Here is a 45,910-nt window from a genome sequence, read left to right as displayed (position 1 = left end):
CGAAGTGGTCGGTGCTGCCGTCCACATAGGGGATCGGCTTGACCGTCACGCCGGGGCTGCGCATATCGATCAGGAAGCGGCTCAGCCCCGCATGGCGTTCGCCGTCGCCGGTTCGGCACAGCGCGATCATGAAGTCGGCGCGCATCGCGTTGCTTGTCCACACCTTGACACCCGACACCCGCCAGCCGTCGCCGTCGCGCACCCCTCGCGTCCGCACCGACGCCAGGTCGCTGCCGGCGTCCGGCTCGCTCATCCCGATGCAAAAACACAACTCGCCCCGGCAGATTCGGGGCAACAACGACAGCTTCTGTTCCTCGGTGCCATACCGCACGAGCACCGGGGCGATCTGTCGGTCGGCCACCCAGTGGTGGCCAACCGGGGCACCCCAACGCAGCAGCTCCTCGACGACGACGAAACGGTCGACCGCGGTGGCGTCGCGACCGCCATAGCGCGCCGGGACCGCCATCCCGATCCAGCCACGCTCGGCCAGCGCGGCCGAGAACGCCCGGTTGACCGGGGCGGCCATCCCCAGGCCGGGCTCGAATTTGCCCCAGGGCAGCGTCTCTGCCAGGAATGCGCGAACCTGCTGCCGCAATTCCAGCTCTCGGGCGGTGAGCGCGGCAGGCGACGTGACCATACTTGGCAGGCTAACCACATGCTCTGAAGCGCGGCGCCCCAGGGCTCGCAGCTGGACGGGACAACGGGGTCGACTTGTACGAGGATGAAGTGATGCGAACGCTTCTGGTGTTTTCGACCTTGGCCGCCGCGGCCGGCTTGGCGGCGCCGGCACACGCAGACCCCGGCCCCGACGCGAACTTCCTGGCCGCGCTGGACAAAGACGGCATCAGCTATCACAGCGGACCTGACGCCATTGCTGCCGCCAAGCAGGTGTGCGACTGGATTAACCAGGGTCAGAAACGAAGCGATGTCATCCAGACGGTTTCGGCGAGCAATCCAGGGTTCACGATGTCCGGCGCCGCCGATTTCACCACACTTGCGGAGCGCGCTTACTGTCCCCAGCACCCGGCGGAAGCGGCCGCCCAGCCACCACAGCCACAACAGCCGCCGCCGGCCTGGTACCAGATTCAGTTTCCGATCATCACGCCCGGCGCCGGCTAGTTACAGCTGACGCGTCACAGATCCACGATGGTGCCGGCCGCCGGGTCGACTTTCCCGTCGAGCAGCTCGAGGTAAGCCCGCTGGATCTCGTCCTCGCTCGAGATCCGTTCGACGCGAAGCCAATCCGACGCCCACTCGGCGAACGGCACCCACGACTCGGCGACTTTTTGGTCGAGTTGCGCCGGGCCCCAGTCGGCGCCGCGCTTCTTGATGCGGTCCGGCGCGAAGAAGAAGACGGGGCGCGGGCCGTCGAGCTGGCCGGCGCCCGGCGCCATTTGGGTCCAGTGGGTCATACCGACCGCCGAGCTGTGGGCGAGGCGGTCGCCGTAGCGGGCGTGCACGGCGGTGCGGACCGCGCCGTCGCCGGAGATGTCGACGTAGACGGCACGGTCGCCGGGCAGCTGGGACACGTCGTCGTAGAGGTGCACCGCGTCGTAGATGTCCAGTCCCTCGACGAACTCACGGTTGCCTGCCGAGGTGAGGCCCAGGATCTCGATACCCTCGCGCTTGGCGAGCAGATAGGCCGCGATGATCGCCGTTTTCGACGAGGCGCTGGAGATGACGACGGTGTCCGCGCCGAAGAAGCTCTCGTCGGCCAGGAAGTCATCGATGAGGAAAGACGTGAAGAAGAGCGGAAAGAACAGGATGTGCTCTGCCTCGCGGCCGGGCGAGTAGACGGGATCGGTCGCGACGTCGCGGTAGCCCTGGTAGGCCGAGGGCAGCGTCGCCCGGTGCGGGGCGGCGTCGACGAACCCCTTCTCGTTGATGCGGTCCGGGACGACCAGCAGGTGGCTGGCGCAGGGCAGGTAGCCGTAAACACGCGTCCCCTGCGCCAGGCCAGCGTGCCGCGATTCCTCGACGTGGGCGTAGCCCCAGACGTTCAGCTTTCCCCAGTCCGGGTCCGAGGCCGGGAAGAAATCCCAGTACTTCATCGCCTCGCCGAACACGGCGTAGGTGATGTTGTTCGAAGTCAGCCCGAAGGACTCGACCCGAAGGAGCGCTTGTCCGTCTTCGGGCGGCGGCGCGTCGGCGGACAGAAAGCGGGTCTGGCGCAAATCGCTGCGGCGCAACTCGAAGTCCATCTGCCGAAGCCTATCCGGCGCCCTTGCCAGGCGACACCCGTCGGCGAGCGCCCGCAAATGTACAGAAACATGCCGGGCTGGCATTTTGCGCGCGCTCGCCGACGGGCCCTAGCCATCACCATGCCAATTGATGTACCGTATGGTACATGATTACGGAGAGCGGCATCGAAATCGACGCACCGGCAGCCCTGGTGTGGGACGTGTTCAGCGACGTCGAGCGCTGGCCCGAATGGACCGCCTCGATCACCAGCCTGATCGCCCTCGACGGGCCCGGCCTCGCGGTCGGCAAGCGCTTCGAGATCAAGCAGCCCAAGCTGCCGAAGCTGGTTTGGGCGGTGACCGACGTCGTTCCCGGGGTGTCGTGGACCTGGGCGCAAGGCTCCCCGGGTGGCACGACCTCGGCTGTACACACGCTGACGCCGATCGCCGATGGTCGCACCCTGGTGCGCCAGGAGCTCGAGCAGGCGGGTCCGATCGGCGCGCTCGTCGGCCGGCTGATGCTGCGCACCACGCGTCGCTACCTGGAGATGGAGGCCCATGGCCTCAAGCACCGCAGCGAGCAACTGCGGCAGACTCTTGGCCCGCACACCTGACGTCCAGCGGCGCCGGCAACTTCTCGCTGCACTAGTCGAAGAATTCGCCACCGGCGGCATCGGGGACCGGTCGCTGCGTGAAGTCGCCGCCGCCGTCGGGACCAGCCACCGAATGCTGCTGCACCACTTCGCCTCCCGCGACGAATTGCTTCTCGCAATTATCGAGGAGGTCGAACGTCGCCAGATGGCAATCTTGTCCGACCTGCCCACCGAACCGGCAGACGGTTTCGCCGCGATGTGGGCCACCCTGTCCCGGCCCGAGCTACGGCCCTTCGAGCGCCTGTTCTTCGAGTGCTACTCGCGCGGCGCCCAGGGCGAGCGGCCGTTTGTCCGGATGGTGCCGGGCGCGGTCGATTCCTGGCTGGCCGAGGTGGACAAGGCGGCCGGTGGGACGGGCGACCCGGCGCTGGTGCGCCTGGGCCTGGCGGTCACCCGCGGACTGCTGCTCGACCTGGTGGCCACCGACGACGACGCGGGGGTGACCTCGGCGGCGCACGTTTTCGCAGATCTGCTCAGGGGCACAAACGGCGGGCATCCTGCGTTGCGCTAGGAACGTGTGCGGCGACGCGGAGGGAGCACCAGGTGAAGATTCGCTTCGGGGTCGGGCTGGGTGCAGACACCGCTCCCGACCAACTCGACGGGATCGTCGATCATCTGGAGTCCAGCGGGGTGGACTCGCTGTGGTTCTCCGAACTCGTCTACTCCCCGGCGGTGGATCCCGTGGTCGGCATGGCTTATGCACTGGCGCGCACCAGCCGGTTGAAGGTGGGCACTTCGGTGGCGGTGTTGCCCGGGCGTCATCCGGTGCTGGTTGCCAAGCAGTTGGCGTCGCTCGCGGCACTCGCGCCCAAGCGCGTTCTGCCCGTATTCGGTTTGCGCTCAGCGATTCCCGCCGAGCGTGAGGTGTTCGTGGTTCCCGGCGGCGAGCGGGCCGCCGTGTTCGACGAGTCGCTGCGGGTGCTGCGCTTGGCGCTGGTCGACGATTCGGCCAGCTACAGCGGCAGGTTCTTCACGGTCAGTGGGGCAGCGGTCGCACCGCGGCCGGCGCCCCCGCTGGACATTTGGCTGGGCGGCTCCTCGCCCGCGGCGTTTCGTCGGATCGGCACGCTGGCCGACGGCTGGTTGGGCAGTTTCCTCACCCCGTCCGAAGCGCGGAAGGGCCGCGAGGAGATCGAACGTGCCGCGGCGGAAGCGGAGCGGCACATCGAGTCCGATCACTTCGGCATCTCTCTGGCTGTCGCCGACAGTGAGTTGCCGGCGCAGGTCGTTGCAGCGGTCCGCCGGCGTCGTCCGGATGTTGATCCCGGCGAGCTGGTCGCTGCCGGCTGGGACCGGCTGCACCGTCAACTCGACGCCTACCTGGACGCCGGGTTGACGAAATTCGTCATCAGACCGGTCGGTAGCACGCCACTGGGCGACTTCATCGATCGTTTCGTCGCCGAGCTGGTCGGCCGCCAGAACTGAGCGGCGTTCGCCTGTCGGACGGGCTCCCGCCGTCACGTCGACACGCGGCGTTGGCCAGGTGTTCGCATCCCCAGTTCGATGTGCGGAGCCACCTCAATCCGGTCATGGACAGCGTCAGCGCCGCCGGGTGAAATGAGAACCGGCGAATCCCTCAAACCGCCGATCCAGCAGAGGAGTCAGACCATGCACGCCTTGTCGACACCGAGAGCCAACACCACATCAGTCGCGCGACCAAGCCGCACTCCGGCGCCAACGCAGCGCCCCCGCCGCTGGGAATGGATTGGGCGCGGAGTGCGGCTCGTCGCCATCGTGGCCGCCACGACGGCGGCAATCGCCCTGACCACCATCGGCAACCGACCGGCGGTGACGCTGACCGCGGCCGACGGGCTCGATCTGGGGTCGGGCATCTCGGTCAACCCCGCGCCGGGCTGGGTCGTCGCAAACCAGGGTCCAGGTTGGGCGGTGCTCCACAACGGCTTCGCCACCGCGGAAATGGAGATCAAGGTCAAACCTTCCACCGGGACGGATGCCATCGCCGTGCTGCAAGGCGACATCGCCAACTTGAGCAACGTGTCGACGACAGGTCTGACCAACGTCAGGGACCTGGGCGCGCCCAACCCGATACCGTTGGGGAGCGGAAACTTTCAACAGCAAGCCAGCATCAGCTTCAACGCTGACGGGTCGACGCGCAGCGGCGCGCTTCCGGTCACCGGCTGGTTCAGCGAGCTGCTGAACCCCTCGACCCACCAGTCGGCCTTCGTGGTCTTCGAGCAAAACGGCGACGCTCCCATTCGCGCTGACGGCGACGCCCAAGCGATGCTCGACTCGTTGCAGTGACGGGTGCCCGCCAGTAGTTCTCAACCGGCAGCGCGGCCCGCGGCATACACCCGGGTAGCCCCCGTTTGCCAATTTGAGTAGTCGACTACGCGCGACACCACGGTGGTCGGTCGCCAGAGTTACCGCCATGACCGAAATGGCACCGACACCCGAACGCCTCCCCGTGGCGAAGCTCGATCGGCGACCGGATGCGGCGCTGCGCGGGCACCTGGGCAAACAACAGCATTGGCCCATCGGCTGCGGAAGCCGCTCGATGATCCTGCCCAACCTGTTGCTGATCAACCCGAACGTGCAGGACAACCCACCGGCGGCCGAAGCCCGCAATCGGTTCCCGATGGGGGCGTGCCATGCTCGCTGACCAACCTGCGCTGCTGGCTCCGCCCGATCAACTGACCCTGATCGGTGCGCGACTGCACGAAATCCTGGTCACCGGTGGCAGTTTCGACGCCATCTACCGCCACATGCTGGCCGCCCCCGGCAAACGGGTCCGGGCCGGCATGGTGCTGGCCTGCGCCCGCCTGCTGCCCTCGGCGGCTGCCGTGTCGCTGCCCGACGCCGTCGACGTGGCCTGCGCGATCGAGATGTTCCACGAGGCTTCGCTCATGCACGACGACATCTGCGACGGTTCGCTCTCCCGGCGCGGTGCCCCGTCGGTACCGGCCATGTTCGGTGTCCGCACCGCCGCGCGGGCCGGATTCCACTTGGCGGGCAACGCTTTACAGGTACTCGCGCGCGTGCTCGCCGACAATCCGGTGGTGTTCGCCGAGCTCGGTGAGGTCCCAGGCGTCACCTACAACACCCGGCTCGCGGACCTCTCCTTCGGCCAGCTCGTCGAGACCCTGCCGCCCGCCGTCGACGACGCCGCCCTGCGCAGGCATTACGAACTCGTGGTGGGGGCGAAGACCGGCACCCTGTTCCGGCTGGCCTGCTCCTACGGCGGCACCGCAGGCGACGTCGACCACGACCGGCTGCGGGCCCTGATGCGCTACGCCGACCAGCTCGCCCTCGCGTTCCAGATCATGGATGACGTGCGCGACGTCGAGGGCGGCGTCGCGCTGGGCAAGGAGGCCGGCGGGGACCTCGACCGCCGGGTGCCGACCTGGCCGGTGATCGAATGGTTGGCGACCGGGCTCGGCGCTCGTGAGATGTGGCTCTCAGGGCGGACTTCCAGTGCCGACCTGCAGGCCGAGCTCGTGCACAGCGGTGCCACCCGTACCGCCCGCTCGGTGGCCGTCGCCGCTGCCGACACGGCCTGCCGGGAGATGGACGCCTTCCCGCCCTCCCCGGCGCGCGAGTACCTGTGCACACTCACGGCGCGGGTGGTCTCCCGGTGACCGGGCAACGGCCGGGCGCGGTTTCGGGGATTCTTCAAGGGTTTCGGCAACTGCGCCGCGCACCCGACCTGGCCGCGCTGCGCGCGGCCAGGTCACCCGACGAGTTGGCCCGCCTGGCGCTGGTCCCGGCGGCCCGGAACCTGGGCATCGCGGCCGCGTTCCTGCCCGCGGGCCTGCGGGCCGAGGCCGGCGCCGCCCTGCTGGCCTGCCGGGTCCTGGACGCCTACGAAGACCTCATCGACCGCTCGCTGGCGAGCGACGCCGTGCTGACCGCCGTGGCCTACCTGACCGGCGCCACCGACACGCCTCCGCAACTGGTGGACGCGGTCGCCGTCCGCGACAGCGAAGCCGTCGACCTGGTGCTGGCCGAGCGCATCCACGACATCCGAGCGCTGCTGTCCGCGCTGCCCGCCGCGGGACGGGAACGGGTTGGCGAGATGCTGGCTGACGTCGGGGCCGTGATGGCCCGCAACCTCGATTCGCCGCTGCCGCGGGTCGCCTACAGCGAGGGCGTGCTCGGCCGGGTGACGCACTACGCGTGCGCACTGGTCGCCGAAGACGCTTGTGCCGAGGCCGATCTGACCGAGCTGGCCGGGTGCGTCGGCGTCATCGCCCAACTCGCCAACGATCTCCGGGACGGCGAACTGGCGCTCTACGGCGCCGGCGACCGTGACGAGTTGACCCGGGCGGTGATGCTACGGCTGCTGGCCCCGGCGCTGGGCGGCTTCGCCCTGTTGGCCCGCGTCGGGCCGCGGACTCCCAGCCGCGGTGCCCGGACGGCGATGGCCTACATGACCATCACCACAACCGCTTTCCTGTGTGCCGCCGTCGGGGCGCCCGCGCCCTACAGTCGCCGGCTGCGGCTGGGCGCGGCCGTGCTGGCCGCCCGCTCGCCCGCTCGGTGGACCGCGATGCTGCAGCGGGTGCGGCGATCCGTCGACGAGGCGATCCACCGGTTGCTCGACGGTTCCCTCGACCCGGCGAACAAGGCCGCTGGGGAGGTGCTCGGTCTGAGTGACCCGCGCTCGATGGCGCCCTCGATGGGGCCGCTGATCGTCGGCACCACCTTCGCGCTCGTGGACGCTCTGCCGGAAGAACCGCTGAACGGCGAACTTTCGGTCGCCGACGTGCGCCGGATGATGGTTGCCGATCATCTGGCTTTCGGCGCCCTGGAGCGGTTGCGGCCGCGCGACACCGACGCGATGCAGGTCCTCGCCGCACAATTCCAGCTCGCGGCCCTCGACGCTTCGACCCCAGGAGCCCAAGCATGATCACCGAATCGACCGCCCCCAGCCCGGCAGCGCCCGCCGCACAGGCCGAGAAACCGCCGTTCAGCCGCAGGGTGCTGAGGCTCGAGCATCCGGCGAATGTCGGCCCGCTGATGCACATCGTGTGCTGGTTCGGGCTGCTGGCCGTCGGCCTGCTGGTGCCTGCCGCGACGAACTGGTATCTGGCGGTGCCGCTCATCGTGACGCTGTCGCTGCTGAACCTGTCGATCACTATCGGTGTGCTCCACATGCACACCCATCGACCGCTGTTCGTCTCACGGCGGGCGAACCGAGTGATCGACGTGCTGTGCTGCGTCCCCGCCGCGCTGACGGCGGCCGAGATGCGCGAGGTGCACGTCCTCAACCACCACCGCTACGACAACGGGCCCGGCGACATTACCTCGACCGAAGGACGTGAGCGGGGGTTGCGCGCTGTCTGGTACTGGATCAGGTACGGCACGATCGTCAAGAACCACACGGTGCGAACGGTTTTCGCGGCCGATGCGTCGGCCGGTCGGCGCAAGCGGCGCCGCCAGTTCGTGATCGACTTGACGCTGGTCGTCGCAGTGCTGCTGGCCACCTGGCTGGTCGCCGATCCCACCAGATATGTGCTGTTCTATTGGATCCCGTTCCTGGTGACCCAGGTCAACTCCGGCTACTTCGCCTGGCTGAGCCACGCCCCGGCGCGCATCTATGAGGACGACCCGAGCAAGTCGGTGAACACCGTGGGCAACGTGCTCAACTTCCTGATCTTCAACCAGGGCTACCACAGCGTGCACCACCGCTATCCCGGCATCCACTGGAGCCAGATCCCCGACAAGCTCGATTTCATGAATCAGGTCCGGCCCGCCGTCATCGTGCCCTACTGGATGGTGCTCAGCTCGGCCTGGCGCCTGGTCGTTCCCAAAACATTCCTCGACGTGAGCTACGGCGAGCGGTGGAAGGCCAAATTCGAAAAGCGGCTCGAGCAGGGCACCATCCGCTCGCGATACCTGCCGTGGTTCGCATGGATCTGATCACGCCACAGCAGGCGCAGGAGGTGCTGACGGACCGGCGTCGGCTGGTGCCAATCCTGCTGGCGTTCAGCGGATATGCCTTCGCCGGGGTGACCGTGCCGCTGCTGCTGCTGTTCGCCGGGGGCTGGTGGCTGCCGAAGACGGTCGACGCCGGGCCGCACCTGTCGACCGCCCCGTCGGTGCTGATCGACCTGTTGCTGCTGGCGCTGTTCGGTCTGCAGCACTCGGGCATGGCCCGCCCGGCATTCAAGTCGTTCGTCACCCGCTGGGTGCCCGAAGCGCTGGAGCGCACCGTCTATATCGTGATGGCCAGCCTGGCCGTCTGGGTGTTGTGTCTGGGCTGGCAGCCGCTGCCGCAACGGATTTGGTCGTCCACCGGAATCCTCGGAGCTGTGCTCGACGCCGGGTTCTGGCTCGGCTTCGTGCTGGTCTACGCGGCCACCCTGCTGCTCAACCACTTCCACCTGCTCGGCATCAGCCAGGCCTACCGCGCATACGTGACCCGCGTCGCTGACGCGACCTCCGACCGGCTGCAGGTGCAGGGGCCCTACCGCCTGGTGCGGCATCCGCTGATGACCGGCCTGCTGCTGTGCTTCTGGTGCGCAAGCACTTTCACGGTCGGGCACCTGCTGTGGGCGGCCGGCCTGACCGGCTACATCCTGCTGGGCACCTTCCTGGAGGAGCGCGACCTCGTCGCCCGCTTCGGCGCGGCCTACCGCGACTACGCCCGTCGGGTGCCCGCCTTCTTCCCGTCGCCGCTCAAGAGAACGGACAAATACGCATGAACCAGACCCATCACCTGGAAACCACCGTCGCAATCATCGGCGCCGGGTTCTCCGGGCTCGGCATGGCGATTCAGTTACGCAGACGCGGGCGCGACGACTTTGTGATCCTGGAGAAATCGCACGACGTCGGCGGGGTCTGGCGCGACAACACCTACCCGGGCTGCGGCTGCGACGTGCCGACGGTCGCCTACTCGTATTCGTTTGAGCAGAACCCGTTCTGGTCCAAGGTGTGGTCTTCGCAGCCCGAGATCCACGCATACCTACGACGAATCGCCGACAAGTACGACTTACGCCGCAAGACGCTTTTCGGCGCTGAGGTCGTCGAAGCGCGCTGGGATGCGCCGGCTTCGCGTTGGCGCCTGCGCTCAGCCGACGGGCGCACCGTGACGGCCCAGTTCCTGGTGATGGGCGTCGGCCCGATGACGGTGCCAAAATTCCCCGACCTCAAAGGCATTGAGTCGTTCACCGGGAAGGCGTTCCATTCCTCGCGCTGGGATCACACGGTGGATCTGACCGGCAAGAAGGTCGCCGTGATCGGCACCGGCGCCAGCGCTGTCCAATTCGTGCCGGTCATCGCCGGGCAAGTGGGGCAGTTGCAGCTGTATCAGCGCACCCCGTCCTGGGTGGTGGGTCGCTTCGACCCGGGCGTCCCCAAGGCTGTTCGGCGACTTTTCGCCAAAGTGCCGTTGATCCGCAACATTTTCCGAGCCTCGGCATACTGGTTCGCGGAGGCGCAGGCCATCGCGCTGCACGGGTACGGGACGCTGCACAAGCCGATGGAATGGGCGGCCAAGGCCAACATCCGCAAGAGCATCAAGGACCCGGTGCTGGCGGCCAAACTCACCCCCGACTATCAGATCGGCTGCAAGCGCATCCTGTATTCGCCCACCTACTACCCGGCGCTTGCCCGCCCCAATACCGAAGTCATCACGGACGGTATCGCCGAGGTGCGGCCCGGGAGCATCGTGACCGCGGACGGCGCCGAACGCGAGGTCGACGTCATCATCTACGGCACCGGGTTCAACGTCACCGGTGGCATCGACTCGCTGGATATCCGCCTCGGCGATGGCGAGTCGTTGCAGCAGCGGTGGAAAAGATCGGGCATGCACGCTCACCTGGGTGTCACGGTCGCGGGGATGCCCAATGCGTTCTTCATCATGGGCCCCAACAGTGCGATCGCACACAACTCGATCGTGTTCATGATCGAGCAGCAGATCAAATTGGTGCTGCGCGCCATGGACGGTATACAGCAGCGCGCGGCCGTCTCCATCCAAATCCGCCGCGACGCACAGGACCGGTACAACCAGCAAATCCATCGCCGGCTGGCGAAACGCGTGTGGTCCACCGCGGGCTGCAACCCCTATTTTCTGGACGACGCCGGTATCAATCGGGCCCTCTGGCCGGGCTTCAGCTGGGAGTACTGGCGTGCGGTGCGTAACTTCGACGAGGCGCAGTACGAGTTCGCCGGCGCTGATCAAAGCTCCTCCGGCAGCCGCGAATACGCAAGCCCGGTCGGGGCTTCCGCTTAATCGCGTAAGACCGGGTAGTGCTTTCAGGCGTAGGACGTGACGCGATGCGATTCGAGTGGTCGACTACGCAAGACACCGGCACCGACGATCGGCAGAGTTGCGGCATGACAGTAATCTCTGATCGGGACGACACGGGGGAAGTTGCGGTCTCAGCCGACGTGCTCGGCCGGGTTCGGGGCCCGCGCTGCCTGGACGGTCTGTCGCGGGACGAGTTGACGAAGCTCGCCGCCGAGATCAGAGCATTCCTCATTGCGAAGGTCTCGGTGCGAGGCGGCCATCTCGGTCCGAACCTCGGTCTGGTCGAGCTGACCATCGCGCTGCACCGGGTATTCGAATCACCGCGTGACGCCCTGATTTTCGACACCGGCCATCAGGCCTACCCGCACAAGCTGTTGACGGGCCGCCAAGACCGCTTCGATGAGTTGCGCGCCTCCGGCGGCCTGTCGGGTTACCCGTCGCGAGCAGAAAGCGAACACGATTGGGTCGAATCTTCGCACGCGTCTGCTGCGCTGTCCTACGCCGACGGATTGGCCAAAGCGTTCGAGCTGGCCGGCCGCCAGGACCGTCGCGTGGTCGCGATAGTCGGTGACGGCGCGCTCACCGGTGGAATGTGCTGGGAGGCAATCAATAACATCGCCGCCGGCAAGAGCCGTCAGGTCATCGTCATCGTCAATGACAACGGCAGGTCTTATGCACCGACGATCGGTGGGCTTGCCGATCATTTGACCAGCCTGCGGATGCAGGAACTCGAGGATGCGTCGAGTCCGCGGACGTTGTTCACGGATCTGGGCATCCAGTATCTCGGCCCGATCGACGGACACGATCTTTGCGCCCTCGAGCAGGCTTTGCACACCGCAAAGGAACTCGGTGGCTCGGTCGTCGTCCACACGGTCACCAAAAAGGGGATGGGATACCCTCCGGCCGAGCAAGATCCGGCTGACCGCATGCATGCCTGCGGACCGATCAACCCTCGAACCGGCAAACCCATCTCACCCGGTGGCGCGGTGCAGTGGACCGACGTCTTTGCCACCGAGCTGCTCGAGTGGGGCACGCGCCGCGACGACGTCGTGGCGATCACCGCCGCAATGCCGGGACCGACCGGTTTAGCCGCGTTCGGAGCCCGGTTTCCGAACCGAATGTTCGACGTGGGGATCGCCGAGCAGCACGCGGTCACCTCCGCGGCGGGACTGGCGCTCGGCGGTATGCATCCGGTGGTGGCTGTCTACTCCACGTTTTTCAACCGCGCCTTCGACCAAGTGGTCATGGACGTCGCACTGCTGAAATTGCCGGTGACATTCGTTTTGGACCGGGCGGGCGTCACCGGGCCCGACGGCGCCAGCCATAACGGCGTGTGGGACTTGTCGCTTCTCGGCATCGTGCCCGGCATGCGAGTCGCCGCCCCGCGCGATGCCGCCTCGCTCCGTGAGCAGTTCGGCGAAGCGCTCGGGGTCGACGACGGGCCGACCGCGATCCGGTTCCCGAAGGGATCGGTGGATGCCGATATCGAAGCCGTGGAACGAATCGACGGCGTGGATGTGCTTTGCCGCCCACAAGATCCCGATGTTCTGCTGGTCGTGGTCGGGCCGCTGGCCGCGATGGCGCTGACGGCGGCGACGGCATTGGCGGAGCGCGGTGTGGCCGTCGCGGTGGTGGACCCCCGATGGGTTCTGCCGGTCCCCGAACAAGTGGTGAAGCTGGCCAGCGACGTGAAACTGGTCGTGACGCTGGAGGACTCGGGTCTGCACGGCGGGGTCGGCTCGGCGGTGGCGGCCCGGATGAGCGAGGCGCGAGTCGACACACCGGTGCGCAGTATCGGTGTGCCGCAGCGATTCCTCGCTCACGCCTCGCGCAGCGAGATCCATGCCGGCCTCGGCCTGACGGCCGCCGACCTGGTCACCAGCATCAGCTCTTGGGTAGAGCGGCCGGGAGGACAGCTGTGCTAGAACGCATCGCTCGACTCGCGATCGCGGCGCCGCGGCGGGTCATCGCGGTGGCGGCGCTGATCATGGTGGGCGCCGGGATCTTTGGCATCGGGGTGGCCAAGAGCCTGTCCGCCGGCGGTCTTCACGATCCGACCAGCGAGTCGTCCCAGGCCGCCCGGCTGCTGTCCGAGAAGTTCGGCCAGGGCGACATGCAGATGGTCATCGCCGTGACGTCGGACGCCGGCGTGCAAAGTCCCGCCGCCCGCGCCGTCGCGACCGACATCATCCAGCGTCTGCAGGCGTCGCCCTACGTCGCCGGCCTGAACTCGGCGTGGACCGCGGCGCCGTCGATCGCGCCGTCGTTGATCAGCAAAGACGGGAAGACCGGTCTGATCGTCGCCGGCATCACCGGCGGGGAAAACGGTGCGCAGAAACACGCCAAGGACCTGAACGACCAGCTGGTGCACGACCGCGACGGCGTCACGGTCCGCGCGACCGGCGATGCAATCACCTACATACAGATCAACGCGCAAACCGAAAACGACTTGTTCCTGATGGAGTCCATCGCCATCCCGCTGAGTTTTGTGGTGCTGGTATGGGTGTTCGGCGGTGTGCTCACGGCCATGCTGCCGTTGGCGGTCGGCGGGTTCGCGATTCTGGGTTCGATGGCGGTGCTGCGCACCGTTGCCCTGGTGACCGACGTGTCGATTTTCGCGCTGAACGTGACCGTGGCGATGGGGCTGGCGCTGGCCATCGATTACACCCTGCTGGTGGTCAGCCGGTTCCGCGACGAGCTGGCCGAGGGCGCCGGGCGCGAGGACGCGCTGGTGCGCACCATGGCGACGGCCGGGCGCACCGTGCTGTTCTCGGCGGTGACGGTCGCGTTGTCGATCGTGGCGATGGTGCTGTTCCCGATGTATTTCCTGAAGTCGTTTGCCTACGCGGGGATTGGCGTGGTTGCGTTCGCCGCCGTGGCCGCGATCGTGGTCACGCCGGCGGCGATCGTGCTGCTCGGGGACCGGCTGGACGCACTGGATGTGCGCCGGTTGGGCCGCCGCGTCTTCGGTCGTCCGGAACCGGTGCGGCGTCCCGTTGAGCAAGCCTTCTTCTACCGCTCGACCAGGTTTGTGATGCGCCGGGCGATTCCGGTGGGAGTCGCCATCATCGCGGTGCTGTTACTGCTGGGCGCACCGTTCCTCGGCATCAAATGGGGCTTCGCCGACGATCGGGTGCTGCCTTCGTCGGCCTCGGTGCGCCAGGTCGCCGAGCAGCTGCGCACCGATTTCGGCGGCGATGCGACCGCCAACGTGATCGGCGTAATTCCGGACATGAACCGGGTTACCCCCGACGAGCTCGCCCGCTATGCGGCTGCGCTGTCAAAGGTTCCCGGCGTGACCTCGGTGTCTGCGCCGGGCGGCACCTTCGTCGGCGGCTCGCTGGTCGGGCCGCCGTCGGCGGCGGCGGTGATCAAAGACGGCAGTGCATTTCTCACCATCGGCAGCGTCGCGCCGCTGTTCTCGCCCGCCTCGGAGATTCAGCTGGACCGCTTGCACGCCGTCGCCGGCCCCAGCGGCCAGCGCGTCCTGATGACCGGCTTGGCGCAGGTCAACCGCGACAGTTCGCACGCGATCACATCCCGGCTGCCGCTGGTCCTCAGTCTGATCGCGGCGATCACGTTCGTGGTGCTGTTCTTGCTGACCGGTAGCGTGGTCTTGCCCTTGAAAGCGTTGCTGCTCAACGTATTATCGTTGAGCGCCGCGTTCGGTGCGCTGGTGTGGATCTTCCAAGACGGGCATTTGGGCGGATTCGGCACCACGTCCACCGGCACGCTCATGGCCGCCATGCCGGTGCTGTTGTTCTGCATCGCATTTGGGCTGTCGATGGACTACGAAGTGTTTCTGGTGTCGCGGATCCGCGAGTACTGGCTCGAGTTCCGACGCTCCGGGGCCGATAACGATGAAAGCGTCGCGCTGGGCCTGGCCCACACCGGCCGCGTGGTGACTGCCGCCGCACTGGTGATGTCGATTTCGTTCGCGGCGTTGATCGCGGCGCAGGTGTCGTTCATGCGGATGTTGGGTGTCGGACTGACGCTGGCGGTGTTGGTCGATGCGACGCTGGTGCGGGTCATGCTCCTGCCGGCGTTCATGCACGTGCTGGGCCGCGGCAACTGGTGGGCACCCAAACTGCTGGTGCGGGTTCATCAGCGGTTCGGTATCAGCGAGGCAAGGTCACCCGAGCCGACCGAGGCCGTCGTAGTGGAGACCCCCGTCGGCGCCGAGCAGTAACGATTGTCACCTGCCCGTCGGTACCCAGCTGCCGCAGCATCCGGCGGGCACTCGGTGCGGCAGTTTGATGCTCGCGACGTGCTCGAGGGTCTGCGCATCGAGGATCGCTAGTTCGCTGCGGTCGGTGCTTCGGTCATACACATACCCCAACAGCACGCCGTCATCCTCAGCGGCGTCGGCGGACGAAGGATGGAAGATGAACTCGCCGACCGCCTTTCCCGCGCCGAGGCAGCGCGACTGCGTGTTATTGCGCAGGAAGTCGTGCTTGAGCAGGGTGTCGCCGAAGGCGATCTCGCCGACGGGCGCGTAGCCGTACCGATGCCGCTTGCCGAAAAGGCGCTCGTCGATGCGGGGAAACTCCTGCCCACGATCGTCGAAGCGCGATTCGCGCACCTTGCCGTCGGCGAGATCGACGGTCCAGCGGTCCAGCGTGGCCGGTCCTTCGGTGGGCCCAAGGCAGTTGCGGTCGAACACCTTCGGGTGCCGCACCACGTCGATCACGATGGTGTCGCCGTCGTCGTAGGCGTTCATGGGGTGGAATACGAAGCACGGTTCCACGTCGAACCAGCGAATGTCGGCGTTGCTGCCCTCGCGTGGCATCACACCAATGCGGGCCGGGTGCTTCGGATTCCACGAGTACGGGAAGGGGTGGTCGTTGAGCTTCGACCGGAGCGGGCGTGAACTGAACGGGCCCGGGATGCGGACCCGGCCGACCATGGCCGACAACAACAGTCGCGTGGGCAGGCGCAGGCCGGGTGGCATCATCAGGGCCGCACCCCGTCGGGCGTCGAAGGTTACCGGCAGGTCGTAGAACACGACGTAACGCTCGGTCAACGACAAATTGTCCATCATCGGGCCGCCGGCCACCTCGATGTCTACGGTCCGGCGCACCCGACCGTCGACGCCGATCACCGAGTATTGGACCCGGTCGCCGCGGAACGGGCTATGCGAAACACCGTGCAGCTCACCGGTTTCCGGATCGCGTTTGGGGTGACCGGTATACCCGCCGGTCAGTGTCCCGCCGAAGTCGCACACACCTACGGTTTCCAGCTCATCGGTGAGCTGGTAAATAGCGGCGCCGGCTTCCATCACCGCGAGGGTCTTGCCGGCGTGCCCAATCACATTGGTATTTGCACCGATTGGCAAGGTGCCGCAACGCGACGACCGTGGCCGCTCGCCCAGCGCCCTGGCCACCTGGGGACCGTGCACCCAGCGGTTGCGGTACCACTCCGCCCTGCCGTCGCGGATGCGCAGGCCGTGCACCATGCCGTCGGCCAAAAACCAGTGGTGACGCCGGGGGTCGAGCTCACCGATCGCATTGGGCCCGTTCCGTACATACCGCCCGTCCAGGTAATCGGGGATCGTCCCGTCGACCTCGAGGTCGGTCAGGGTGTACTCCTCGTGCAGCGGAGCGAAATGGCCCTCCAGGTACGGGTTTGTCACGACCCAACCTGCAGCAGCAGGTCGATGTCCCGTTTGGTGAGCACGACGGCAGGCGTCGCGACAACCGCCGCAGCGGTCAGCACCGCAGCCAATTTCTTGAGCTGGGTCGCAGCGGTGGTGTCATGCGGTTGACTCATGATCACTCCTTGACGGCGATTCGCGGTGATCCTTCGGATCAGCCGCGTGGCTGCGTGCTCTGACGCGGGCAGGGATCGGTGCTGCGGCAACTGTGGTCATCGGCACGGCGAGCGGGAAATCCGCTTCGAGGGAGTCGATTTCGGTGCGCCTGATGACGGTGGCCAACGCAAGGGTGGCTTCCAGCATCGCGAAGTGATCGCCGATGCACGACCTGGGGCCACCGCCGAACGGAATATATTGCCAGCGGTCGCGACCCTGCGATTTGCCCGGGCCGAACCGGTCCGGGTCGAAGGTCAACGGGTCGTCCCAGAGTGCGGCATCGCGGTGAACGGCGCAGACGCCGTACACGACAATGGTTCCCGCCGGGACGCGGTACCCGTCGACCTCGACATCCTGCAGCGTGGTCCTGCCGATCGCGGCCGCCGGGGGACACAGCCGCAGCGCTTCGTGCAGCACCTGAACCGTGTAGCCCAACTGGGGGATGTCTTCAGGTGTCAGTTCCCGATCGCCGATCGCGATGGCCTCGGCGGCGACCCGCTGCTGAATATCGGGGTTGCGGCCGAGGGCCCAGAACGCATACGCGAGCGTGGTTGCGGTGGTGTCGTGGCCGGCGGCCATGAATATCACCAGCTCGTGGCAGATCTCGTCGTCGGACAGCGCCTGGCCGGTCTCGGGGTCCGTCGTCGCGATCAGAGCCTGCACCAGGGGCGCATCCCGGGTTGGGTCCGCACGGCAGCCCTGCAGGATGTCGTTGGCGATCTGGTGCAACGCGGAGTTGGCGGCGCGTGCGCGATGACGCGCGGGCGTCGGCAACCATCGTGGCGCCCGGAACGGCCGAAGGGAACGATCGGCGACGTAATTCAGTACCACCCGCAACGGCTCGGCGATGAGGTCGGCGCGTTCATCGAGGTCCAGGTCCAACACCGAGCGGCCCAGCGCGCGTAGCGTAAGCCGGCGAGCTTCGGTGTCGAGATCGATCTCGGCGCGGTCGAGCCAACCCGCGCAGACCGTCTCGGCGGCCTGGGACATGTGACGGGCGAAGGCCCGGACACGCTGCTTGGTGAAGACGGGTTGCAGCGCTCGTTTGCGACGCACCCATTCCCGGTGGGGGACGTCGAACAGGTTGTCGCCCAACAGATGCCGCATCTCGGCATGAAGACTGGTTCGGTCGACGGAGGCATCGGTGCGGCTCAGAATGTCCCGCCCGCCCTGCGGTGACGTCACGATGACGACAGCCGGGATCAGCCGGGTAAAGCGCGGGCAGAACTGGCTAACCGGTCCGCCCGCGTCGCGCAGCGCTTCCAGCCCGGTGTGAAAATTCCTGAGCGCTTTCAGGCGCTGCCGGAACGAAAGCGGATTCTTCGGCGGAAGCGGCAGCGTGCCGACTGGGACCCGTTCGGTCAGATCGATCACGTCCGCTCCTCCGCTGCGAGCCTCAACAGTCGTGTTGTCCGCATGGTCGAGGATGCCCGCTCGCCCGCGAGCCGCATAGAGTAGGCCAATACTCGGTTTTGTGGGCGCCCTTCGTGGTTTGGCCGGCGCAGGTGTGCTGTGCCCTATGGTGAGCCAGTGGAGGGGACGCCGTTCGGCCGTTATCGCCTGAGCGAGTTGCTGGGCCGTGGCGGTCTGGGCGAGGTGTGGCGCGCCTACGACACCGCCACCGGCCGGTCGGTCGTGCTGAAGCTGGTGCCGTCGAATTTCGCTCGAGATCAAGTGTTCCGAGAACGGTTCCAGCGTGAGGCGAGCTCGGCCGCCGGGCTCGATGAACCCCACGTAGTCCCGATTTATGACTTCGGCGAGATCGAGGGTCGTCTGTACGCCACCATGCGCCTGATCCGCGGACAGGACTTGCGGGTAGTCCTTGACGGCGGTCCGCTGGAGCCTGCACGGGCGGTGGACATCATCGATCAGATCGCCTCGGCGCTGCACGCCGCGCACGAGACCGGGCTGGTGCACCGCAACGTCAAACCGTCCAACATCCTGGTTGCCCAGGATGACTTCGCCTACCTTGATTTCGATTTCGCAAGCGTCGCTGTGGAAGGTCGATTGACGAGCGCCGACCCGACGACAAGCACCTTCTCCTACATGGCCCCGGAACGGCTTGCCGGACGCGCTGACCGCCGCGCCGACATCTACGCCCTGGCCTGCGTACTTCATGAAGCGCTGACCGGCCGGCCCCCTTACCCGGGCGACACTCTCGAACAGCAGGCCGCCGGACACCTGACCAAACCCCCGCCCCGGCCCTCCCTGCTGCGACCCGCGGTGCCCGAAGCGTTCGACGCCGTCATCGCCACCGGCTTGGCAAAGGTCCCAGACCAGCGCTACCCGACCGCCAAGGACCTCGCCCGCGCCGCGCCGCCGCCGACATATCACGACGCCCGACGCGCTGAGTCGGCGTCGCGGCTGCGCATCGCCGAGGTGGGCGTTTCTTGGGGCACGAGTACCTCGACCCTGGCTGCGCTGGTTGGCGGGCGCCCGATCATCGTGCCGAATGCTGAAGGTTCCCAGGTCACTCCGTCGGTCGTCGCGTTCACGCCCAGTGGCGAGGTGCTGGTCGGCCAGCCTGCGAGGAATCAGGCAGTGACCAACGTCGACCGCACAATCCAATCGCTCAAGCGCCACATCGGATCTGATTGGTCGCTCGAGATCGATGGCAGGGATTTCAGCGCGCAGGAGATCAGTGCGCGCACACTGATGAAGCTGAAGGGCGACGCCGAGAGCTACCTCGGTGGGGACATTACCGACGTGGTTATGACCGTGCCCGCATCCTTCGATAACGCGCAGCGGCAGGCCATTAAGGATGCCGGGCAGATCGCCGGGTTCAACGTAGTGCGAATGATCAACGAGTCGACCGCTGCGGCATTGACCTACGGGTGGACCGCCGCAGCCCGAGAACAAACAGTTTTGGTGTTGGACCTCGGCGGCGGCATGTGCGAAGCGTCGCTGCTCGAGATGGGCGATGGCGTCGTGGAAGTGCGGGCCACCTCTGGGGACAGTCAACTCGGTGGGGACGACTGGGATCAGCGCATCGTCAAGTGGGTCCTGCGCCGATTTTGGGACAGTCATGGCATCGACCTGGCTAGAGACAGGGTGACGATGGAACGTTTGCGAGAGGCCGCGCACCGAGCCAAGGTCGAATTGTCCAGCGTTCAATCGACTTCCATTCAGGTTCCCTACGTCGCGCGCGCCGCGACCGGCACTTCGTTGTCCATCGACGAGGAACTGACCCGCGCGGAGTTCCAGCGAGTTACACAGGATCTGTTGGACCGCATACGCATTCCGTTCCTTTCGGTCATCGTTGAAGCCGATGTCTCGGTGGCCGACATCGACCATGTAGTGCTGGTCGGCGGTTCGACGCGGATGCCCGCGGTGACCGAACTGGTCAAGGAGCTCACCGGTGGCAAGGAACCCAACAAGGGCGTCAATCCCGACGAGGCCGTTGCGATCGGTGCCGCCCTGCAGGCCGGTGTACTCAGGGCAAAGGTGAAAGAGATTCTGCTGCTTGATGTTACGCCGCTGAGCCTGGGTATCGAGACCAAAGGTGGCGTGCTGACGAAGCTGCTGGAGCGCAATACCACGATCCCGACCAAGCGGTCGGAGACCCTTACCACCGCCGACGACAATCAGCCGTCGGTGCAGATTCTGATCTACCAGGGCGAGCGCGAAATGGCCTCGGCCAACAAGCTGATCGGCGCCTTCGAACTGACCGGCATCCCGCCGGCTCCGCGTGGTGTGCCGCAGATCGAGATCACGTTCGACGTCGACGCCAACGGTATCTTGCACGTCACCGCTAAGGACAAGGGCACCGGCAAGGAGAACACGATCAGGATTCAGGAGGGCAGCGGCCTGTCCGCGTCAATGCCGTCGCGGCGAAATCTTCCCACCCTGCCCTAAACAACGTGAATGTTCAATAGATGCAAGGTATCTCGTCCGGCGACGCCGTCAGCCCGTCGGGAACTTGAGTACGAAACCGTGACTGTTGTCAGGCGGCCAATTGGGCAGCATTGCGCCCCCGCCCTGCTGCCGGCTACCGGTGTGATCGGTGACGTACACGTTTCCCCGGGTGTCCACCGTCAAGCCCAGCGGGTCCACGAAGCGGTGCCCGCCGGGCACCTCGGTCCAGCTCTTCGACCCGGGCGCCAACCTCACCACGCCTCCGCCCGAGACGATCGCGTATAGATTGCCCGCGGTGTCCACCGCCACGTACTTCTGCTGGCGGCCGGTGGGCGGCAGCTTGACCCAGGTGTCCGATCCGGGTGCCAACTTCAACAGGTAACCGCTGCAGGATTTTCCGCATCGGGAGACGCTGATGTAGACGTTGCCGGTAGTGTCCACCGCCACATCGCCGGCATAGACCCGATTGCCGAGGGGCGGCAGCACGGTTTGGGCGCTCGACCCGGCCGCCAACTTCAGCACCCGACCGTGGCTGTCGTCGACGACGTACACAGCGCCGGCGGTGTCCACCGCCACACCCAGAGGATTACCCAGGCCGCTGAATGGCAGCGTGGTTTGGGTGTTCGACCCGGCCGCCAGCTTCACCACCCGATTGTGGCCGGGATCGCTGACGTACACGTTGCCGGCGGCATCTACCGCGACGCCGGCGATGGAGTCGTCATTGACGCCGCCGTGGAAGAGATCGAGCCCGGTGAACGGCAGCACGGTTTGGGTGTTGGACCCAGCCGCCAGCTTGATCACCTGATTGGTGCGAGTTTCGGCGACATAGACGTTGCCGGCTCCGTCCACAGCCACACCGTGCGGAAGGCGCAGGCCGGTGAACGGCAACGCGAAGGGCCGCTCCCGATCGGCTACCAGCTGCTCGGCGTGTTGCTGATGACGGTCCATCACGATGATCGCGGGCATCCACATGATCGGGATCATCAAGAAGGTGGCGACAATGGCAAGAATCCACAGCTTGGTCCGGGGCCGTCGGGCCGTACCGGAGGCAACTGCAGGTGTGGTCCCGGCTTCGTCGCGCTCGGCTGCGGCTTTGTCTTCCAGTTGGGTGGCCAATCCGAATTTCTCGACGAGGGTCAGCCAATCCATGTCCGAAACCACAAACGCCGGTTCCTGCTCCCGGGGCACCGTGCCCCGCCACGAAAACCGATAGTTGAGCCTGCTCCGGCCGTTCCACATGATCTGTGGCGGGCCGATCACATCGGGGCAGCCAATGGTCAGTGGTTGCGCGTCGGGAACGCGCACGACCAGAACGGGCGTCGTCTGCGTACCCACGTAAGGCATCGAGCGCGTGCTCAGCGCCGCTGTCGCGGTCACCTGCGCAACCGGCGCCGAGGCCGTGGGCGAGTTGCTCTTCAGGTCGATCAGCGAGACCGCGTCCTTGTCCACGTCGATGGCAATGCTGGGTTGCGGTGGGTTGGCATTCAGCCTCAACGCGGTTGCGGTGTTTTTGAACATCCCGAAAAAGGAGGACGAGATCGATCGCATGGAGTTCGGAACCAGCAGACAACGGGTTTCCTCTGGCGCTTGCCCATCGATAGGCCAACGACCGGCGCTGGTGAGAAGCTCGTCGAACTCTGCGGCCCACACCCACGCGTCGACGCCGTCCACGGGCGCCGCTTCCAGTGGTGTGCCGCTGGTAATGCGGTGATCTCGTCCGCCGAGAACAAAGCGGTCGGTGCCGGCTCGCAGGTGCAGCGCCGTTCCCTTCGTCATGCCGCCATACCCCGCGGGAGTCCATCGGCCTAGCTGCGCAGCACCGAATGAGAAAACCGCACCCGGCTTCGTATCGACGGTCAGGCCATCGCCCCCGACTTCGACCAGCATCTTCTTATCGCGATATATCCGCCGCTGGAATGCGGCGTAAGCCGGAAAACCGAGCAACAAGAAGCCGAAGAAGATCACGCCGCCGCCGACCTGCATCGCACTTGGCCACCCCACGATGGCACCAACGAGGACTACCGCCCCTTGCAACAGGCCAAGCAAACCGATGCCCGCCAGGATGAACCTGGAGGTGTACCTCATCATCTGCTTGGTGGTGGGTGCGGCGGCAGTTGCCACGAAACTGCGAGATGCGGTCGCGTCGTCCCCGCCCGCCGGTTTCTCGGGGTCGCCCTGATCCGTCAGCAATTTGTCCATCGTGTTCCTTTCGGGCCGAAGTTTAGCGCGGAACACTTGTGAGATCCTTGCGTTCGCTCGTTACCGATCGGCGGGAAATCGCGGGTCCGCCGAGTGCGAGTGATCGGCGCGAGCATTGTTTTCAACAAACGGCCGGATGCCGGACCGGCTCGCATTGCGGCCGACAGCAGGGACGAGGCGTTGAACGAGACTTTAGGCCAGCGTGATCCAGTAGCGTTGGGCTAGATTGCCGTCATCGTTCGTAAATTCGCTTTGCAGTACCCCGCCGTTGGCTCTAATGACATTTGACGAGCCAGTATTGTCCTTGTCGCAGGTCAGCAGCACTTTGTAGATTCCCATTTGCTCGCAGACGGATAATGCCTGCTTCAACATTTTAGTCGCATACCCTTTGCGACGCTCAGAGCGACGAACGCTATAGCCGATATGCCCACCCTCGAATTCCAGCGCTTTGGTCAACCAATGCCGGATTGCCAGCATCCCAATCAGCCGTTCGTCGGGATATCTGACGGCAAGATATGTTGACGACGGGACATAGCCGTCTTGGACGGTCTCCTCGTTCTCGAAGTTACGGACACGCTGCAGCCATTCTTCGAATGTCGCCGCTTTGTGCAGGGAAGCCGTTCCGTGGCCGTCGCTGTCCGATACGAACTCTTCGCGGTAGCCGAGTACCGCGTCTTTAGATTGTTCCGTCGGCTTCACCAGAATGAGAGCATCTCGCCGGCCATTCACGGAGTGAGTGTATCGGAGGAGCCCACGTAATTCCGTAAACAGCAAAGAGGCATATCCACAATTGTTCGGTCCCCGCGGACCCCGTCATTCGAAGGTGTTGGCGGGGATCGGGAAGGCCGCGTCGGTCGGGGCAGATCAGCTCGCGGGGAACGTTGGGGACGCCCGCCCGCGGCCGAGCAGCATCAGCCCAGCGCAGCGGATTTGTTTATGGCCATTCGGATCGGGAAATCCCTTCTAGGTTCGGGTCAATCGAAATAAGGGGCCAGCGTGACGGTCAAGAATCTCTCCGGCTTTGCCAGCGCCTGTCAGGAGGCCGTGGCTGCGGTACTGGATGCAATGGCCACCGCCGGAGAAGATCGGCGTGGGCACTTTGCCAGCGCCAAGCTGGCAGCCGAGAAGGCGTTGCATCATTCCCAGAGCGGTGAGGAGTGGTACCTGGCCGACCACCTACGCCGCGGGATCAAGGACGCGGAGGCACGCGCCCGCGACGCCGCCTAGCGCTCCGACTGCTCGATCTCGTCCAGCTGTCGGTCGAGTTCCGCTAATTCGATTGCCAGGCGACGCATTTGCTGCGCGACGGCGGCGCGTCGTCGCTCCAGCTCCGCGCGGCGCTCTTCGCGGCCCGCGTCAGGCGCATTCGTGTGCATGGCGGTCGTTTCCCGGTGGTCTGTTGGGTGAAATCGCAGACAAGCGGAGTGTGCGCGCAGTTCGCCGGTCCGGCCGGCAGACACCGCGCCTGACAGCACAACCGACAGGCAACCGACACGAACCCGTGATCCCGCACCTAGTCCGGTCGGGACTTTCGGCAGGGCCATTTCCGGCCTTGCGCGACGAAATGGCCTAGGCCTGAATGTGATAGATCGACTGCTGACCCCCGGCCAGACGTGCTGGCGCGTGGCGCGTGCCGATCAGTTCGCCTGTGTCATCGACGCGGCCGACTACTTCAGGTGTGCCGCGGCTACGGGCCGCGACACGAAGTCGCGGTAGCGGTCGACGGCGCCGCCGCGCGGGCACTCAGCGAGCAAGCCCGAGACCGGTGGCAGACCGCGACCGACCGATCGCTGCAGCCGGTTGACCCGGCGCACACCACCTGGCCCGGCAGACTGCAACCGTCGCTGCGCAACGTCGACGTCGGAATCGCGCGCACCGTGCCGGAACTGGGTCGTCGCCGCGAGGTTCGGGAAGTGGAGGCACTCAACCTTGCCGCCATCGCGGCCGCGCGGCACGGGGCAACAACCCGCTCGAGCGGGAAACGATGGACAGCGCACGCCACCGGCTCATTCAGGTGCTGTGGGCCGCCGACGAGCATCGCCGTTGGGCATCTACTGGCCGGTGACCGACGGCGGTACGCCGATCTATGTCCACTCGAAGGTACTGGTGGTCGACGATCGGCTGCTGCGCGTCGGCTCATCGAATCTCAACAACCGGTCGATGGGGTTCGACAGCGAATGCGATGTGGCGATCGAGGCGGATCCGAACGACTCGGACCACGACGACGTGCGCCGCGAGATCACCTCGGTGCGACATCAGTTGGTGTCAGAACACCTGGGCGTGTCCGTCGAAGAGCTTGAAACGACGCTGCATCGGTGCCCGTCGTTCCTGAAGGCCGTCGAGGAGCTTCGAGCGCAGGGCAAGACGCTGCGGCCGTTCACCGGGCAAACGGTGTCCGGTGAGACGAGCCCGCTGGCGGAAAACGATCTGATGGATCCCGACCATGTCCCGGGATCGCTGGCCCGAAGTGTGCAACGGTTTATCGCCGGGCTGCGACGATGACCTATTTGACGGGACCGTGCTGGGTGCATCGCGGTCAACCTCGGTAGGGTCGACGTAATGTGTGGAACCACCGGCGAGGTGCGACTCGACGGCCTGCTGCCTGATTTGGCCGCAGTCTCAGCGATGACTGCCGTGCTGGCGCCGCGCGGGCCCGACGCAGCCGGGGCCTGGTCACAGGGCCGGGTCGCGCTAGGTCATCGTCGGCTCAGGATCATCGACCTGACCGAGGCCGGCGCTCAGCCGATGGTCGACTCCGACCTGGGCCTGGCGATCGCCTGGAACGGTTGCATCTACAACTACAAGGAGCTGCGGACCGAGCTCAAGGACCATGGCTACCGGTTCTTTTCGCACAGCGACACCGAGGTTCTGCTCAAGGCCTACCACCGCTGGGGCGACGACTTCGTCAGCCACCTCAAGGGAATGTTCGCGTTTGCCATTGTCGAGCGTGACAGCGGCCGCGTGCTGCTCGGGCGGGATCGGCTCGGTATCAAACCCCTGTACCTGACCGAGGACGGGCACCGGATCCGGTTCGCCTCCACGCTGCCGGCGTTGCTGGCCGGTGGCGGCGTGGACACCCGGATCGACCAGGTCGCGCTGCACCACTACATGACGTTTCATTCCGTGGTGCCGGCGCCGGCCACCATCCTGCGCGGAGTCCGCAAGGTCCCGCCCGCTGCGCTGATCGCCCTCGAACCCGACGGCCGGCGTACCACCACCATCTACTGGAAGCCCGACTTCACCAGGCATGAGGACCGCTCCGACTGGTCCGAGCGCGACTGGGAAGACGCCGTGCTTGCTTCGCTGCGAACCGCGGTCGAGCGCCGACTGGTCGCGGATGTCCCGGTCGGCTGCCTGCTCTCCGGAGGTGTGGACTCCAGCCTGATCGTCGGCCTGCTCGCCGAAGCCGGTCAGCATGGCCTGTCGACCTTCTCCATCGGCTTCGAGTCGGTGGGCGGCGTCGAGGGCGACGAGTTCCGGTACTCGGACATCGTGGCCGAGCGCTTCGGCACCGATCACCACCAGATCCGCATCGGAACCGACCGGATGCTGCCTGCGCTCGACGGGGCGATCGGCGCGATGAGCGAGCCGATGGTCAGCCACGACTGCGTCGCCTTCTACCTGCTCAGTCAGGAAGTCGCGCGCCACGTGAAGGTCGTGCAATCGGGCCAGGGCGCCGACGAGGTGTTCGCCGGATACCACTGGTACCCGCCGATGGGGTCGCCCGAGGCGGGCACCCTGCAGGGATCCGTCGCGGCCTACCGTGCCGCGTTCTTCGATCGCGACGTGGCGGGACTTGCGGACGTGGTGGCGCCGGAGAACGTCGCGCACGGCGATCCCAGCGAGCGCTTCGTCGCGGAGCACTTCGCGGCGGCCAATGTCGACACCGGTATCGACCGTGCGCTGCGGCTCGATACGACCGTGATGTTGGTGGACGACCCGGTGAAGCGCGTCGACAACATGACCATGGCCTGGGGATTGGAGGGACGGGTTCCATTCCTCGATCACGAATTGGTTGAGCTGGCTGCGACCTGCCCCCCGGAGTTGAAGATTGCCCACGACGGCAAAGGTGTCCTCAAACAAGCTGCGCGACGGGTGATCCCGGCGGAGGTCATCGATCGGCCCAAGGGCTACTTCCCGGTTCCGGCGCTGACCCATCTCGAAGGGCCCTACCTCGACATGGTCAGGGATGCTCTCTACGCGCCAGTTGCCAAGGAGCGCGGGCTTTTTCGCCCGGATGCGGTCGACACCCTGCTGGCCGACCCCAACGGCAGGCTGACCCCGCTGCGCGGCAACGAACTCTGGCAGATCGCCCTGCTCGAACTCTGGCTGCAGCGCCACGGTGTGACGGGGCCCGCGGCATGACCGCCATCGACCCGTCAGGCGACCATCCAGAGGCGATCACGCTCGGCCTGCACGACGCTTCGCCGCCGCATCTGGTGGACGCCATGGCAAAAGACGTCGAGCTCGAATTAGGCTGGGGCCGACTCATTTTCGGCCAGACATTTGCCGACCCCGGCACGCTGGCCGAGGCGCTGCGACGGGAAGCCCCCGGGCGGCGCGACATCTGCATCTACGCACGCGAGTCCCACGTGGTGGTCGCCGGGGCCGCCGCGGAACTCTTCATCGACCCCAGCCACACCTATCGACTGCGCTTCACCGATGACTTGACTCCGGAAGAGCTGGCGCCGTCACCACAGGGTGTCACGGTTCGCACGCTGAACGACCCCGACGATGCCGACGCGATGAATCGCGTCTACGTCCGCTGTGGGATGGTGCCGGCGCCGGTTGAGACGATCTGGCACAACCACCTGCATGAGGAAGCGGTGACCTACCTGCTCGCGGTGCGCGACGACGACGGTGCCGTGGTGGGCACCGTCACCGGCGTCGACCACGAGTTGCTGTTTTCCGATCCGGAGCGGGGGACGAGCTTGTGGACCCTGGCGGTGGATCCCGCGGCCGGGCTCCCCGGGATCGGCGAAGCCCTGACCCGGGCGCTGGCTGAGCGCTTCCTTCGCAAGGGCCGCGCCTACATGGATCTGTCGGTCGCACACGACAATGTCGCCGCCATCGCCCTCTACGAGAAGCTGGGTTTCCGGCGCGTTCCGGTGCTGGCGATCAAGCGGAAGAACGCGATCAACGAGCCGCTGTTCACCCCGGCGCCGGAGACCGTCGACGACCTCAATCCCTATGCGCGGATCATTGCCGACGAGGCGTTGCGCCGCGGCATCTGGGTTGAGGTCCTCGACGCCGAGACCGGCGAGATGCGGCTCACCCACGGCGGCCGCAGCGTGGTCACCCGAGAGTCGCTGTCCGAGTTCACCTCGGCGATCGCGATGTGCCGCTGCGACGACAAGCGCTTGACCCGACGCCTCGTCTCCGAGGTGGGCATCACGGTGCCCCGAGCCCGCCTGGCCACCTTCGACGACGACGACTACGCCTTCCTCAAGGAGGTGGGGGAGGTCGTCGTGAAGCCGACTCGCGGCGAGCAGGGCAAGGGCATCACCGTGGGCATCGCAGCGGAAAGCGGTCCCGACGCCCTTGCCGCCGCCTTGGCCCGCGCTCGTGAGCAAGATCCGGAGGTGCTCATCGAGCAGCGCGTCGAAGGCGACGACCTGCGGCTGGTGGTGATCGACGGCCGAGTGGTGGCGGCCGCGCTCCGGCTGCCGCCCGAGATCATCGGCACCGGCGAGCACAGCGTGCGGGAGCTGATCGTGGCCGAGAGCCGACGACGATCCGCGGCAACCGGTGGAGAGTCCCGGATCCCCCTCGACGACGTCACCGAGGAGACCGTCGCCGAAGCCGGTTGGATACTGGACGATGTGCTGCCCGTGGGAACTCACCTGCGCGTGCGCAATACCGCCAACCTGCACCAGGGCGGCACGATCCACGACGTCACCGCGCAGGTGAGCCCGGAGCTTTGTCACGTCGGAGTGGCGGCGGCCGAGGCGATCGGTATCCCGGTGACCGGCATCGACCTCCTGGTGCCCGACATCACCGGTACCGACTACGCCTTCATCGAAGCCAACGAGCGACCGGGGCTGGCCAACCATGAGCCACAACCCACGGCTTCGGCGTTCATCGACTATCTGTTTCCCGGCCAGCCCGGCCAGCCGCCGGCCTGGACGCCCGAGGGAGTCGCGGCGCCCTGAGCGGTCGCCGGTCATAGAGTAGGCGAGTATGGCCGACCCCAGCGACGTGTATGGATTGTCGACCCGAAGCGTCCATGCCGGCGATCATCGCGATCCGCAAGGAGCGATGCACGCTCCGATCTATCCACATTCGACCTTCGCGTTTGCCAGCACCGCTGATCTGCTCGACGTCGTCGAAGGTCGCCAGGCGGGCAATCTGTACACCCGTTACGGGCTCAATCCCACCATCTGCTCGTTGGAGGCCAAGCTGGCTGACTTGGAGGGCAGCGAGCAGGCATTGGCGTTTTCCGCGGGCATGGCGGCCGAAGCGGCCATGTTCCTGGCTCACACCCGGTCCGGTGGGCAGATCGCCTGCATCGGCGACATCTATGGCGGCACGTTCGAGCTGCTGAGCGACAGTCTGCCGCAGCTCGGCATCACTACGACGTTTCTGCGGGCAGACGAGATCGACCGGCTGCCTTACGTTTTGAACAGCAAGACCAGCATCGTGTTTTTCGAAACCCCGTCGAATCCGAGGCTGGAGATCGTCGACATCGCCGCGATCGCCGACCAGGCGCACAGCGCCGGCGCACTGACCGTCGTCGACAACACCTTCGCCACGCCCGTCAACCAGAACCCGTTGCGGCACGGCGCCGACCTCGTCGTGCACTCGGCGACCAAATACCTGGGGGGACATTCCGACCTGACCGCCGGGGCGCTGATGGGCTCGGCGGAACTCCTTGCGCCGGTGGCGGTCTGGCGCAAGAACTTGGGCCAGATGATCGCCCCGGAGGTCGCTTACCAGCTCGCCCGCTCGATTCGCTCGCTGCCGGTGCGGGTGCACCGGCAAAACGAGACCGCCGCGGCGGTGGCCGCGTTCCTGAGCACTCACCCCCGGGTGATCGACGTGCACTATCCCGGCTTGGCCACCGGGCCGGCCAAGACGATCGTCGACAGCCAGATGCGTGGCGGCGGCGGCATGCTCAGCTTCGTTGTGGACGCAACCGCCGAACAAACCGCGGCGTTCGTCGACCGGCTCCAGCTGTTCGGCATCGCGCCCAGCCTGGGCGGCGTGGAGAGCCTGGTCACCCAACCCGTCACCACCAGCCATCACGGATTGACGCCCGAGGAACGGACTCAGCGCGGCATCAGCGACGGCATGGTCCGGCTATCGGTCGGGCTGGAAGACGCCGCCGACCTCATCGCCGACCTCGCCCAGGCCCTGAGGGCGAAAAGGTAACGGCATCGATGCTCGGGCCTGGTTACCATCGAATGATGCTCGGGCCTGTCAAAACGCTTGCAGGTATTGCCCTGGCGGGTACCGTCCTCGTCTCCCTCGTCCTTGCCCCGATCGCGCACGCGGATCGGACGGTCACCGCCAAGGAGGCGTGTGCGGAGGCCATTCCGGGATCGATACCGGTACAGCTGACATTCGAGCTGTCGTGTCAGAATCCCGACGTATGGAGAAGGCAGGGAACGGTCCCGGGGACCGAACCGATGCCTGCCCTGATGGCCCGGGTGTTTCCCGGTTCGTACCGCGTCAACCCGGCCAACCGGTGGTCGGACTGGGTCATTCCCGGGTGATTTCTGCTGGTCCGGGGAGGTGGCCCGGCGGATCTTCGCTGCAAACCTAATATTTGTTCGCCAGACGGTATAGGCTCGGCGGCCATGAGCATGACGACGACCAGCCGCGAGGACAGCACAGACCTGCCGGTCATTCCGAGGCCGCGCGCCGCGAGTTGCCCGTTGGCTCCACCGGCCGAATTCGTCGAATGGCGGAACTCCGCGGGTCTTCGGCGGGTCATGTGGCAAGGTCGGCCCACCTGGGTGATCAGCCGCTACCAGGACATTCGATCGGCCCTGATCGATCCGCGGCTGAGCGCCGACACCATCAAGGCCCGGCTGCGGGCCTCGAGTGCGGACGGCGTGCTTCCGATCATCTTCCCGCGGATCGACGACCCCGAACATAATCGCCTGCGCCGCATGATGACCCGCGACTTCACCGTCAGGCGGACCGAGGCGATGCGACCCCAGATTCAGGAGATGGTCGACGGCTTCCTCGACACGATGATCGAGAAGGGGCCACCCGCCGACCTGGTTCGCGACTTCGCGCTACCGGTCCCGTCGTTGGTGATTTCGTTGTTGCTGGGCGTGCCTTACGGCGACCACGAATTCTTGCAACAGCACAGCACCATCGGGCTCGACTCGCGGTCGTCTGAAGACGAGAAGGCGGCGGCCATCGGTGCGCTCTTCGGCTACATGTTCGAGCTGGCAGCCCTCAAGGAGCGCGAGCCGGGTGACGACCTGATCAGCCGGCTCATCACCGACTTCGTCGCCTCGGGCCAACTCAGCCGGGAGACCGCGGCCATGAACGGCCTGATCCTGCTGCAGGCCGGCCATGAAACCACGGCGAGCATGGTCGCACTGGGAACGGTTGCGCTGCTGCAACATCGGGACGTCTTCGAACGGCTGGGCCAGACCGATGACCCAGCGGTCATCGCGAACTTGGTCGAAGAGCTGATGCGCTATCTCACCATCGTGCACAGTCAGGTGGACCGGGTGGCGATCGAAGATCTCACGATCGGCGGTGAGTTGATCCGCGCCGGCGAATTCGTCCTGATGAACCTGCCCGCCGGCAACTGGGACGCCGAATTCACCGACCATCCAGAAGACCTCGACATCGACCGGAACACCCGAGGGCACTTGGGTTTTGGCTATGGCGTTCACCAATGCATCGGACAGAACCTGGCCCGCGTCGAAATGCAGATCGCGCTTGCCACGTTGGCACGGCGCCTGCCCGGGCTTGCGCTGGCGGTGCCGTTCGAGGATTTGCGATTCCAGAACGAACAGGAAATCTTCGGGATCGAGGAACTGCCCATCACCTGGTAGCAAGCACTGCTACTGCAACGCGACGCCGAGCTCGTCGGCGAACACCCTGATCATGTGCTGCACGCCAATCTCGTTGCGGCACACGGTGATCTCGATCTTCTGCGCGGATCTCGCCGATCGCGGCATCGCCTTCACGCGGCGCGACGACGCGTTCAATGACGAGGCATGGAGCACGCTGCTCGCACAGACTTACCTGATCGGCGCCTTCACGTAGGCCTGGCACTGATGCCCGGCCCGGGTTCGGGCGTCACATTTCGCGCCGTGATCTCCTCGCCGCAATGCGCACAGATCAGGCGCGCATCGATGAGTTCGCCGCAGGCGTTGTGGCGCAACACAATCGGTGGGCCATCTGGGCTCGGCAAGTGTTCGTCGCCCCATCGCATGAGAATGACGATCGCGCCGAAGAGTTCGTGGCCCGCGTCGGTGAGCCGGTACTCGTGACGTTCGGGATCCCGGGAGTAGGGCACCCGGTCGAGCAGACCCACCTCGACGAGCATCCGCAGCCGGGAGGACAGTGTGGGCCGCGGAATGTTGAGGTTGCGCGCCAGCTGACCGAAGCGCTGCACCCCGAAGAAGGCTTCGCGCAGGATAAGCAGCGTCCAGCGCTCGCCGACGAGCTCGAGCGCGCGTCCGACCGATTCCCCTTCGAATCGGTGCGACAGTTCGGCAGGCTCCATAGTTCAGCAACTGTACCCGGTTCAATTCCTGAACCATAGGTGGTAACGTAACTGAACCACCACCGTTACCAGGAGCCGGGATGAATCAAAGCGACACCGAGATCGAGACCCTCGCCGAGAAGATCGCGCTTTCGGCGCGCGAGATGTCGGCCGAGATCGACCGGGAACGGCGCCTTCCCGACGAGCTGCTGGCCCGTCTGAACGAGGCCGGGCTGCTTCGCGCCACCATGCCGCGCGAGGTCGACGCGCTGGAACTGGCGCCCGGACGGGCACTGCGGTGCGCCGAAGCGGTGGCCCGGGGCGACACCTCGGCGGGATGGTGCGTATCGATCGCGATCACCAGCGCCCTGCTCGTCGCCTACCTGCCGGCGTCCAGCCGTGACGAGATGTTCGGCGGCGGAAGGGGTGTCGCGGCCGGGGTGTGGGCGCCGCGCGGCACGGCGCGGTCGGTTGACGGCGGCGTGGTGGTGTCCGGGCGCTGGCCATTCTGCAGTGGCATCAACCACGCCGACATGATGTTCGCCGGTTGCTTCATCGACGATCGGCGGGTGCCGTCCGTCGTCGCGCTGCCCAAAGCCGACCTGCAGGTCCTCGACACCTGGCACACGCTGGGCCTGCGCGGCACCGGCAGCCACGACAGCGTGGCCGAGGACGTCTTCGTGCCCACCGAGCGGGTGCTCTCGGTATTCGACGGACCGGCGCTGGACCGGCCGCTGTATCGCTTTCCGGTGTTCGGATTCTTTGCGCTGTGCATCGGCGCGGCCGCGTTGGGCAATGCGCGCGCCGCGATCGACGACCTCGTCGAGTTGGCCGGCGGAAAGAAGGGGCTGGGCGCGACCCGCACCCTGGCCGAACGTCCGGCGACCCAGGCCGCGGTGGCGACGGCAGAGGCGGCGCTAAGTGCCGCTCGCGCACTGTATTACGAGTCGATCGAGGCGGCCTGGCAGGCCAGCCAGGATCCCGGCGCGGTATCGGTCGCATTGCGCAACCGGCTTCGGCTGGCGGCCACGCACGCGGTACGGACCTCGGCCGACGTGGTGCGCAACATGTACGACCTGGCGGGGGGCAGTGCCATCTACGACACTTCGCCGCTGCAGCGCCGGTTCCGTGACGCGTTCACGGCCACCGCGCACTTCCAGGTCAACGAGGCATCCCGCGAGCTGCCCGGCCGCCTCCTGCTCGACCAGCCCGCCGACGTGTCGATGCTGTGACCGGCCTCGAAGTCGCCCTACCGTTCTGGCTGGACCGGCCCGACGACGAGGCAATGGATGTCGCGCTGGCCGCGTCGGCAGCGGGATTCGACGCGCTGTGGATCGGCGAAATGGCCACCTACGACGCGTTCGCCCTCGCGACCGCGGTCGGACTTCGCGCTCCGGGAATGCCGTTGAAGATCGGGCCGCTGGCCGTCGGCGTGCGCGGCCCGGTGACACTCGCGCTGGGGGTGAGTTCGGTCGCCTCCCTCACCGGCAGCCGCGTAGACCTCGCATTGGGAGCCTCCAGCCCGGCGATCGTGGCCGGCTGGCATGACCGCCGATGGGCGAACCACGTGCCGGTCATGCGCGAAACCATCGAATGCGTGCGACCGATACTGACCGGTGAACGCATCGCCTATACCGGCCGGCACGTCAACTGCCACGGCTTCCGACTGCGTCACGCGTGCCCGGAGACGCGAATTGCGTTGGGGGCGTTCGGCCCTGGCATGATTCGGCTGGCGGCGCAGCAGGCCGACGAGGTCGTGCTCAACCTTGCCTCGCCGGCCCGGGTGGTGCAGGTTCGCGCGGAACTGGAAACTGCCGCCGTCACCGCCAACCGCCCCGCACCGCGTCTGTCGGTCTGGGTGCCGGTCGCGCTGGATCCCGGTGCTGCCGCGCACGCCCAACTGGCGGCTCAGCTGGCCGTGTACCTCGGCCCGCCCGGCTACGGCGAGATGTTCAGCGCGTTGGGTTTCGACGACCTCGTGCGCATGGCCCGGGCCGGCGCGACCCGCCGCGAACTGGCGGCCCGCGTTCCCGTCGAACTGCTCGATCGCGTCTGCGCGTTGGGCACCCCCGATCGAATAGCGGCCAGGCTCAACGCCTACCGCGAAGCGGGCGCCGACTGCGTCGCCGTCGTGCCCGCCACGGCCGAAGACCCGGGAGCACGGATGGTCCTGGGCGCTATCAGAAAAGGTGAATCGTGACGCTTACCAACACCGTGTGCCGACTGGCCGCTCGTCCGGTCGGCCTGCCCACGCCCTCGGACTGGCAGATCGGCGACGAGCCGGCCCCGAGTCCGGCCGACGGCGAGTTCCTGGTGCGGGTCGAGTACTTGTCGGTCGATCCGGCGATGCGCACGTGGATGAACGCCGGGCGGTCGTACGTCCCGCCGGTCGAGATCGGCGAGGTGATGCGCGCCGCCGGCATCGGGCGCGTGATCGACTCGCAGCAACCGGATTTCGCCGTCGGCGACGAGGTGTACGGCACCTTTGGGGTGCAACGGTATGCGCTTTCCGACGGTGCCGGGGTCACTCCGGTCGACACGACTCTCGCGCCCGCTCCGGTACATCTGGGCGCTCTCGGCATCAGCGGGCTGACGGCCTATTTCGGGCTGCTCGACGTCGGTCGGCCGCAGCCGGGCCAGACCGTCGTGGTCTCCGGGGCCGCGGGTTCGGTGGGCAGTATCGCCGGGCAGATCGCGCGGATCAACGGTTGCCGTGCGGTCGGCATCGCCGGCGGGGAGGACAAGTGCCGCTGGCTGGTGGACGAGCTCGGCTTCGACGCCGCCATCGACTACCGAGCAGGTGACCTGCGTAAGCAGCTCAAGATGCACGCCCCCAACGGTATTGACGTCTTCTTCGACAACGTCGGGGGAGAGGTTCTGGAGGCCGCGCTGTCGCGGCTGGCCCGCGGCGCGCGCGTCGTATTATGCGGGGCCGTCTCGCAATACAACGCCGCCGGCGAGCTGCGCGGGCTGACCAACTACATGCAGCTGCTGGTCGCACGAGCATCGATGACCGGCTTCGTGATCTTCGACTACGCCGACCGATACGGCGAAGGCGTTGTGCAGCTGGCGGATTGGCTGCGCAGCGGCGAGTTGCGATCGCGTGAGCAGGTCATCCACGGCGACGTCGGCGACTTTCCCGACGCCCTGTTGGCGCTGTTTCGCGGGGACAACACCGGGAAGCTGGTTCTGGCACTCGATAACGGTTCCTAGCGTCCTGAGTCGCGTCGAAGGTGGGGGATATGCACGCATTTTGGTCGCTTTTCGGGCGGACTGGGTGACCTGGGCTTTTGTCGTGAGCCCAGAGCGTCGCGTGCATACTGAGGGCGTCGGGTCTGCAGCCTGGGCGTTGAGTGTGTACTGACGGCGTTGGCTGTGAACATAGGGCTTTGCGCTTGTACGTAGGGCGGAAATTCGTGCTGATTTCCGCCCAGGCTTCACACCGAAAGCCGAGGCTTCACACCGAAAGCCAAGGTTTCACACCCAACGCCGTCAGGCCGTGAGTCCCACGCGTCACAGGAAATCCGGATGTGTCTTATTAGTGAGCACCACCACTCGCACGGGGTCGTCGCGGTCGGCGGCCACCCGTATACCGTTGTGATCGCTGGCGCGAAGGTGCTCGCTCATCGCATCTCCTCTTGCCAGGCGGCAGCATCGCGCGTTAAAAAAGCAATGGTTTTTTACTACCAGGCCGGTGGCTGATCACGAGGGATGAGGGGGCATGAAGGTACATCTGCAGGTCGACGGATCGCCGGACCAGGTTCGCGAGAGCGCCCGCGAAATCGCCGAGTTGGGGGCCGACGGCGCCTTCTCCTTCGAAGGCCCGCACGACGTTTTCTTCCCGCTCGTGGTGGCCGCAGGGGAGACCGAACTGGCGTTGATGACCAACGTCGCGATCGCCGGGCCGCGCAGTCCGACGCATCTTGCGCACTCCGCCTACGATCTGCAGGTCTACAGCCGCGGCCGGTTTCGGCTTGGCCTGGGTTCACAGATCAGAGCGCACATCGAGAAGCGATACAGCAGCCAGTGGGGCAAGCCGGCGAGCCGGATGGCCGAGACCGTCGCCGCGGTCAAGGCGATCTTCGCGGCCTGGGAAGGCCAGGCGCCGCTGAAGTTCCGGGGCGAGTTCTTCACTCACACGTTGATGCCGCCGACGTTCAATCCGGGCCCCAATCCGTACGGTCCGCCCGCGGTGCTGATGGGAGCGCTGGGACCGGTGATGACCCGCAAGGCAGCCGAAGTGGCCGACGGACTGCTGATCATGCCGTTTCACAGTGCGCGGCACTTGGCCGAGCGGACGTTGCCGGCGGTGTCCGAGGGGTTGCAGCTGTCGGGACGTGCCGACTTCCAGGTGATTGCACAGGCGATGGTCGCCGTCGGCAGCACCGAGGCGAAATTGGCCGCCGCGATCGACGGCGTCGCCACGCTGATCGCGTTCTACGCCTCGACGCCCAACTATCGTCCGGTGCTCGAGGTCGAGGGCTGGGGCGACCTACAGCCACGGCTGAACGCGATGTCCAAGTCGGGTGACTACGCCGGAATGCGCGCGTTGATCACCGACGAGATGGTGCGAACCCTCGGTATTGTCGGCACCCCGCGAGATTGCGTCGCAGAGCTGGAAAGGCGTTTCGGCGCAATCGCATCCGATGTCTGCTGCTATTTCCCGGGTTACACACCTGACGCCGGTGACGTCGCCGCTTTGGTTGACGGGCTGCACAGCCACGGTGTAGCGGGTGTTACCGCTGTGGGAGACGCCGGAACTGACGCCCGTTCGAACTAGCATGTAGCCATGGCCAAGCCGCTGATGCCGGTGGAGGTGATTTACGAGCGTGCGCTGGCCCTTCTCGACGCCGAGGGCTCCAAAGCGTTCACCACGCGACGGCTGGCCACCGAGTTGAAGATCTCGACGGCCACGCTCTACCAGCAGGTCGGGTCCCGAGAAGAACTGATCCGGGCCCTCGTCGGCCGGCATTTGTCACAACTCAAGCTCGACTTCCACGAGCAAGAAGACTGGGAGTCCACGGCGCTGCACTGGTGCATGGCCCTGCACGACGCGCTGCAGGCCCATCCCTACCTCACCGAGCTGATGACCGTCGACGACCGCAACGCAGTGATGTCCTATGTCGACGCATTGGTCAATGCCACACTGCGGGAAGGGATCCCGAAAGGGCTGACGATCGAATGCTGCCGGGCGCTGGTGAACCTCACCATCAACCATTCGATCGTCGAGGTGCGTGGCCTGCACGAACCCAGGCTTTCCCGGACCTCTGCTGCGGAATCGGCGCGTATCGAGAAGAATTTTTCGATGACGGTCGGCTGGATCCTGACCGGAGTGCGCGCCGAGGCAGCTGCCGCCCACCGGTCGAAGGGGAGATCGCGGCGAACGGCGGTCGGCCGGTCGGCCTAGTTTTTAGGCGCAGTACTACGAATCAGGAGCGCGCTGAATGGATTTCTCGGTTGTGGCCCTGTCCGCGGCGGACCAGCAGTTCCTCGAACGGGCGCAACGGTTCTTGGCTACCCATGGCACCGACGACTTACCGCGCCGGGAGCGCGAGACCGGCGGCGGATTTATCGCGGAGTTGCATCTGGCCATGGGCGCCGCGGGTTGGCTGGAGCCGGAGGCGAAAGGCGCCGACGCGCTGGGTCTGGGCCGGCCGGCCTACGCCCCGACCAAGGAGGCGACGTGACGATCGACGTTCTCGCCGACGCCCTGGGATTCACCGAGGGACCGGTGTGCTTGCCGGACAACAGGATCGCCGTGACCTCGATCAGCCATGGCTGTGTCTACGTCGTCGACCCGGCAGGAGGCCCGACGGACCGGATCGACACCGGCGGCGGCCCCAACGGTCTGGCCGTCGGGTCGCAGGGAGAGATCTACGTCGCGCAAAACGGCGGCATCTTCGGCGCTTCCGGTCCCGCCGAGCCGGGCGTGCAGGTGATCCGCGACGGCCGGGTCGACTATCTCGCCGAGGGCATGGACGCACCCAACGACCTCGTGATCGGGCCCGACGGCCGGCTGTGGGTGACCGACACCCGCGCCGAGATCGACTTCTTTCACCCCGACCCGGACCGGCCGGGGTGGGTATGGGCGGTCGACACCGCAACGGGGGCAAAAGAACTGATGCTCGATGCGGGCCCGGTCTTCATCAACGGTTTGGGCTTCAGCCCGGACGGGACGCGACTGTTGGTGACCACGACGTCGGGGGCGCAGGTGTGGAGCTATCGGCTGGGGCCCGCGGGTAGGCCGGACAAAGACTCCGCCGAGGTGCTGTGTGTCTTCGACGGCGGATGGCCGGACGGCATGGCCGTCTGCCCGGACGGAACCGCCTGGGTGGCGCTGACGGGCGGCAACCGACTCGACCTGGTCGACGAACGCGGCCGCATCGTCGATGCCCTACCGATGCCCGACGGTTCACTACCGACGAACGTCTGTCTGGGCACTGCGAACGAGCTGTGGGTAACCGCGTCCTTCCACCAGGCGCTGCTGAGAGTCGGGCTAGGATGACACGGTTGCTGGTCAGCCCGATTTAGGCCGGTGGGCGGCGGTGGCTGGGATAGCTGCGTGCGAGCGGCAGGCCGGACGTCCGTATAGTCGAGCTATCCAGCGCTCGGCACGAGCCGGCCAGTCCACGACGACGGAGAAGTGATGCACCCGACTCCCGCGCATAGATACCGCGTGATGCGTTGCGGCGCAGCGCTTCTCGCGGGCACGATCATATTCGGGCTGGCCGCTTGCGCCCAGCCGGCCAGGTCAGCGACCCGCGCGCCGTCTCCGGTGGCTTCCCGCTCGCCGTCCGCGGTAGCCTCTCCCACGCCGTCTCCGGTCGCGACCACCCTTCGGGCGCAGCCGCCGCTGGCAGCGGACCCCGCGCTGCTCGCCGCCGACCTGGTCTCCGATGAGCAGACGCTGCGCGATCCGTCCGCGTCGGGCGCCGCGCTGGACGCGGCGGCGCGCCGTCAGCAGGCGGCTTACCGCGCGATCGGACGCAACCCCGAGTGGGACCCGGTCGTCCGACCGAAAATCCCGCCGTCGCTCGTCGACACCTACAACCGCAATATCGAGGCGCGTCACCATCTGATCGCCCTGAACGGGGGAGAAGCGAAAGACACCGTGCCCCCCTGGACGATCGTCCCGCCGGCGCCGGCCGACGCGTTGCTCGGTTTCTACCACGAATCCGAGGCGGCCAGCGGCGTCGGCTGGAACTACCTGGCGGCGATCAACCTGGTCGAAACCGGCATGGGCCGCATCGTCGGGTTGAGCACCGCCGGCGCCCAAGGTCCGATGCAGTTCCTGCCCTCGACCTGGGCCGGCTACAGCAACGGCGGCGACATCAACTCGCCGCACGACAGCATCATGGGGGCCGGGCGCTTCCTTTCGGCCAACGGCTTCGCCAACGACCGCGACCGCGCCATCTTCGCGTACAACCACTCGAACCAGTACGTAGCCGCGATCGACGACTACGCCGCGGTGCTGGCCGCCGATCCGGGCGCCTTCGCCGGCTATTACCGGTGGGAGATCTACTACTTCACGACTGCCGGTGACGTGCTGTTGCCGGTCGGGTACGCACAGTCCCAGCGGATTCCGGTAGCCGACTATCTGGCGAGTCACCCGCAGTGAGAATCCACCACGGCTAGCGGGCCAGCTGCAGGTAGCGATGCACCAAGGCGATCGCGATGCCGCCTTCGCCCACTGACGCCGCCACCCGCTTGACCGATCCGGAGCGAATGTCCCCGATCGCGAAAATCCCCGGAGCGCTCGTTTCGAGAGCGAACGGCTCGCGATCGGCGTTCCACTGTCCCGACTTCGTCGCGTCGGTCCCCGTCAACACGAAGCCGTGCTCGTCGCGCGAGATCTCCGAGGGGAGCCAATCGGTCGCAGCTTCCGCGCCGATGAGCACGAAGAGCACCTTGGCATCGCGTCGAGATGTCTTGCCGGTGTGTCGGTCGACGAGCTCGATGGCCTCGAGTCGTTCGTGGCCGTGTGCGGCGACAACCTCGGTTTGTGTTTCCACCCGGATGTTGGCTTTCGTGGCGATCTGCTCGATGAGGTAGCGAGACATGCTCTCGGCGAGCGACTCGCCCCGCACGAGGAGCGTGACCGATCGGGCGTGGTTGGAGAAGAAGACCGCGGCTTGGCCGGCCGAATTGCCCGCGCCGATCAAATACACGTCGTTTCCCTGCGCCAGGCCGGCGTCGCTGCGCGCCGCACCGTAGTAGACACCGGAACCGACGAATCGATCGACCGAATCGACCCGGAGGCGCCGCCACTCCACGCCCATCGCGAGGATGATCGCCCGCGTTCGGAGAACTTCTCCTCCGTCCAGCGTGACGGTCATGTCGGCGGCGTCGATGTCGTGGACCCGACGGGTCACCACGATCTCGGCGCCCAGTCGCCTCGCCTGTTGCAGCGTCCGCGTCGCGAGCTCGTCACCAGAGACGCCGAACGGGAACCCCGTGTAGTTCTCGATCCGAGTTGAGGTGCCGGCCTGCCCGCCGGGGGCGAAGGATTCGATCAGTCCGGTCTGCAGGCCCTCGGAGGCGCCGTTGACCGCCGCCGTCAGTCCCGCCGGCCCGCCGCCCACGATCACCACGTCGTAGTGCTCGCGGCTCGGCGCGACTGTCAGTCCGGCCACGGTGGCGACGGCGCGCATCGTCGGGGAAGTCAGCCGAGTGCCGTCACGCAGCACCACCACCGGGTAACCGCCAGCCCTGCCTTCAGTGCGTGCGAGAGCTGCAGAGTCGTCCGGGTCCAGGCGTTCGTAGGGAATCTGATTGCGGTGCAGGAAGCTATCGCATTCGTGCACTCCCGGGTCGACGCGCGGGCCGATTACGAACATTGCAGGCTCGCGTGTCTGCGCGGTGGCGTTTCTGAGCATGTCCATCCGCTCCAACGCGGCAGCGCCGACCGTTTCGGAGATCTGGGGGGCCATGGCGGCGAGCGTATGGAATACCTCGACGGTCACCTTCAGGACGCGCGACGGTTCGACGGCTCGCATGCTGGCGGGCAACGGCGTGCCGAGGGTCATCGGGACCTCGCCCCCGACTTCGCCTGGCAGCCGAACGCCGATCACCTGCTCGACGCCGTTCACCAGCTTCGTCAGCTCGGCCTTGCCCTCGACCACGATCGCCAGCGACCGGGCTTCGCCCTCGTGGCCTACGTACTCGCCCGGGATGAGGTGGATGTCCTCCACGGCGCCGGCAAGGTATTCCAGTTCCTTGTCTCCCAACGTCGAGAAGAGTGGGATCGTGGCAAGCTCCTCGATAGTGAACATGACTGCCTCCCAGCCTTTTACGCAAGGGTGCCGCTGAATCAGGGGAGCGGCGTCAGGTGCGTGTCGGAATTCTCGATGCAGGAATCGTGCACCGCACACCCGTGGCGGCACATGAGGCATCTGCCCCAAAAGCGTGGGCGATCAGCCTGGGCTGGCAGCCACTCAGCTGGTGTAGCAGTACGAGTCGCTGGACGCGTCGCCGCCCTGCAGCCGGGTTTGATGCACCCGCAGCCCACGGAAAGCGTCGTCGTGCGGAAAGAATCGGACATCGGGGACAAGACCGCCCACCGAGGTGTCGGCGTCCAGCTTGGCCATCCAGGCACCGACGCCGTCTGGATAGAACACCTCGTCCCAGGCCGCGTACAGCGAATTCGTGACATACACGCGGCGGCCGTCTCGGCTGATCTCGATCATCTGCGAGCCGCCGCCCAGCGGCCGGTCCGGAGCCGCTGGATGCGGTGTGCGGTTGACCATCCCTCCGAGCCGAACCGATGCCGTCTCGCGTGGCCGGAATGGGTCGCTGACATCGTATTGCTTGAGTTCTCCTGTGCCCCAACAGGAGACGTAAAGCCAGCGATCGTCGACGGACAGATCGATGTCAGTGACCAACGGAGGCACAGCACCAAAGGGCTTGAGCAACGGTGGCAACGCGTCCGGGTCGGCCGGCTCGGCAGGGATAGTGATCACGTTGTCGGCGGCCCACTGGTCACCGTCCCGGTGCCACAGCCACACCGAGGCCGACAGGTCCTCGGCGTTGATTACTACACCAACGAAGCCCCATGCCTTGGCCGGATCGTGTGCGGGCCGGAGCTCCAGCACCATCTGGTGCTGGTCACCGAGGTCGATACGCTGGGTCAGCTTTCGCCCAGACATGCTCCAGAAGTTCAGGTGGTGTCCGAACTTCCTGCCGAGCAGATCGTCGGGGTTGACCCCGTTCTCGACCATTGCGGGCGTCCCCCACTCCGATGTGATCACGGTGTCGTAATTCAGGTGCCACCACACGTCGTAGGACAGCAATTGCGGTCCGCGGTCGACCTCCCACGGTCCGATGACCTCGAACGTATCGTGATCGATCAGCGCGATGCCGCCGGGACCGTCGTCCCCATTGGGGCCGCCCAGCGCTGACATGAAAATGCCGCCCGATCCACAGTGGACCGTGTGCGGGCGCGAATATCCGGCCTTGGTTGCCAATTCGCTGGCCTGGATTGTGTGCGCCAGCACGGGGCGGCGAGGGTCGGGTTTGGTGTCGAGCACATACGTGGTCGACGAACGGATGCCGGGGACTAGCAGATATCGCCGCTCGATCGCCTCGTGATGGCCATGCCCTTCGTGGCAGAGCGCACTCGAACACGCACTCCAGCCGAAGTGGTGCAGTTCGTTGCCGGCCGTTGGCAGCTCGGCCCAGCCGACGACGCTGCCGTAGGTGTCGGAGTCTGCATCGCAGTCCACCACAACGAGCGCGTCCTTTGCCCGCCCTGCCGGATCGAAAGCGGCGACATAGGCCATCTGCTCGGGCGCGGCCGAGACGGCGGCGGCTGGGCTGCGGTAAAACGTCGGATCTGTTGCAGGCATGATTCCTGCCTCCTCGCGACAATTCGCTGGACCGCCGGCCGGCTGCCCGGCCAGTTGAGGCAGCCAGGGACGCTCTGCTGATTTTTCTCCGCAAATGCCGCGCTGTCTATTCCTCATTCACGTCGACGAATGCTTTCGGGCTCGGCCGTTTGCGTCGCCGGCAAACCTTCATCCGGCGGATCGTGAGCACAGCGGGTAGCCTCCAGCGAAATGTTGGGGACGCGATGAGCGCGGGTCTGTTCGGGCTCCTGGACGACGTCGCGATGTTTGCGCGGCTAACCGCCGCCACCGGCCGCGCGACCGCAAAGGCCGCCGGAGTGGTCATCGACGACACCGCGGTGACGCCGCAGTACATCGACGGGATCGCCGCCGAGCGCGAGTTGCCCATCATCAAACGCATCGCGATCGGCTCGCTGCGCAACAAGCTGCTGTTGATCCTGCCCGCGGCGATGCTGCTCAGCCAGTTCGCGCCGAAGCTGCTGACCCCGATCCTGATGCTGGGCGCCCTCTACCTGTGCTTCGAGGCCGTCGAGAAGATCTGGGGCAGCATCCGTGGTCACGGCGTCCAGGCCGGACCGGCCGATGAGCAGGAGATGGTGACCGGGGCGATCCGCACCGACCTGGTCTTGTCGGCGGAGATCATGGTGATCGCGCTCAACGAGGTGGAAGACCAGGCGTTCGTGCCGCGGCTCGTCATCCTCGTCGTGGTTGCCCTGGTCCTGACCGTGTTGGTGTACGGCGTCGTCGCCGTCATCGTCAAGATGGACGACATCGGCCTTCGCCTGACCCAGACCGCGTCCCGAGTCGGGCAGATCGTCGGCCGGGGCTTGGTGGCCGGGATGCCCAAGGTGCTCTCGGTGCTCTCGGCGGTCGGGAGCCTGGCGATGCTCTGGGTGGGCGGCCACATCCTGCTGGCGGGGGCCAGCCACCTCGGCTGGCGCACCCCGTACGGCTTGCTTCACCACCTCGACGATCAGGCACGCCACGCCGTTCCGTCCGTCGGTGACGTGCTGGCCTGGGTGGTCGATACCGGCGTGTCCGCGGTGGTCGGATTTATCGTCGGGGCCGTGGTCGTCGTGCTCGTGCACCTGGTGTCGTTCCTGCGCCGGCGTCGACGCCAATGAAACTCTCGTTCGCGCTACCGCACATGGTGCGCCTCAAGGTGATGACCCAGCCCTGGGAAAGCGGGGTCACCGGGCCCGACCAGACTCGAATGGTCAAGTGGGCCGATGCGCTGGGCTAAGACATGATCGCGATCCCGGAGCATTTCGTCATCCCCAACGAGCACGTCGAACTTTCCGGTCCGCACTATCTGCAGTCGACCGTCGCCCAGGCCTACATCGCCGGGGCCACCGACAGGATCCGACTCAACTCCTGCGTCACCCTGCTACCGCAGCATCCGATCGTGCTGGCCAAGGCGAGGGTAGGTTTAGCGGTGACATAATCTTGCCGCCCAGGCAGGTGGCTGTCTGCGGACTGTTAGGCGATGACATCGGTGTATCGGAACGATGCAGATCCCTTGCAGCGCAGGGGATTGCGCGCGGTTGCCGGCGGCGGATATGGTCGAGAAGTTCCAACCACAGGACAGTCCCAACCCAACCACGGAACTCCAACGATCGAGGGGGTACACCGTGAGACAACCGGAACTAACCAGCCTCATCGGCCTGCGCGACAGTGACGGCGATCTGCTACACCTCGTTCGCCTCGATCGGGCCAATGGCTCCCGCAGGTATCTGATGGCAATCGGTCAGGAGAGGGTGCTCCTGACTCCCCGCGATCTGGATCGGCTGAGCACCGTCATCCGGTGCGAAGTAGGTGGCCGGAATGATGATCTGAAGGCCGCGTTTAGGTTCCTCGCCCACGCAATCTGGCTCCTGATCTTCTGCGCGGTGTTGTCGCTCCTCGCGTCCGCACTCACCGGGCCATTGTTTGCGTACCCCTGGTCGAACTGAAGTCACTCGGTGAGTGGTCTCCGATTCTTCGGCCAAAGGCGCTCGCCACCGCCGACTGGATGAGCGGCGGCCGGATGATGGTCACTTTCGGAGTCGGATGGCTCAAACCCGAATTCGACCTCCTCGGGGTGCCGTTCCACCGGCGCGGCCGGATCGCCGACGCATATCTGGCGGCGATCATCGAACTGTGGACCAGCCAATCGCCTTGCTTCGCGGGCAGCTACGTGTCGTTTCACGACGTGGCCTTTGAACCCAAACCCGTTCAGAAACCGCATCTTCCAGTGTGGATCGGCGGCGATGCGGATGCCGCGCTCAAGCGCGCAGCCAGATTTGCCTCCGGATGGTGGCCGTTTCTCACCCGCCGGACAAGATCGCCGAGCGGGTCGAGTTCATCAAGAGCCAACCCGGCTACGACGGGCGCCCGTTCGAAGTCATGCGCGGATTGGCCACGACGCGAGTATCTCGATTACGCCCAGTGGGTGATCGAGGAGATCAAACCCAACGTCGGCTAGCGGTCAGACGAAATCCGA

The 45,910-nt window shown here is 66.3% G+C and carries 41 protein-coding genes and 5 pseudogenes; 34 read left to right on the top strand and 12 right to left on the bottom strand.

Going from position 1 to position 45,910, the window contains the following annotated elements; all coding sequences use genetic code 11:
* Positions 1-637: acyl-CoA dehydrogenase family protein (locus VML93_RS23845; RefSeq protein ID WP_325614745.1), on the bottom strand; the 637-nt coding region annotated here is incomplete at its 3' end.
* A gap of 92 nt (positions 638-729) precedes the next feature.
* On the opposite strand from VML93_RS23845, the gene VML93_RS23840 reads away from it, so the two are divergent.
* The gene (locus VML93_RS23840) at positions 730-1,119 is read left to right on the top strand and encodes a DUF732 domain-containing protein (protein WP_325614744.1); all 390 of its coding nucleotides are present in this window, start codon (positions 730-732) and stop codon (positions 1,117-1,119) included.
* Positions 1,120-1,133: 14 nt separating this feature from the next.
* Here the strand turns inward: VML93_RS23840 and VML93_RS23835 are convergent, their stop codons facing one another.
* A complete protein-coding gene (locus VML93_RS23835; RefSeq protein ID WP_325614743.1) occupies positions 1,134-2,201 on the bottom strand; it encodes a DUF2855 family protein in 1,068 nt (355 codons plus the stop codon).
* Between the two features lie 146 nt (positions 2,202-2,347).
* Here VML93_RS23835 and VML93_RS23830 point away from each other — a divergent pair, with 146 nt between their 5' ends.
* From VML93_RS23830 to VML93_RS23775, 12 genes are all read left to right on the top strand, one after another.
* Positions 2,348-2,794 carry an SRPBCC family protein gene (locus tag VML93_RS23830; RefSeq protein WP_325614742.1) on the top strand — a complete coding sequence of 149 codons (447 nt, stop codon included), beginning with the start codon at positions 2,348-2,350 and terminating at the stop codon, positions 2,792-2,794.
* Positions 2,778-3,344: a TetR/AcrR family transcriptional regulator gene (locus VML93_RS23825; protein ID WP_325614746.1), complete on the top strand. Its 567-nt coding sequence runs from the start codon at positions 2,778-2,780 to the stop codon at positions 3,342-3,344. Before VML93_RS23830 ends, VML93_RS23825 begins: the two co-directional genes overlap by 17 nt.
* A 32-nt stretch (positions 3,345-3,376) precedes the next feature.
* Positions 3,377-4,258 (top strand): TIGR03854 family LLM class F420-dependent oxidoreductase, encoded by an 882-nt coding sequence (locus VML93_RS23820; RefSeq protein ID WP_325614741.1) that lies wholly within the window; start codon positions 3,377-3,379, stop codon positions 4,256-4,258.
* Between the two features lie 291 nt (positions 4,259-4,549).
* On the top strand, positions 4,550-5,095 hold the full coding sequence (locus VML93_RS23815; RefSeq protein WP_325614740.1) for a hypothetical protein: 546 nt from the start codon (positions 4,550-4,552) through the stop codon (positions 5,093-5,095).
* A gap of 127 nt (positions 5,096-5,222) precedes the next feature.
* Positions 5,223-5,453, top strand: a complete 231-nt coding sequence (locus VML93_RS23810; protein ID WP_325614739.1) for a hypothetical protein — start codon at positions 5,223-5,225, stop codon at positions 5,451-5,453.
* Positions 5,443-6,429, top strand: coding sequence for a polyprenyl synthetase family protein (locus VML93_RS23805; protein ID WP_325614738.1), 987 nt, complete (start codon positions 5,443-5,445; stop codon positions 6,427-6,429). The genes VML93_RS23810 and VML93_RS23805 overlap by 11 nt, the downstream gene beginning before the upstream one ends.
* Complete coding sequence (locus tag VML93_RS23800; protein ID WP_325614737.1) at positions 6,426-7,700, top strand: hypothetical protein; 1,275 nt, start codon at positions 6,426-6,428, stop codon at positions 7,698-7,700. Before VML93_RS23805 ends, VML93_RS23800 begins: the two co-directional genes overlap by 4 nt.
* On the top strand, positions 7,697-8,713 hold the full coding sequence (locus VML93_RS23795) for a fatty acid desaturase (protein WP_325614736.1): 1,017 nt from the start codon (positions 7,697-7,699) through the stop codon (positions 8,711-8,713). The genes VML93_RS23800 and VML93_RS23795 overlap by 4 nt, the downstream gene beginning before the upstream one ends.
* Complete coding sequence (locus tag VML93_RS23790) at positions 8,704-9,498, top strand: isoprenylcysteine carboxylmethyltransferase family protein (protein WP_325614735.1); 795 nt, start codon at positions 8,704-8,706, stop codon at positions 9,496-9,498. Before VML93_RS23795 ends, VML93_RS23790 begins: the two co-directional genes overlap by 10 nt.
* Complete coding sequence (locus tag VML93_RS23785; protein ID WP_325614734.1) at positions 9,495-11,027, top strand: NAD(P)/FAD-dependent oxidoreductase; 1,533 nt, start codon at positions 9,495-9,497, stop codon at positions 11,025-11,027. The genes VML93_RS23790 and VML93_RS23785 overlap by 4 nt, the downstream gene beginning before the upstream one ends.
* Before the next feature lie 104 nt (positions 11,028-11,131).
* Positions 11,132-12,970, top strand: coding sequence for a 1-deoxy-D-xylulose-5-phosphate synthase (locus VML93_RS23780; protein ID WP_325614733.1), 1,839 nt, complete (start codon positions 11,132-11,134; stop codon positions 12,968-12,970).
* Positions 12,964-15,234: an MMPL family transporter gene (locus tag VML93_RS23775; protein WP_325614732.1), complete on the top strand. Its 2,271-nt coding sequence runs from the start codon at positions 12,964-12,966 to the stop codon at positions 15,232-15,234. The genes VML93_RS23780 and VML93_RS23775 overlap by 7 nt, the downstream gene beginning before the upstream one ends.
* Before the next feature lie 6 nt (positions 15,235-15,240).
* On the opposite strand, the gene VML93_RS23770 is transcribed toward VML93_RS23775, so the two are convergent.
* Genes VML93_RS23770 through VML93_RS23760 form a run of 3 tightly spaced genes read right to left on the bottom strand, consistent with a single transcriptional unit; the run spans position 15,241 to position 18,228 of the window.
* Positions 15,241-16,677: a carotenoid oxygenase family protein gene (locus tag VML93_RS23770; RefSeq protein ID WP_325614731.1), complete on the bottom strand. Its 1,437-nt coding sequence runs from the start codon at positions 16,675-16,677 to the stop codon at positions 15,241-15,243.
* Positions 16,674-16,814, bottom strand: coding sequence for a hypothetical protein (locus VML93_RS23765; RefSeq protein ID WP_325614730.1), 141 nt, complete (start codon positions 16,812-16,814; stop codon positions 16,674-16,676). The genes VML93_RS23770 and VML93_RS23765 overlap by 4 nt, the downstream gene beginning before the upstream one ends.
* Positions 16,798-18,228 carry a cytochrome P450 gene (locus VML93_RS23760; protein ID WP_325614729.1) on the bottom strand — a complete coding sequence of 477 codons (1,431 nt, stop codon included), beginning with the start codon at positions 18,226-18,228 and terminating at the stop codon, positions 16,798-16,800. The genes VML93_RS23765 and VML93_RS23760 overlap by 17 nt, the downstream gene beginning before the upstream one ends.
* Positions 18,229-18,366: 138 nt before the next feature.
* Between VML93_RS23760 and VML93_RS23755 the strand changes: the two are divergent.
* Both VML93_RS23755 and dnaK read left to right on the top strand, forming a co-directional pair.
* Positions 18,367-19,125: pseudogene (locus tag VML93_RS23755) on the top strand (serine/threonine-protein kinase); the annotation flags it as partial.
* Positions 19,126-19,224: 99 nt separating this feature from the next.
* A pseudogene (gene dnaK, locus VML93_RS23750) lies at positions 19,225-20,667 on the top strand (molecular chaperone DnaK); the annotation flags it as partial.
* A gap of 90 nt (positions 20,668-20,757) precedes the next feature.
* Here dnaK and VML93_RS23745 read toward each other — a convergent pair.
* Together VML93_RS23745 and VML93_RS23740 are read right to left on the bottom strand one after the other, a co-directional pair.
* Entirely contained in the window at positions 20,758-22,908 is a 2,151-nt protein-coding gene (locus VML93_RS23745) for a hypothetical protein (RefSeq protein ID WP_325614728.1), read from the bottom strand.
* Between the two features lie 192 nt (positions 22,909-23,100).
* A complete protein-coding gene (locus tag VML93_RS23740) occupies positions 23,101-23,637 on the bottom strand; it encodes a GNAT family N-acetyltransferase (protein ID WP_325614727.1) in 537 nt (178 codons plus the stop codon).
* A gap of 267 nt (positions 23,638-23,904) precedes the next feature.
* Here VML93_RS23740 and VML93_RS23735 point away from each other — a divergent pair, with 267 nt between their 5' ends.
* On the top strand, positions 23,905-24,135 hold the full coding sequence (locus VML93_RS23735; protein ID WP_325614726.1) for a hypothetical protein: 231 nt from the start codon (positions 23,905-23,907) through the stop codon (positions 24,133-24,135).
* On the opposite strand, the gene VML93_RS23730 is transcribed toward VML93_RS23735, so the two are convergent.
* Positions 24,132-24,284, bottom strand: coding sequence for a hypothetical protein (locus VML93_RS23730; protein ID WP_325614725.1), 153 nt, complete (start codon positions 24,282-24,284; stop codon positions 24,132-24,134). The two genes, VML93_RS23735 and VML93_RS23730, sit on opposite strands and share 4 nt — an antisense overlap.
* Before the next feature lie 276 nt (positions 24,285-24,560).
* Here VML93_RS23730 and VML93_RS23725 point away from each other — a divergent pair.
* The 7 genes and pseudogenes from VML93_RS23725 to VML93_RS23695 all read left to right on the top strand — a co-directional run.
* Positions 24,561-25,410, top strand: a pseudogene (locus VML93_RS23725) (phospholipase D-like domain-containing protein); the annotation flags it as partial.
* A 57-nt stretch (positions 25,411-25,467) separates the two neighbouring features.
* A complete protein-coding gene (locus tag VML93_RS23720; protein WP_325614724.1) occupies positions 25,468-27,273 on the top strand; it encodes an N-acetylglutaminylglutamine amidotransferase in 1,806 nt (601 codons plus the stop codon).
* Positions 27,270-29,060: an N-acetylglutaminylglutamine synthetase gene (gene ngg, locus VML93_RS23715; protein WP_325614723.1), complete on the top strand. Its 1,791-nt coding sequence runs from the start codon at positions 27,270-27,272 to the stop codon at positions 29,058-29,060. Before VML93_RS23720 ends, ngg begins: the two co-directional genes overlap by 4 nt.
* 28 nt (positions 29,061-29,088) lie before the next feature.
* A complete protein-coding gene (locus VML93_RS23710) occupies positions 29,089-30,279 on the top strand; it encodes an aminotransferase class I/II-fold pyridoxal phosphate-dependent enzyme (protein ID WP_325614722.1) in 1,191 nt (396 codons plus the stop codon).
* Between the two features lie 35 nt (positions 30,280-30,314).
* The gene (locus VML93_RS23705; protein WP_325614721.1) at positions 30,315-30,623 is read left to right on the top strand and encodes a hypothetical protein; all 309 of its coding nucleotides are present in this window, start codon (positions 30,315-30,317) and stop codon (positions 30,621-30,623) included.
* Between the two features lie 84 nt (positions 30,624-30,707).
* Positions 30,708-31,928 (top strand): cytochrome P450, encoded by a 1,221-nt coding sequence (locus tag VML93_RS23700; RefSeq protein ID WP_325614720.1) that lies wholly within the window; start codon positions 30,708-30,710, stop codon positions 31,926-31,928.
* A 52-nt stretch (positions 31,929-31,980) separates the two neighbouring features.
* Positions 31,981-32,142, top strand: coding sequence for a hypothetical protein (locus VML93_RS23695; protein ID WP_325614719.1), 162 nt, complete (start codon positions 31,981-31,983; stop codon positions 32,140-32,142).
* Here VML93_RS23695 and VML93_RS23690 read toward each other — a convergent pair.
* Positions 32,135-32,605 carry a helix-turn-helix domain-containing protein gene (locus tag VML93_RS23690; protein WP_325614718.1) on the bottom strand — a complete coding sequence of 157 codons (471 nt, stop codon included), beginning with the start codon at positions 32,603-32,605 and terminating at the stop codon, positions 32,135-32,137. The two genes, VML93_RS23695 and VML93_RS23690, sit on opposite strands and share 8 nt — an antisense overlap.
* Before the next feature lie 80 nt (positions 32,606-32,685).
* On the opposite strand from VML93_RS23690, the gene VML93_RS23685 reads away from it, so the two are divergent.
* The 8 genes from VML93_RS23685 to VML93_RS23650 all read left to right on the top strand — a co-directional run bounded on the left by VML93_RS23685 (position 32,686) and on the right by VML93_RS23650 (position 40,202).
* The gene (locus VML93_RS23685; protein WP_325614717.1) at positions 32,686-33,816 is read left to right on the top strand and encodes an acyl-CoA dehydrogenase family protein; all 1,131 of its coding nucleotides are present in this window, start codon (positions 32,686-32,688) and stop codon (positions 33,814-33,816) included.
* The gene (locus tag VML93_RS23680; protein WP_325614716.1) at positions 33,813-34,784 is read left to right on the top strand and encodes an LLM class F420-dependent oxidoreductase; all 972 of its coding nucleotides are present in this window, start codon (positions 33,813-33,815) and stop codon (positions 34,782-34,784) included. The genes VML93_RS23685 and VML93_RS23680 overlap by 4 nt, the downstream gene beginning before the upstream one ends.
* A complete protein-coding gene (locus VML93_RS23675) occupies positions 34,781-35,797 on the top strand; it encodes an NADP-dependent oxidoreductase (protein ID WP_325614715.1) in 1,017 nt (338 codons plus the stop codon). Before VML93_RS23680 ends, VML93_RS23675 begins: the two co-directional genes overlap by 4 nt.
* A 508-nt stretch (positions 35,798-36,305) precedes the next feature.
* Positions 36,306-37,364 (top strand): TIGR03617 family F420-dependent LLM class oxidoreductase, encoded by a 1,059-nt coding sequence (locus VML93_RS23670; RefSeq protein ID WP_325614714.1) that lies wholly within the window; start codon positions 36,306-36,308, stop codon positions 37,362-37,364.
* 9 nt (positions 37,365-37,373) lie between these two features.
* Positions 37,374-37,991 (top strand): helix-turn-helix domain-containing protein, encoded by a 618-nt coding sequence (locus VML93_RS23665; RefSeq protein ID WP_325614713.1) that lies wholly within the window; start codon positions 37,374-37,376, stop codon positions 37,989-37,991.
* A gap of 37 nt (positions 37,992-38,028) precedes the next feature.
* Positions 38,029-38,271, top strand: a complete 243-nt coding sequence (locus VML93_RS23660) for a hypothetical protein (RefSeq protein ID WP_325614712.1) — start codon at positions 38,029-38,031, stop codon at positions 38,269-38,271.
* Positions 38,268-39,089 carry an SMP-30/gluconolactonase/LRE family protein gene (locus VML93_RS23655; protein ID WP_325614711.1) on the top strand — a complete coding sequence of 274 codons (822 nt, stop codon included), beginning with the start codon at positions 38,268-38,270 and terminating at the stop codon, positions 39,087-39,089. The genes VML93_RS23660 and VML93_RS23655 overlap by 4 nt, the downstream gene beginning before the upstream one ends.
* A gap of 141 nt (positions 39,090-39,230) precedes the next feature.
* Positions 39,231-40,202, top strand: coding sequence for a lytic transglycosylase domain-containing protein (locus tag VML93_RS23650; protein ID WP_325614710.1), 972 nt, complete (start codon positions 39,231-39,233; stop codon positions 40,200-40,202).
* A gap of 13 nt (positions 40,203-40,215) precedes the next feature.
* Here the strand turns inward: VML93_RS23650 and VML93_RS23645 are convergent, their stop codons facing one another.
* Together VML93_RS23645 and VML93_RS23640 are read right to left on the bottom strand one after the other, a co-directional pair.
* Positions 40,216-41,856: an FAD-dependent oxidoreductase gene (locus VML93_RS23645; RefSeq protein WP_325614709.1), complete on the bottom strand. Its 1,641-nt coding sequence runs from the start codon at positions 41,854-41,856 to the stop codon at positions 40,216-40,218.
* A 162-nt stretch (positions 41,857-42,018) separates the two neighbouring features.
* A complete protein-coding gene (locus tag VML93_RS23640; protein WP_325614708.1) occupies positions 42,019-43,428 on the bottom strand; it encodes a selenium-binding protein SBP56-related protein in 1,410 nt (469 codons plus the stop codon).
* A gap of 224 nt (positions 43,429-43,652) precedes the next feature.
* Between VML93_RS23640 and VML93_RS23635 the strand changes: the two genes are divergently transcribed.
* Both VML93_RS23635 and VML93_RS23630 read left to right on the top strand, forming a co-directional pair.
* On the top strand, positions 43,653-44,552 hold the full coding sequence (locus VML93_RS23635) for a DUF808 domain-containing protein (RefSeq protein ID WP_325614707.1): 900 nt from the start codon (positions 43,653-43,655) through the stop codon (positions 44,550-44,552).
* Positions 44,549-44,848 (top strand): annotated as a pseudogene (locus VML93_RS23630) (LLM class flavin-dependent oxidoreductase); the annotation flags it as partial. The gene VML93_RS23635 and the pseudogene VML93_RS23630, both read left to right, overlap by 4 nt.
* A gap of 268 nt (positions 44,849-45,116) precedes the next feature.
* Here VML93_RS23630 and VML93_RS23625 read toward each other — a convergent pair.
* Positions 45,117-45,290 carry a hypothetical protein gene (locus VML93_RS23625; protein WP_325614706.1) on the bottom strand — a complete coding sequence of 58 codons (174 nt, stop codon included), beginning with the start codon at positions 45,288-45,290 and terminating at the stop codon, positions 45,117-45,119.
* A gap of 110 nt (positions 45,291-45,400) precedes the next feature.
* On the opposite strand from VML93_RS23625, the pseudogene VML93_RS23620 reads away from it, so the two are divergent.
* A pseudogene (locus VML93_RS23620) lies at positions 45,401-45,910 on the top strand (LLM class flavin-dependent oxidoreductase); the annotation flags it as partial.

It is taken from the genome of Mycobacterium sp. (assembly GCF_035499775.1).
Taxonomy (GTDB): Bacteria; Actinomycetota; Actinomycetes; order Mycobacteriales; family Mycobacteriaceae; genus Mycobacterium.
The sequence above is the reverse complement of the archived record's forward strand: the minus strand, read 5'-3'. Positions and strand labels throughout refer to the sequence as shown.

Bases quoted from the DNA above. Each gene is read 5' to 3' on its own strand.
- VML93_RS23665 (WP_325614713.1), top strand. From the start codon at position 37,374: ATGGCCAAGCCGCTGATGCCGGTGGAGGTGATTTACGAGCGTGCGCTG.
- VML93_RS23690 (WP_325614718.1), bottom strand. From the start codon at position 32,605: ATGGAGCCTGCCGAACTGTCGCACCGATTCGAAGGGGAATCGGTCGGA.
- VML93_RS23730 (WP_325614725.1), bottom strand. From the start codon at position 24,284: ATGCACACGAATGCGCCTGACGCGGGCCGCGAAGAGCGCCGCGCGGAG.
- VML93_RS23840 (WP_325614744.1), top strand. From the start codon at position 730: ATGCGAACGCTTCTGGTGTTTTCGACCTTGGCCGCCGCGGCCGGCTTG.
- VML93_RS23710 (WP_325614722.1), top strand. From the start codon at position 29,089: ATGGCCGACCCCAGCGACGTGTATGGATTGTCGACCCGAAGCGTCCAT.
- VML93_RS23700 (WP_325614720.1), top strand. From the start codon at position 30,708: ATGAGCATGACGACGACCAGCCGCGAGGACAGCACAGACCTGCCGGTC.
- VML93_RS23835 (WP_325614743.1), bottom strand. From the start codon at position 2,201: ATGGACTTCGAGTTGCGCCGCAGCGATTTGCGCCAGACCCGCTTTCTG.
- VML93_RS23745 (WP_325614728.1), bottom strand. From the start codon at position 22,908: ATGGACAAATTGCTGACGGATCAGGGCGACCCCGAGAAACCGGCGGGC.
- VML93_RS23635 (WP_325614707.1), top strand. From the start codon at position 43,653: ATGAGCGCGGGTCTGTTCGGGCTCCTGGACGACGTCGCGATGTTTGCG.
- VML93_RS23805 (WP_325614738.1), top strand. From the start codon at position 5,443: ATGCTCGCTGACCAACCTGCGCTGCTGGCTCCGCCCGATCAACTGACC.
- VML93_RS23830 (WP_325614742.1), top strand. From the start codon at position 2,348: ATGATTACGGAGAGCGGCATCGAAATCGACGCACCGGCAGCCCTGGTG.
- VML93_RS23810 (WP_325614739.1), top strand. From the start codon at position 5,223: ATGACCGAAATGGCACCGACACCCGAACGCCTCCCCGTGGCGAAGCTC.
- VML93_RS23720 (WP_325614724.1), top strand. From the start codon at position 25,468: ATGTGTGGAACCACCGGCGAGGTGCGACTCGACGGCCTGCTGCCTGAT.
- VML93_RS23765 (WP_325614730.1), bottom strand. From the start codon at position 16,814: ATGAGTCAACCGCATGACACCACCGCTGCGACCCAGCTCAAGAAATTG.
- VML93_RS23785 (WP_325614734.1), top strand. From the start codon at position 9,495: ATGAACCAGACCCATCACCTGGAAACCACCGTCGCAATCATCGGCGCC.
- VML93_RS23685 (WP_325614717.1), top strand. From the start codon at position 32,686: ATGAATCAAAGCGACACCGAGATCGAGACCCTCGCCGAGAAGATCGCG.
- VML93_RS23790 (WP_325614735.1), top strand. From the start codon at position 8,704: ATGGATCTGATCACGCCACAGCAGGCGCAGGAGGTGCTGACGGACCGG.
- VML93_RS23650 (WP_325614710.1), top strand. From the start codon at position 39,231: ATGCACCCGACTCCCGCGCATAGATACCGCGTGATGCGTTGCGGCGCA.
- VML93_RS23670 (WP_325614714.1), top strand. From the start codon at position 36,306: ATGAAGGTACATCTGCAGGTCGACGGATCGCCGGACCAGGTTCGCGAG.
- VML93_RS23645 (WP_325614709.1), bottom strand. From the start codon at position 41,856: ATGTTCACTATCGAGGAGCTTGCCACGATCCCACTCTTCTCGACGTTG.
- VML93_RS23695 (WP_325614719.1), top strand. From the start codon at position 31,981: ATGTGCTGCACGCCAATCTCGTTGCGGCACACGGTGATCTCGATCTTC.
- ngg (WP_325614723.1), top strand. From the start codon at position 27,270: ATGACCGCCATCGACCCGTCAGGCGACCATCCAGAGGCGATCACGCTC.
- VML93_RS23780 (WP_325614733.1), top strand. From the start codon at position 11,132: ATGACAGTAATCTCTGATCGGGACGACACGGGGGAAGTTGCGGTCTCA.
- VML93_RS23795 (WP_325614736.1), top strand. From the start codon at position 7,697: ATGATCACCGAATCGACCGCCCCCAGCCCGGCAGCGCCCGCCGCACAG.
- VML93_RS23705 (WP_325614721.1), top strand. From the start codon at position 30,315: ATGCTCGGGCCTGTCAAAACGCTTGCAGGTATTGCCCTGGCGGGTACC.
- VML93_RS23640 (WP_325614708.1), bottom strand. From the start codon at position 43,428: ATGCCTGCAACAGATCCGACGTTTTACCGCAGCCCAGCCGCCGCCGTC.
- VML93_RS23660 (WP_325614712.1), top strand. From the start codon at position 38,029: ATGGATTTCTCGGTTGTGGCCCTGTCCGCGGCGGACCAGCAGTTCCTC.